The sequence below is a fragment of the Maritimimonas sp. 2210JD6-3 genome, assembly GCF_056591795.1.
Map to the genome: position 1 here is coordinate 1 of NZ_JBWQOJ010000008.1, position 57,671 is coordinate 57,671.

Here is a 57,671-nt window from a genome sequence, read left to right on the forward strand (position 1 = left end):
AATCTCTAAAAACTTCCAACAATACCAATTCTATTACCCCCAACATTTAATCTCCAAGAAATTTTATCTTTTTTTTTGATCTTATATTTATTATTATCTTTTAAATAATTATCAATACTATCAACTATAACTACACTTAAAACCATCCCTAAGGTAACGTCGGTTAACCAATGCGCACCCGCCCATAAGCGCGACGCAGGAGATATTAACCCAACAGCATAAATGGGAGCTTTTACCCACCAACTATCAAATTGTCTCGCAATAGCATGCGAAGTTGTAAAGGATAACATAGCATGACCAGACGGAAAAGAATGATAGGCACCCTCTTTATTAAAAGGCTTAAATGTACTTCTTCCATCGCCCGTTGTAGGTCTTGCTCTACCAAAGGCATTCTTTGATATGGTCTGTATGAGACCAGCTGCCGTAGCAGAAGTAATTAACAACACCCCAGTATGTCTTAATTTTTCATTTCTGGTTAAGAGTCCTACACCATAAATACCCGCAGTAAGCATATAATTATTCTGAGGTGCTCCGTAATACCATCCGAAATCTTTAACAACTTTAGGTATATCTTTTTCTTGCTTTATAAAAAAATCAGAACTCTCCTGATCAAAACTATATAAAATAATGGTACCCAATGCCACGCCACCGAAGGTTAAAAAGTCATCTTTTTTCCAATGAAAGGGTCGAGAATACGTATGTTTTAAACCTCTAAATGCGGTCTTACCATCATATTTTAGCAATTGCCAAATGCTTTCCTTTTGCACAGAATCTTGTAGTTGTTGAGACTCAGCATTACTTATAAAAAGAAAAATAAAGAGCGATGTAATAATTTTTATGATATTCTTCATGGAGAAAATTTAAGACTTATAAACGTTTAATTGTAATCCGTCGTATGCTAACGCAACATTTTCTGGTAATTCTCTAGAAACCTGCTCGTGAAAACCTAATTTATGACTGATATGTGTTAGATAAGCTTGCTTAGGTTTAATTTCTTCTATAAATCTCAAGGCCTCTTCTAAATTTAAATGTGTTGGATGTGCTTCTAATCGCAAAGCACTTAGTATGAGTATATCTAAATCTTTTAACTTCTCTTTTTCTCGATCAGTAATCGATTTAAAATCTGTTAAATACGCTATATTATCAATTCTATAACCAAACATTAATAACCTACCATGTGTATATTCTATAGGCAGAACTGTTTTATCTCCTAAATTAAAACCTTGATTATAAACAATTTGAACATCTGCGCTCGGAGCACCTGGGTATCGATTTACCTTCGTAAATATATAATAAAATCGTTGCTGCAAATTATCAACAATACGCTCGGGTATATACAATGGCATATCACCCATTTTATGTGTAAATGCCCGTATATCATCAAGACCCGCAGTATGATCAGCATGTTCATGTGTAAAAATAATACCATTAATTTCAGCAACACTCTCACGAAGCATTTGTTGTCGAAAATCGGGACCACAATCTATAATATATCTATAATCACTCCATTCTAGCATGATAGAACTACGCAAGCGTTTATCCTTACTATCTTCAGATAAACAAACAGGATGATTGGAGCCAATAATGGGTATTCCTTGTGAAGTACCAGTTCCTAGAAACGTAATTTTCATCCAAATAATTTTATCAAAAATAACGCTAATTTTTATAATAAAATTGCTCATAGTTGCTACCTTTGTGGCAAACAAAACACAACATAGCATGTCTGTTATTTTAAAGGGAGATAAAGAGATTGAAAATATTCCTTCATTAAAACGTAAAGCATTACGTATAAATCTTAATGATAACCTTTACGGAACTTTTGCTGAGATTGGTGCTGGTCAAGAAACAGTTCGTAATTTTTTTAGAGCTGGTGGTGCATCGGGCACTATAGCAAAAGCGATGTCTGCTTATGATAAAGATTTCTCTGATGCGATCTATGGTATTGAACCAGATAAGAGGTACGTTACAGAACCGCGTTTAAAACGTATGCTCGAGCATGAAATCGAGCTTATGGAAGATCGTTTGAGTCGAGACAAACATCCTGATAAGTTATTTTTCACCTATGCTAATACGGTTGCTACGATAGATTTTGCAAAGAAATTCAAAGGACACGGTTGGGTAGGTATTAAATTTCAACTAGATCCGTTAGAAGATTATAATGAAATAATCTTGCATGTTCGTTTTAAACAAACTGATGCCAGATTTCAACAAGAAACTTTAGGTATTTTAGGTGTAAACCTTATCTATGGTGCATTTTATATGAATGACAGACCCAAAGATTTATTAAAATCATTCTATGATCATATCGATAAAGACAAGATCGAAATTGATATGATTAATTTCTCAGGCCCTCGATTTATGTATGTAGATAATCGTTTAATGAGTTTGCAGCTTGTGAAAAATGGTATGACCAATGCAGTGATGTTTGGCCCCGATGGAAATAACTTATTACCTGCACAAGAATTATATAAAAAGAATATTCTTGCTTTACGCGGAAGTTTTAGACCAGTAACAAAAGTAAACATGGACATGTATGAGAAATCATACGAAATGTTTCTACAAGAGAAAACAGTTAAAAAAGATAAAGCACGTGTAATTTTCGAAATCACTTTAGCAAATTTAAGAGCTGAAGGTGAAATAAATGAACGTGATTTCTTAGATCGTGCAGAATTATTATGCTCGTTAGGTCAGACCGTAATGATTACCAATTTTCAAGAATACTACAAGTTAGTTGAGTATTTTTCTGAGTTTACTAAAGAACGCATGGCACTAGCCATGGGTGTTTATAATTTAGTACAAATCTTCGATGAAAAATACTACCGCCATTTAAGTGGTGGTATTTTAGAAGCTTTTGGTAAGTTATTCTTCAAAGATTTAAAAGTTTACTTATACCCGCTTAAAGATCAAGATAATGGTGAGTTTATCACTAGCGAAAATTTGAAAGTACACCCTCGTATGAAAGAATTGTATAAATTCTTTAAATATAATGGTAAAATGCTAGATATCAAGGATTTCGATCCTGAAATATTAGAAATCTTCTCTAGAACAGTATTGAAAATGATCTCAGAAGGTGAAGAAGGTTGGGAAGATATGCTTCCTGAAGGTGTAGCAGATATTATAAAAGACCATCGACTCTTTGGTTTCTCAAGAAGAAGAATAGTTGGTAAGCGATAATAAATAAGGAGTTCAAAATTTGAACTCCTTTTTATTATTTAAGTATTTGTGAACTATGTTCTTTCGTTTTTACTTTTAAAATAATATCTTCAATTTTGCCTTTTTCATCGATCACAAAAGTCGTTCGATGAATACCATCAAACTCCCTGCCCATAAATTTCTTCGGACCCCAAACTTCGTAAGCATTAATGACTTCTTTATCTACATCTGCCAATAACGGAAATGGTAAATCGTGCTTATTGATCCAGTTTTGTTGTTTTTTAGCAGTATCTGCGCTAACACCAAGTAATTCATAACCTTGCGCTTGAAATCGTTCATAATTATCGCGTAAATCACAAGCTTCTTTTGTACAACCTTCTGTATTTGCTTTTGGGTAAAAAAACAAAACTAGTTTTTTACCTCTATAATCATTTAATTTTCTAATTATTCCCGAATTATCTGCTACGGCAAAATCAGGGGCTTGCTCTCCTATTTGTAGTGTTGTCATTATTTGTATTTTTATGAGCTAAAGTTACACAAATGACCAAAAAAGAACGCATAGATTTTGTAATAAAAACGTTAACAAATTTATATCCAGATCCGCCAATCCCATTAGCACATAAAGATCCATATACATTACTTATTGCAGTATTAATGTCTGCACAAAGTACAGATGCAAGAGTAAATACGATCACTCCACTCCTATTCGCAAAAGCTGATAATCCTTATGATATGATTAAACTCTCTGTAGATGAAATTAGAGAAATTATCAAACCCGTAGGGTTATCGCCCATGAAATCGAAAGGTATTTATGGTTTATCTAAAATTCTCATAGAAAAATATGACGGTAAAGTACCTAAAGATATAGAAGCTCTAGAAAGTTTACCCGCTGTTGGGCATAAGACAGCATCTGTTGTAATGAGTCAAGCTTTTGGTGTACCATCTTTTCCTGTAGATACTCATATTCATCGTTTGATGTATCGTTGGAATTTAAGTAATGGAAAAAATGTAGTACAGACAGAAAAGGATGCAAAAAGATTGTTTCCGAAAGAAACTTGGAATAATTTGCACTTACAAATAATATATTACGGTAGAGAATATTCGCCCGCAAGAGGTTGGAATTTAGAAAATGATATCATAACAAAAACTATAGGAAGGAAAAGTGTAATTCAAGATTATTATAAAACTAAAAAAGGCTCTTAACATTGTTAAGAGCCTTTTCTAACTAATTCAAATGAAACATAATAGGTCTTTCTTTTTTGCTTCTATCTACTTTAAATGATTTAGAGTAGTTTAATAAAAATGAAACAGTTTCTTTTTTTGGTTTGAGTTGCTTATTTAGCAACTTCTCAGAGTAAAGTTTTTCCATAAAAATAATTATTATTTTAGGGGTTATATTACAATATAACGCGAAAAACTTTACTATATTGTTAATTCGTTAAAATTATTTTATTTTTTTCGATTACCTTTCTTAAGTTAATTAATGCATAGCGCATTCTTCCTAAAGCAGTATTAATACTAACACCAGTTTGTTCAGAGATTTCTTTAAAACTCATATCTCTATAGATACGCATCATTAATACTTCTTTTTGATCTTCTGGTAGCTCTTCTACTAAACTACGAACATCAGCATGAATTTGATCTTTCACCATACGCTTTTCAGCATTTAATGAATTATCACTTAATACAGAAAAAATATCAAACTCTTCAGTATTTTTAAACGAAGGCATTCTGTTGTCTTTTCTAAAGTGGTCAATTACTAAGTTATGCGAGATACGCATTACCCATGGTAAGAACTTACCCTCTTCGTTATAACTACCACGTTTTAAGGTGTTTATAACTTTAATAAAAGCATCTTGAAAGATATCTTCTGCAATATCTCTATCTAATACTTTCGAATAAATAAAACTGTAAATCTTTTGCTTGTGGCGATTGATAAGTACTTCTAACGATCTCTCGTTACCATTAATGTAATTGCTGACTAAAACGCTGTCGTCTAATTGATAATTTTGCATAATTCCCTTTTTTTATTTTCGGAGCTATGAGACTCCTAGTTAAATTTTGATAAAAAAGTAGAACTATACTATAAGCGTTAAAATTTTTAAAGTAAGGGGGAGACAAGCTCCTTTTTTATTTTTTGATCTTTTGAGATCGTGGCAAATATAATAACAAACTTTTGATATAAACAAGTTTTTTGTAAAAAAAATTTAAAATAAGTTAAGTTTTTTCTTAGAAATTAAGTGAGTATATTTGCGTTTCATCATATTTTATAAGGCTTACGTGAAGATAGATACATTAGACCCAAAAGAGTATATTATCATAAAAGGAGCAGCTTTACACAACTTAAAAAACGTAAATGTTGCTATACCAAGAAATAAATTGGTTGTTATTACGGGGCTATCGGGCTCTGGAAAATCAAGCTTGGCATTCGATACTTTATATGCTGAAGGGCAGCGTAGGTATGTAGAAAGCTTATCTTCTTATGCAAGACAATTTTTAGGAAAACTTAATAAACCTAAGGTAGAATATATTAAAGGTATTGCTCCTGCAGTGGCTATAGAACAAAAAGTGAATAGTACCAACCCGAGGTCAACCGTTGGTACTACCACCGAAATCTATGATTATCTTAAATTGCTATACGCTAGAATTGGTAAAACATATTCTCCAATATCAGGTAATATCGTAAAGAAGCATACGGTTTCAGATGTTATTGACCATATAAAACAATGTGCCATTGATAGTAAACTGCTACTACTCGCTCCTATTATATTAGATAATGGAAGAAAACTCAATAAAGTTTTAGAATTATTAGAACAACAAGGGTATTCTAGACTAAAAGTTAATGATGATGTTATACGAATTAATGAATATATACCTAAAAAGAAAGATACATTGTATCTTGTAGTAGATAGAATTGTAGTAAAAAATGATGAGGATTTTTTAAATAGAATTGCAGATTCTATTCAAACTGCTTTTTTTGAAGGTAAAGGCGAGTGTATTATTGAAAATCTCGCAGATAACTCACAAAGACATTATAATAATCGATTTGAGTTAGATGGTATGCAGTTCTTAGAACCAAACACGCATCTATTTAGTTTTAATAATCCTTATGGGGCGTGTTCTAAATGTGAAGGTTATGGTAATGTAATTGGTATTGATCATGATCTTGTAATACCAAACACCTCCTTATCTATATTTGAAAATGCCATTGCTCCTTGGAAAACAGATTCTTTTTCAGAATATAAAAATGCATTAATTGATAATGCATATAAATTCGATTTTCCGATACATAAACCTTATTTTGAGCTGTCTGATGAACAAAAAGAACTCTTATGGACAGGTAATGAATATTTTCATGGTTTACATGTTTTTTTCAAACATTTAGAAGAAAAAACCTACAAAATTCAATATCGTGTAATGTTATCGCGTTATCGCGGAAAAACAAAATGTACCATTTGTAATGGCAAACGATTGCGAGAAGAAGCTGATTATGTAAAAGTAGGCGATAAAACAATCACAGAGCTTATAACTTTACCTATAGATGAAGTGATTTCACATTTTGCCGCTTTGAAAATTTCAGAAAATGATCAGAAAATCGCAAAACGATTGTTAAAAGAAATTACTAGCAGACTACAATTCTTATCGGATGTTGGACTGAGTTATTTAAACTTAAATAGAGCTTCAAATACGTTGTCTGGCGGCGAAAGTCAGCGAATTAATCTAGCTACTTCTTTAGGAAGTAGTCTTGTAGGATCTATGTATATTCTTGATGAACCAAGTATCGGACTCCATTCTAGAGACACTGAAAGATTGATAACAGTATTAAAAGGATTACGTGATTTAGGTAACACAGTGGTAGTGGTCGAACATGATGAAGATATTATGAAAGCGGCTGATCATATCATCGACATTGGTCCCGAAGCTGGAACATTTGGCGGTGAACTTGTTGCAGAAGGAAATTTTCAAAAAATACTTGCGCAGGATACGCTTACGGCCAAGTATCTTAACAATAAATTACGTATTGAAATTCCTAAAAAGCGAAAAATACTAAAGAAATTTATTACCGTAAAAGGAGCTCGCGAACATAATTTAAAGAATATAGATGTAAAATTCCCACTAAATACATTAACCGTTGTTACTGGAGTTTCAGGTAGTGGCAAAAGTACTTTGATACGAAATATTCTATATCCAGCACTCCAGAAAAAACTGTTTAATTACGGTGATAGACCAGGAGAATTTTCTGGTATAGAAGGCGATTTTAACGCTATAAGCAATATTGAATTTGTAGATCAGAATCCTATTGGTAGGTCAAGCAGATCTAATCCTGTTACCTATATAAAAGCATATGATGATATCAGGGCATTGCTAACCAAGCAAAAGTTGGCAAAGTTAAGAGGATATAAAGCGAAACACTTTTCTTTTAATGTAGATGGTGGTCGTTGTGAAACCTGCAAGGGTGATGGTAATGTAACTATAAGTATGCAGTTTATGGCTGACGTACATTTGATATGTGAAACTTGTAATGGCAGCCGTTTTAAAAAAGAAATTTTAGAAGTCAAATTTGAGCAAAAAACTATTCATGATATTCTAAATCTTACTATAGATGACGCTATTGCTTTTTTTCAAGAGCATAATCAAAAAAAGATTGTTAATAAATTAAAACCGCTTCAAGATGTTGGCTTAGGCTATGTACAATTAGGGCAATCTTCCTCTACTTTATCAGGAGGTGAAGCACAACGCATTAAATTGGCTTCTTTTTTAGTGAAAGGTACCAGTAAAGATAAAACACTATTTATTTTTGATGAACCAACCACGGGATTGCATTTTCATGATATTAAAAAACTATTAGCTTCTTTTGATGCGCTTTTAGAAATTGGGCACTCAATTATTGTAATTGAGCATAATATTGATTTAATAAAGTGCGCTGATTACATCATTGATTTAGGTAAAGAAGGTGGTAAAAATGGTGGTGCTTTACTCTTTGAAGGTACTCCTGAAGAAATGATACAATCTAAAAATTCTTATACAGCTAAGTATTTAAAAGAAAAAATGATTTAAAAAAAGCGGAAAAAACATTTTCCGCTTTTTTACATTTATTATTAAAACTTATAGACCAGACCTAAGCCAAAATTACTGAGGTTCAAATTAACCCTAAAATTATCAATAGACTGTGAATTTGGTCCATCATTGTTAATTGAAGTGTATGAAAATAGACCTAAATTTGCTTCTAATGCAAAAGCTTCAGAGATAAAATAGGTTAAACCTGGCCCAAAAGAGGTATTAAACCCATCAGCTTTTAAATCGTTGGCGCTAGTAGTTCGTTCTGTTTTATTGGATAAATAGCTTAATCCAAGCTCTGTGAAAAATGAAAACCTTTCTTCTGGCGAAAAGTAATACCTACCAAATGCACCTATATTGTATGAAGTAACTTTTGTCTCGTTAATAGGTAAACCATCAGATCCTATAAAATCATCATTTTTCCCTGTGATATATCGAGCTAACGGTCCTATAGCTATATTATCTGACACGAAAAAACCAAGTTGTGGTGATATTGAAAATGAGCTAGATTTAATAGGACCTTGCGAAGAAGAATTGAAACCCAAGCTTCCTGAGATAAATATATCTCCTTGAGAATATCCATAAACCTTATCATCTTCTTGCAATGTGTTTTGAGCAGAGATATACAAAAATGTGAATCCAATTAATAAAAACGTTAGAAGTATTTTTTTCATTTAATATAATTTAAAAATTAAGAACAGCAAATAAACCATTTTTTATTATAAACACATAAAAAAACCGAAGCTGTACTTCGGTTTTTGTCTATATAAAATTAAGATATGTCTATTTTTCTTTTTTAGGCTCTTTTCCTTGCTTTGCTGCCTCAAGATTATCTTTTGCCAACTTGAATTCAGGTTCTAACGAAAGAGCTTGTTGAAAACTTGCCTTTGCACCTGCCATATCGTCCATATTATATTGAATTAATCCTTTTAGATTAGCAATTGCAGACTTGAGTGAAACTTGTTGATTCGTTTGTTTATTAATAGGTGTCGTAATTTTAATCTTACCTTCATCTTTTAAAGATTGTGCCTTATTAATAGCATTCAACGCTTCTTTATCTTTTTTTAGAGCATAATAAATATTAGCGAGTTTATAAGCATGATAATTATTATTAGATTTAGCAACTAATCTTGCATACGATTGTGCTGCTTTGTCTAACGCTCCTAAATTTTCTAAAGAAACAGCCTGCATTTCTATGATGTCTTGTTTATTACCATCTTTACTCAATATATCTGTACAAACCATAAAGCAAGAAGAATACTTTCTTCCACCAAAATACAAATACGCTAAACTATCTTTATATGTACTATTCGTACCTTCTTTAGCTATAATTCTATAAAGGCTATTGGTTGCTATTGCATCATCTCCATAAGCTAATGCTTGGCGCATAATCTGTTTTTCTAAAGTAGTGTCGCTTGCCTCTTGCGCTATAATGGTTGTAACAGTTAACAATAAGGTAACTGCGAAAATATAATTCTTCATAAAATCTAATTATTAAAAATGCACGCAAATTTATTTAAATTATTGAAACTAAAAACTTAAAGTTTTTATAAATAAAAAATCGCCCTATTAAATAGAGCGATTATAAAGTAACTTAAAGTTTACTAGTCATTGTCATCTTCCTTCTTATCTTTTTTAGATTCTTTATTCCAAACCTTAATTTTATCTTCTTCTGTAACCCCAGATAAAACTTCAACATGAATCCCATCAGAAACTCCTAATTCAACATCTTTTCTTTCAAACTCACCATCACCTTTATCAACCTCAACGTAAGGCTTTTTAGTTTCTTTGTCATACTGTAATAAAGCTTCTCTTATAGAGAATACGCTATCTCTTTTTTCAATTACAATAGAAGCATTTCCACTATAATTTGCTCTTACATTTCTATCTTTATTTTTCTCTAAATCAGCTTCAATCTTGAATTGAATTGCACCATTCTCTTCTTTTCCTTTTGGAGCAATAAAATTTAACTTTGCAAAGAAATTTTCACCTTCAATTGCACCAACAGTGATGTCTAAATCCATCCCAATCTTAAGTTTATCTACTTCAGCCTCATCTACTTGACCTTCAAAAATCATTTTATTCATATCGGCTATAGATGCAATGGTAGTACCAGCATTAAAGTTATTACTTTGTATAACCTGGTCTCCCTCTTCCACAGGAATTTCTAATATTGTTCCAGAAACAGTAGCTCTGACATTTGTGTTTGCACCTCCACCTCCAGCAGAACCGCTTCTAATAATTTGATAATCATTTTGAGCGTTTTGTAAATCTTGTTTAGCTTGATTATAGGTTAATTCCACTGCTTCAAATTCTGTTCTAGATATAACTCCTTTATCAAATAGTGCTTTGTTTCGATCATAAGCTATTTTAGCATTATTTAATTGAATCTGTATACTGTTTACTCTACCTCTAGCACTGGCTAAAGATTGCTCATTAGGAACCACCCTTACTTTGGCAATCAAATCGCCTTTTTTAACTTGAGCACCTTCTTCTAAGTAAAGTTTACTTATAATACCAGAAATTTGAGGCTTTATTTCAACCTCCTCTTTAGGAAGAATTTTACCAGTAGCAACTACTTTATTAATAATGTTATTTTTCGTTAATTGCTCCGTTTTGTAAGTTTTCTTAGGTTTTTTATTGGCATTATAGGTTTTACCAATGGCAATTAAAACCGCTATTAATAATACAGCTAAACCTCCTAATAATATTTTTTTTTTCATTTTTTATTCTTTAATTTATTCTTCTCTTAGTGCTTCAATTGGTCTCATTTTTACAGCTTTTCTTGCTGGTATTAATCCCACTAATAAGCTTAAAAGTAACATTAATACAAATGATACTATTACTTGTGTAAAACTTACCGATGGATTGATGAACGGAAAATCTGCTCCATCACCGTATTTTGAATTTAAATAACTAAGGCCAGCAACAGACAAAACAAATCCCAATAGGCCAGAAAATATTGTTAATACTGTAGCTTCCATTATAATTTGTCTCTTAATCATTTTTGGCGTTGCACCTATAGCTCGCCGAATGCCAATTTCTTTTGTGCGCTCTTTAACAGTAATAAGTAGTATATTACTTATCGCAATTACTCCTGCAAGCAAAGTAAATATTCCAATAAAGAAAGAAAAACCTTGTAAGACCATTGTAAAAGCATTTATTCCAGTAAAAATTTGAGATAAATCAAACGAACCAATAGCTCTAGCATCTTCCGGATGAATACTATATTTTTGTTTTAGGAGTTTTTTTATCTTACTTAAAGCAACAGCAGCGCTATATTGCTTTTTAACAGTAATAGCAAACCAACCTACTCTATTACCACTATTAAATGCCTTTTGGTATGTAGTAAAAGGAATATGCACTGTATTTTGACCATCAAAATTTACATTCTTATTTTTGCTATACATTCCTACCACTTGAAAATAAACTCCATTAATTTCTATATAACTACTAATAGGATCTTCTCCTTTTTTATATAATAACTTATAAACATCATCTCCAATTACACATACTTTTCGGCTTTTATCAATATCATCTTGATTTAAAAACCTTCCCTCAACTAAATTCTTTTTGGCGAAATCATCAATTGATGGATAATCTCCATATACTGTTGAGCCACTAGTCTGCCCATTTCTATTTACAGAAACACTTCCTCTAAAATCTCCCAGCTGAATTCGTGGTGATATGGATTCTATTTCATTTACTCCTTCTTTTAACAATGTAACATCATCAAATGTATAACTTATACGTCTTCCCCTTTCAAAACCTTTATATGGCTTACCTGTACTCTGTCCCCAGACAAACAAACTATTCGTAGCTGTTCCAGTAAATAATTTGTCAAATCCATTTTTCATACCATTTGTTGTTCCTAACAACATAATTAAAATAATAACGGCAAATAAAACTCCAAGGGTCGTTAAAATTGTTCTTGTAATATTCTTAGTTAGTGTACTAAAAACTTCTGCCCATAAATCTCTATCGAATAATTTCATTTTACTTATTTAATCTGCATTTAAGGCGACAATTGGTCTAACGCGTGCTGCTTTTATTGCCGGAATTAACCCAGCAAAAATTCCTGAAACTATTAATATTATAGTTGCTGTAATAATAGTTGACAATTCTACAGAAGGATCCGCAAAAGCTGGCGTTTTAATATTTGGTCCAACAAGACCTATTAACCCCATGGCAAACAACATACCTCCGAAACCGGAAATCGCTGTAATGAAAACTGATTCTAATAATACTAAATTAATTATCTGTTTAGGTTGCGCTCCTAATGATTTTCTTATTCCTATTTCTTTTGTTCTTTCTTTTATTATAAAAACCAATATATTACCAATACCAATAATTCCTGCTAACAAAATTAATAAACCAACCCCAATACTAACATAATTCAACATATTGGTAAAGTTTGTAATATCCGAAAAACCTTCTGCATTATTATTCATGAAAATTGCACCTTGATCATCTGGATGTATTCTATGCTTTCTCTTTAGAACAACTTCAAGGGTTTCTGAAAAATTAATAGCTTCGGCAAAACTATATTTAGGATTATAAGTAATTAGTATCTGACTTATTTCATCAGTATTACCATATAATCTTTGCATTGTAGTAACTGGTACGTAAATAAAGCGCTCTTCTCTATCGTTTCCTTCATCGGTAAAAACTCCTATAATTTTAAACGTGGAATTATTCATGATCAAAGTTTTTCCTAAAGGATCTTCTTCTCCAAATAGATCTTCTTTAACTTTTCTACCAATCACTACAACTTTTAGTTTACTATCAATATCGTTATCATTTAAGAACCTCCCCGATTGAATAATTGTCTTTTCAATATATTGATGAGATGGAGAAACAGCTCTAACTGAATATGAACCAGTCTCTTTTTTGTATTTAGCGGTAACTCCTTTTCTAAAGCGAGGTGTAATATATTCAACTTCATCTTTGAAATTACCTTTTATATATTCAATATCTTTATTTGTGAATTTTATTCTTCGATTGGCTTCAAAGCCATCATAAGGCATTGTAGTTGTTGATGGAAAAATAAAAATTGAATTAGTTGCATCATCATTAAATTGAGATATAAAACCATTTTTCATACCATTAACAGAAGCTAATAATAGTACCAAAATAAAAATACCCCAAGCAACTGAAAAGCCTGTTAAGAATGTTCTTAGTTTATTTTTTTTAATACTATGGAATATTTCAGTCCAAACGTCTCTGTCAAACATGGCTTAGACTTTTTGAGCTTTTTTTACCTTTTCATCACTTATAATAACACCATCTTTTAACCTTACAATTCTATCAGTTTGTTCTGCAATATCTTCTTCGTGGGTAATTACAAAAACAGTCATGCCCTCATCATTAATCTCTTTTAAAAGCTCCATAACCGAGTCAGAGGTTGTTGAATCTAAGGCTCCTGTAGGTTCATCAGCCAATACAACTTTTGGTTGTGTTACTAGCGCTCTTGCTATAGCCACACGTTGTTTTTGACCACCAGAAAGCTCACTTGGTAAATGATTCGCCCATTCTTTAAGACCTACTTTTTCTAGATAATCTAAAGCAATTTTTTGACGTTCTTTTCTGCTTACACCCTTATAGTATAAAGGCATTGCCACATTTTCGAGTGCCGTTTTATAACTAATTAAGTTAAACGACTGAAAAACAAAGCCTAAGAATTTGTTACGAAGCACTGCTGCTTTTTTTTCATTTAACTTTTCAATGAGTTCACCATTTAAGAAGTATTCGCCTTCGTCATGTACATCCAACAAACCCACAATATTTAAAAGTGTTGATTTGCCAGAACCCGAAGAGCCCATAATCGAGACAAATTCTCCTTCATTAATAGTTAAGTTTAATCCTTTGAGAACATGAAGTGATTCCTTACCCATGGGGTAGGATTTGTGAAGATTTTTAATTTCAATCATTCGGTTAATTAATTTTAAACTAAAATACTAATAGCTATTTTTCACCACTCATAATTATATGTTAAAAGAAAACTAGATTTTTATTCTATTATATTTACTTCTAACTTTGTATTTATGATTGATTACAAAGATAAGTCTATTATTCTTTTTGATGGTATTTGCAACCTCTGTAATTCGTCAATTCAATTTATCATAAAAAGAGATAAACAGCATCATTTTTTATTTACTTCTTTACAATCTGACGCTGGTCAAGAAATTTTGTTACACAATAATCTAGAAAATTTAGATTTTAAAACTATTTTGTTACTGGAAGAAGGGAAAATTTATGAAAAATCTACTGCAATCTTAAGAATTAGCAAAAAACTAAGTGGCTTGTATCCTTTACTTTATGGATTTATAATTATCCCAAAGTTTATAAGGAATGGGGTGTACAATTTTATTTCTAGAAATAGATATCGTTGGTTTGGAAAACAAGAAAGTTGTATGATACCTACAAAAGAACTTAAAGTTCGATTTTTAGAATAAAAAAAGCCTGAATCATAAAGATATGATTCAGACTTTTCTATGAATAGCCTTCAGAAACTTATATTATTCTTTTATAAAGAGTAGTATGTATTCCGTTAGTTTCATTTTGATATATCTATCAAGAAGGCTATTCAACATAAGTAACGCATTTAATTCACTTATATTCCAGCGACATAATAATCTTTTATTCGTAGCGGCACATTTACTCTTGTTGTACCCCATCCTAATACCATTGAAATATTAGCTTCATTTTGTTTAAATACTATAGAGAACGATTGCAGTTTTTCTGCAGTATCTACTGGCACTTTTATTCTCGCAACATCTGCTGTACTATCATATTGAAAAGCTCCCCAAACATCTGTTTTAGAATTTAATATTACCTCCCATTCTTGTGCTCCTGGAATTGTTAACAGTGTATAAGTTCCTGCTTTTACAATGACGTCTCCAAAAACGGTGTCTTGATATAGTTTTATCTCAGTTGCCTCATTAGCTCCTGTTCTCCATAAATCTCCAAAAGGAACTTTACCTCCAAAAACTTGCTCATTTTCTTTCACACTAGGCCTACCATATACAACTTTTACTAATGGCGGCATTGTTTTAGAAGCTCTCAGATATGCTATATCGTGAGGTGCTTTATCTAAATTTTTAAACCCTTGAGCATTAGACGTTAATGTAAATAACAGTATAGCGTATATTGTAATTATTATTTTAATATAGATTGACTTCTTCATTTTTGTACGTATTAAATTGTTATTAAATACTTTCATAGCTTTTTTGGTTTTAGTTAGTCGTTTGAGTTCATAGCAATTGAATTGCTATTCTCAACTACGTTACGTAATTTCCTTGATGCCGACACCGTAATCTTTGAAGTGATTACAAAATTGGAAGTATATAATCTAATATCGTACGTGCCTGCTGTCAATTTTGTTTTATCGATCTTGCATGCCTTACCTTTATTGTTTGCCGAAAAAATTGGCTCACTTGTTTTTGGGTCAAGAATTTGATATTTATAAAAATTACTTACCGATTCTAATTTCATATTATCTTCTCGTGTGTCGTCGATAATAGTCATTGCAACTGAACCGTCTGGCCCTGTGGTTACATATTTTAATCGTTGTGATGTATTATTACTTTGTGCATATATTGCTGTTGTTACTAAAACTAATACGAATGTTAAAACTACTTTCTTCATGACTTTATATTTTAAATGTTTTTGACTTTTATTTTAATTATTTTATTGCATCTAATTCTTAAAAGGGAAGAAAGGAGGTTTACAGTCTATTTTAATAATATTCTTTTTTAACTGTAATTAATCGTTTGAGTTCATTGCAATTGAATTGCTGTTCTCGACTACATTGCGTAATTTTCTTGATGCCGATACTGTGATCTTTGAAGTGATTACAAAATTTGAGGTATATAATCTAATATCATATGTACCCGCTGCTAATTTTGTTTTATCGATCTCACAAGCTTTACCTCTATTTTTTGCCGAATAAACAGGCTCGCTTGTCTTTGGATCTAAAATTTGGTACTTGTAAAAATTATTAACCGATTCTAGTTTCATATTATCTTCTCGTGTATCGTCGATAATAGTCATTGCTACTGAACCGTCTGGCCCTGTGGTTACATATTTTAATCGTTGTGGTGTATTATTACTTTGTGCATATATTGCTGTTGCTACTAAAACTAATACGAATGTTAAAATTACTTTCTTCATGACTTTATATTTTAAATGTTTTTGACTTTTATTTTTAATTATTCTTTGCATCTAATTCTTAAAAGGGAAGAAAGGATTTACCATCTAATTAATTTCGTTATTTTTGTGTATTTCGCTGGAATTCAACTATTTATTTTTGTATTTCATTTTAAATTTGGATGTACTTTCTCTATGTCGCTTTTTTTATTGAAAAAAGCACATCTAATAAAGGTCGATAAACTTCGCGCTGTGTTTACTAATTGTATTGGGTGATCTAAAAAACAAAGACAATACTATTCTAAGGTATAACTTTAATCAAGCATATATATGCTGTAATACTATAGTTATACTAATGTTCAAACTAATGAACGGTCAATAAATTTTTTAGATATATTAAGAGTCTATATATAAACTCTATCCAATGTAAAGTGTATTTTTAATCTTCATAGGCAAACAATTTTCTAAATTAACTTTTTCTTTTCTTTTTTTAAAATTTGGAATCTTTTAACACTTTACTTTTTTGGAATACTATTATGTCTTTGTAAAGTATAAAAAGAATAATAACGAAATACATTGCTAAAGTATGTATATACCACATATCAGTCAATAGAGCAATTGGGGATTTTTAAAATTCATGGTTTTCCATGAGTTTTCAGAAGTTTAAATTTTTTAGATCAAAAATGAAAGTAGAATCCAATTTTATTAAAAAAATAAAGAGATACATTAAAGTTGCTATAAAACATCAATAACTATCTCTCTCACCTTTCTAAGGCAGTAAAACATTTCTTAAAATTAAAAGAGAGAAGATGGTTTGTAGTTGGGTGAACTAATTTGGGTACTCTTCTCTCTTTTTATTACATTAAAAAAATGTTTAGCGTAATCTTTAATAAAACTTAGGTCAAAATTAGGATGAAATTAGGATGTTGTGAATAAAATTCGATAAAAGGTTATTTAATGTAGATAGAATGCAATTTGGCTCAGATAAACAAATAGATTATTAAGTATATAAGTACGATGTAATAACAACTAAAAACGATAAGGAGGTAAAAATGATTAATTTTAAATTAATGCATTTACCTCCTTTCTCCCCTTTACTCTAATTTTTTTATGGAGTGAAATCTCCAATAACACTTTAGTTTAGTTCAATACTCTTCTTGTTTATTATTTATAGTACAAATGTACATCAACACTAAAGGTTTAAAAGTAAATATTCGATTAGTGTAGTAGCAACTATCGATGAATGGAAAATTTAAGTCGATTAGTACGAAATGTGGTAACCGTGATTATAGCAAGTTTAATCTTTTCATCAATTCGGGGCGACTTGATCTGCTTACTGGTATTACATCTTTCTTTATAAGCACACTATTATTTTCTATATCAATAATCTTATTAATATTAATAATATACGATCTATGCACTTTTAAAAATACAGTGTTTGGTAATTTTTCTTCCACTTTTTTTAAAGTGCTATGTACTATATAATTTTTTTCTTCTGTTTTTATGTGCACATAATCACCCTTGGCAGCGACAAGATATATACTTGGTATGTCTATTTTTATTAAACGTCTATCTATATTTACATACAAATCATTTTCGGTAATATCGTCTTTCTGCTTTTTCCCCTGTTCTCCCTCAAGGGTATTGTTATAATTCTGAGATTGACTCTCAACTTTTTTAATAGCTTTTTTTAGCCTATCTAACGTTAACGGTTTTACCAAATAATCAACAATACAGTCATACTCGAAAGCCTGAATAGCAAAGTTCTTGTCTGATGTAGTTAAAATAATTTTAGGTGGATCTTTAATTGTTTGTATAAAATCAAAACCGGTAAAATCGGGCATAAGCACATCTAAGAAAATAAAATCTATAGTGTCGTTTGTATTTAAATACTTGATTGCCTGAATGGCATTTGAAAATTCTTCGAGCACATTAATTTCTTGTATATCAGAACACAATTTTCTGAGTATCATTCTAGAAGTAGCCTCATCATCGATGATAATACAATTCATAACAATTATTAAAGTTTATCAATAAAACTAGAAACGTTTTCTAATATTAATTCGAAGGGTTTTTGCAAGCTAATATCTTGGTTTTTTAATCCTTCTTCATAGTGTGTAGTGGTTTCATAGCCTTTACTGAGCCCTAAAATACTAATTTTATGTTTAATCTTATGTACATTTTCTGCTGCTAACCTAAATTTTTTGTGTTTTAAGTTGTTTTTATACATTAGGACCTCTTCTGGAAACTCTTCTTTAATCACCTTAATTAGCTTGTTTTTAAACTCAAGATCTCCTTCTGAAATTGCATCAATATATGTTAAATTTGGAGACTCCATATTATTTTTTAATAGTAAAGAAAAATGTTGTTCCAACGTTTAATTCAGACTCGAGCCAGATTTTACCACCATAAAATTGCACTACTTTTTTTATAATAGAAAGACCAATACCCGTAGAGTTATCGTTACTATCTAACTTTTGAAAGGTATCAAATATTTTATCATGATACTTTTTATCTATACCTTTCCCATTATCAGAAATCATAAATTTCCAATAATCATTAAGATCTTTACTGCTAATAGTTACTTTCCCTTTTTTCTTATCATTATATTTTATAGCATTATCTATTAAGTTTTGAAATAGTTGTTGCATTCTAAAGCGATCTCCTTTCACTATAGGTAACGATTCAATTATAATTTCTATATCTTCTGGGACATACACTACCCTAAGAATATCGTTTATCAAGTTATTAAGGTTAATATCATAAAATTCTGCTTTTATCTCTCCTATGGTTGAATAATCTAAAATTCCATTAATAAGTGCATCCATTTTTTCAACATTATTCTTGATCAATTCTAATGTGTTTTCTCCTTTAGAATCAAATTTTTCTACATAATCTTCTTTTAACCAAGATGTTAAAGTGCTAATATTTCGTAATGGTGATTTTAAATCGTGAGACACCATATGAGCATAATCATTAAGCTCATGGTTTTTTTGGGCAAGATTTTTAACCAACTCTTCACGTTGTTTATTCATCTCAACAATTTCTCTAGTTTGACGATCTAAAAAGTTAACAAGCTCATTCGTATCTAACTCTTTATCGCTATCTGTCTCTAGACTCTTATTATCAGTATTTAGAGAACCAATTACTTTTTTTAGTCTATTTATTACTTCTTTTAATGTTAGTGACTCTTGCTTTAGAAGATTATTTGCTTCAAACAATTCTTGTGAACTTATTGTCATAGCTCTCTGAATCATAGACGATTGATCTTCAAAATTTTTATAAGACCTATCGATGGCATCTAAAAAAGGTTTTAGATTTTCTGATTCTCTAAGTTCGGTAGGTAAATATTTTCTAATCTGCCTTATAAGTAATGGATCCATTATTCGCTCAACAAAGTTATAGCCATTGTTTGATTATGAAGTTGACATGAAACTTCTTCTGAAAATGGGGAAATTTCACCATAAGAATAAAAGCCGCAAACCGTTGCATTACTACCTACTATTTCACTAATTTCTTCTACTTCTTCTTCTACTCTTTGATCCATCACTAATTTTCTTCCAACACAACTAACAAGTAGTGCCAATTCTGGTTCATCAACTCGTTCTATTAAAGCATATTTAGCAGCTCGTTCTGAAGCTTCGGCTATATTATCAACACTCGTCATCATAAGTTGTACTATAGAATTTTCTGGGATATTTCCAGCTAATATCATTGCATTGTCTTCTTCATTAATATTTAATATCGTTCGAACAAAAGATTTTTTTTCGTTTACAACTTTTACGTTTAATGGATACAACAAAGCTGAACCTGGTAAATCTTTAGCTTTATCACCTAAATATTGTTTATATAAATCTAATGCAGGTTTTCCATCTAACTCATACAGAATATTTTTATCTGATTTGGTGACAATTCTTTCGGGGCCAAAAGGAATCCAACCACCATCAACAGCTGCTGTAACTTCAAGAGATTCACCGTAAAAACCGATAGCTATGATTTCTCCTTGCTTTGGATTTTCATTATATGCCGCCAAAGTTCTTTCAAATCTTGCGTCATCACCACATAATCCTCCCGTAACTAATACATTCTTATTTTTAGCAGAATTAATACCAGCGACTAATTCACTACCGTTTACGAAACTACCTTCAGATAAAATCAATACATATTTTAAGTTCTCTTGAGTAAGCTTTTTCATAAGATTCACACCCGACTCAAAGCTATTTTTACCACAAGACGATATGTTACATCGCACAATTGAATAAGAGCTTTTCTCTAATTGAATTGCAGTAATGGTAATACTTTTATCAGTTACATCGGTAGAAGAAATATCACCACTTGTAGATGCAAAGACGATATCTCCTTTAGGAAATAACTGTCGTATTTCTTGATACATATATTCATCTTCTAACATCAATCTGTTGCCAAACACCAAAACTAATGGGTTTTCTAAACGAATATTATTTGTAAGGTACTCCCATTCAGCATCTCTTAATTTTCTTAATTGAACGGTTTTCATTATAAATCTTTTTTTAACGTGAAATAAAATTTAGAGCCTATATTTAGTTCAGACTGAACCCAAATATTACCCTGGTATAAAGTGATTATTTTTTTAACAATCGATAATCCGATACCTGTAGAATCGTTATTAAGGCTACCATCAACAGATTGAAAAATTTCAAATATTTTTTCATGATACTCTTTCGCTATTCCAACGCCGTTATCAGAAATACAAAACTCATGAAATTCTCCTAGATCATTATATTCTATTTCTACATGTCCTTTTTCTTTATCTATATAAAAAACTGCATTATTTATTAAATTTTGAAATACCTGCTGTATCTTAGTTTTATTAGCGAAAATTTTTGGCAGCTTATTTTTTATCTCAATCTTTACATGAGCAGGGATATAGATAATCTTCTTAATATCTTTTACCAAATTATTAAGGTCAATTTTCTCAGAAGGCTCACTCATATCACTTGCACTTGAATAACTTAGTATCCCCTCAATAAGCGAGTCCATCATTTCAATCTTATTTTCAATATGATCAAAATTTTTCATTCCCTTATCATCAATTAATGAATGATAATCTTCTCTTATAAAAGCTATCAAAGCAGAAACACTGCGCAAAGGCGATTTTAAATCATGGGAAACTACATGAGCGTATTCTTGCAACTCATCATTACTTCTTTGTAATTGTTTGAGTAAATCTTCTTTTTGAATTTCAAGAGTTTTTAAATCAGTTATATCTAAATGTGCACCGATAGTACCAATAACCTTATTGTTCTCATCATAATTTGGCGCACCGCTTATGAGCCAATACCGAGTGTATCCTTCTTTGTTTTCGACTTCTACTTCATAAGAATACGAAACTCCTTTCTTTCGGTTCTCTATGGCTTCTCTTACAGCTTTTTGACTTTCGCCTTTAATAAAAAGTTCATTCCCTTTCTTACCTAAAAGCTCACTTTTCGTATATCCACTAATTTTTAGGAAGCTTTGGTTAGCAAATAAAATGATACCATTTACATCTGTTTCAATAATCCCTAAATTCATATTCTCTAGAATATTACTATACTTACGTCGCTCTTTTTCTAGTTGTTCTTTATGTTTCTTCTTAAACGTAATATCTCTAAAAGACCATAAATGAGCTATAAAAACACCATTGTCAAAAATAGGTGTATAGTCTCTTTCAAATATCCTGCCATCACTCATCAACATTTCTTGTGCTGTAACTGGTAATTTTTTTTCTATGATATTATTCAATTCATTAATAAAACCTTCAGGATCTGCGTAAGCATATTTACCTTCGTTCTCAACTATAGCCTTTAAATCTGATCCTATATAATCTTGTGGGTCTTCTTTTATCTTAAATAATTCGTAGAGTTTTTCGTTTGCATTCTTTATTTCTCTGTTTTCAGTTTCAAGTAAAATACCTGTATCTAGACTATTAATTATAGTCGTTAATTGGTTTTCTGATGCAACTAACTTATCTTGTGTAATACTTATTTTATGAAGCTGTAGTGCATTACTAAATTGAAGTGCAATTAAATTAGAAATGGTAGTTAATGTATGTAAATGCTGCTCGGTAAAATAGTTCTTAGATATATGTTCAGCATCTATAATACCTATAACTTCATTATTAGCAATAATAGGTACACATATTTCTGAATATCTAATTATATCATCAACAATATACCGATTGTCTTTACTAGTATCGGCTATAATTTCAGCTTTACCAGTTTTTGCGACGGTACCTGTAATGCCTTGACCCATTTTTAGAACAAGTTTGTTAACAATTTCACCTTCAGTATTTATTTTTTTGCCAAAAGCTGCTATTTGTTCTAAACTATTATTCTCTTTGTCAACTATATAAATTACACAATCATTAGTGCTTAAATAGTTAGCAATCTTTAATGCCACCTCCGAACTAATATCATAAATATCTATCTTTCCTAACAGCGATTGTGTAATATCATTAACTACGTTAACAATAAGTTTTTCTTCCCTTTGTAATGTTATATCTTCTACAAAAGCGACTTTATAATCTACATTCCCATCAATATCTCTAACGGCATTTACCCTGGTTTTTCCCCAAAAAATAGACTTATCTTTTCTTCTGTAACGTTTAACAATCTCAAAATCATATAAACTATCAGCATCCATTTTATACAACCGATTCTCTGACTCCTTATAATCTTCTTGAAAGGTTAAATCTTTTATTGCTAAACCTAAAAATTCATTCTCTTTAAAACCAAACAGCTCTTGCATTGCTCTATTGGTTTTAATTATTTTGTCATTCTTTGAAAGAACAATACCCGAAGTACTATTATCTATTATTGCTGCGAGTTCTTTCTTCTGATTACGAATGGTCTCAACATTATTTATAGATTCGGTAATATCTCTTATAATACCTTGAGCAGCTATTGGTTCTTGTTTATCGTCACAAATTAAGCTAGCATTAATTTGCACCCATCTTATACCTTTACTTTTAGTATAAATTCTTGCTTCATAGCCTTTAAAGTTTCCTTCTTTTTGTAATTGAGTATAAGACTGCATTGCATATTCATAATCTTCTTTATGTATTAAGTCAACTACGTTAAGAGATTCTTTATCAACATCATATTCGAACAAGTTTTTAGCAGCTGCATTCATGTCAAGAACATTACCACTTATATCCATTATCAAGTAGGCATCTGCGATACTTTCAAAAACATCGAGAAATAGTGATAATCTTTCTTTTAAAAAAGATGTAATGTCAGAAGTTTTGACTGGCTTTTTTTGTAGAGGCTTATGTTTAGACATACTGGTTTTTCTACTCTTTTTAAGTATGCCATCATTTCTTTTCATTCAGCGACAACTAATTTAAAATGATTAAATTAATGTCCTAAATATACAATTAATTGCTAAATCGTTATGCTTTGATCAATTCATTAGAACTCCAATATGAAAGAATGAGTGCTATTTTTGCTACATAATCTTCATATTTAAGTGGTTTCAAAATATAGCCTGCAATACCTATTTTATAACTTTCTAATAAATCTGCACGGTTCTTAGAGGTAGATAATATGATAGTAGGTATATATTTAAGTGTATCATTATTTTTAAGAATATTTAAAAACTCTAGACCATTAAGTTTAGGCATATTCAAGTCTAGTAAAATAATATCAGGAATCTGATCTTTGTTTTCTAAAATTTGAAGTGCTTCCTCGCCATTCTTAGCTTCAATAATTTGATGATTTAGATTTAGTTTAGCAATTGCCCTTTGCAATTTCATTACTTCAATCGTATCATCGTCAATAAGTAAAATCTTTAATGAAGTCATTAAATTAGTAATTACATTAATTTTTATAAAAGCTTGAGAATATTACTTTAAGAAATAATTGCAACAAAACAATTGAATCCTCAGTTCGGAAAGTTATTATTATTCCATTTTTTGGAACCAAATATTAGTCGAAATTTCTATTATAATAGATGAATAGTCATTAAGTTTCGATGAATGGTATGCTTCTCGTAAACTTAAGATTTTTAATTTATGGATTCAAATAAGTAAACTTTTCTCTTTTAGCTTTTTTTTTACAAAAGTATGTCGCTAATTTGAAACCGTTTCTAAAATTCGTTTAACGGCATAAACCTGAAGACAAAAAGTATATATATTCTGTTGAAATAGATTACTTTAAGTTCTTTAAGATAAAATCTACTGTTTTGTTTGTGTTATGATTTGTTGCAAAAGAATTTGTAATATGACTAGCGGCAACAGCATACTCATTCACGATAAGTGTCTTAATTGTATCGGCATATTCTAAAGATACTTTTCCTGTAAGTAGCAAACTTAAGTCGTTACCTTTTTGATAGTAGTCATAAATTTTTTTGAGTCCTGTTAAATACAAATAGTCTTTTGTAAAACCTCCTCCTCTATGGGCGCGCGTTGTAATATAGAAGGCTTTCTGCTTTTCAAGATCATAAGAGTTATGTAATAATCTAAAAGTTTTAGAAAATGAGTAACCTTTTGCTAAACTATCAACAGCAATTACTCTATATGCTAGTTCTTTTAAACGTTTAACCGTTAAACTACCAGACATATACTCGCTAAAAACGGCTAGGCCTTCTTGAGTTTCTACATTGTTTGGAAATCCATGTGAGAAAATCTTTAACGGATGTAATAATCCGTTCATCGTAGTCACCATATGTACACCAATCTCATGATTAGTTAATACCGCCATTTGATTATCTGAAAATGTATGATTTGAGTTAATCACCAAGGTTTTTATATTATTTAAAACCATGGCGATAGCTCCCATTTTATCAGAATATTTTATCTCATAGGTAAAATCATATTGCTTTGAAAAATCTCTAAAAATATGCTCGGCTTGCTGTGATGAGTATTTAGGTATAAATTGTTCATCATTTTTGTCTTCTTCATTAAAATGTAAAATGAATTTAGCATTTTCTACATCTTGTTCTGTTGGGGTACCAAAAGAATGCAAACTGTTATAATAAAACTTTTTACCTTCTCCTATTGTTTCAATACATTGTATAAGACCTGAATAGAAATAGATAATATCTTCATACAATTGTCTTAAAGCCTCATCTTCTATCTGTTCTATAGGTTGCGAAAAGAATTCTCTATGTAATCTGAACTTATCAAAATCAATTGCTGGATAGTTAAAAATAGGATCTGTCAAATACTTTGAAGCAAAGAATTTTTGTTTCTGCGCTTCTATATTTGTTGGATTTACATAACTCAATAGTTCTATTTTCTTAACTAATTGGTCTATGTATCTGTCTATTTTAAATAATGCTTTTGTAGCAACATTCGATTCTTTCATGAATTCAATTCTTCAAAAACGAACAGCAAATTTAAGATTTATGATTGGCATAAAAGGTATTGGCATGCTTTTTTAAATCTAATCGTAATGATTTTTCAACAGCCGCTACTACTTCAGGATACATAATCTGATTCAACTCATCACAATACACTTTTTTAATTTCAGTCGCTAAAACAAGTGTGTTTTTAAAGTTTTCGGTAATAAATTTCAAAAAATAACCATTACCTTGAAACGTATCATTGATTTTTGAAGTAGATACAATACGGTTAGGTAACTTCATTTTCTCGAGTGTCGCTCTCCATGATTCTATATCATTACCAAATCGATCATTATTAACATTAGCCGTTCCTAAATTCCAAGTAGGTACCTCACGATCCCAACGACGCCAATTATAGCTATGCATATCATACACCACACAAACACCAAAAAGAGCTTCTAATTTACTCAGAAGTGCATGTACAACTTTATAAAAATTATGGTGCTTCGTTAAACTCTTTTCTTTCATTTCGCTTGGCAGCGGATTCTTCCACAGTTGTTTACCCCATGCATCATCGTATATTGCATTATCTGGATGACGGTTTAGATCATATTCAAAACGAGAGTCCATTCCAGCTAAAATAATAGGATGTGTTTTTACCATTTCTTTTGTTGCTGGATCTTCTTCGAACCACCGATCATATTCACTGTGTAAACAATGCTCCCATAATTCTTTTCTAAATTGATGCCCGTCATGTACAGCACCACAAGCATAATGTACATATGCATCAATTTTAATAGTGAACGAATAATCATTAGAAACAGCTTCAAACGTTTCTTGATTATTTATTTTTTGGATGATTTCATTTATCGTAAGCTTTTCCATAATTCTTAAAAGGCTTATCTTTTTTAATAATTTAACTACTTACTTCAATTGGCAATTCATCTTTACTTCCCCATTCTGTCCATGAGCCATCATAAACTGAAAGTTTTTTATGTCCTGCAATTTCTGCACCTAAAGCTAGAATACAAGCCGTAATGCCCGAGCCACACGAAAAAATGAGCTCTTTACCTTCATATTCTTTAAACTTATCAACTAGTATTTTTTCTCTCTTCATTTTTCCATCTAGTTGTAATGTTTCATAGGGTATATTTTCAGATGAGGGTATATGACCACTTCTCAATCTGTTTCTGGGTTCAGGTATAGTTCCGCGAAAGCGTTCTTGAGAACGAGCATCTATAATTTGAGAATTTTCATTTTCTAATAAAGAAAGTATTTCATGATAATCTTTAATACTATCTTTTTGGTATTGCGCTTCAAAGTTTCCTAAAGCTACTTTATGCACTTTGGTCTCTTCGACTGGTAGTCCAGCGGCAATCCATTCAGGCAAACCACCATCTAAAACTGTTACATTTTTATGACCGAATGACTTGAACAACCACCATGCTCTCGGGCTAGAATAGATACCATGCTCATCATAAACAACTATTAGACTGTTTTTATTAATTCCTAGCTTCCTAGCTTCTATCTGAAATTTTTCTGGTGTTGGGAACGTATTGGGTAGTTCTGAAGTTATATCACTAAACACCTTTTTTATATCAAAAAAACGAGCCCCAATAATTTGTTTAGAATCCTCTTTATCTAAACTTACAGCAGTAGCTTTAGGAATTGTAGCATTTAAAATGATTAAATTGCGATATTCAATATTTTGATATAACCAAGATACAGAAACAATAGGTTTTGGTAGCATTTGACTCCTATTTAAGCTTCATCAACTACTTTTTTCAAATCTGTTTTACGTCTAAAAGCAGTATTTCTTTCTAATACTTTACTTTCTAAAAAGTCAATTACTTTTTCTTGAAGTTTAATCTTTGCAACTTTATTTACATACGTGATACCTCCTGGACTCATTACATTAACCTCAACTAACTTACCTCCTATTACATCAATACCTACAAAGTAGAGCCCATCTTTTACTAGCTTCGGTCCTATCTTTTTACATAATAATTTTTCTTGAGCTGTAAGTTTATGCTTTGCTACGCTGCCACCTGCTGATACATTCGATCTGTGATCTTTTTCACCTGGTATTCTTCGCATCGCACCTATGGGCAAACCATTTAACATTAAAACTCTTACATCACCTTGGTCAGCTCCTTCTATATATTCTTGAAGGATAACATAATCTGAACCACCATCATTTTTACTTATATAAAAATCTAGTAATGAGTTGATGTTTCCCATAGCCGTTTTTTCTATTAGTATCACACCCGAGCCACCAAAACCATTCAGAGGTTTTAATATCATTTTATCTGAAGATGATTCTTCTATCATCTTGATTAAATAATCTTTGTTCTTTGAAACATGTGTAACGGGTATGATACTATTATCAGGGTTTTCAAAAACTGCCGTGTATAATTTATTGTTGGCAACTCGCATTCCTTGTACAGAATTCACAATAAAAACATCATCTTTTACCGAATCTAAAAAATTCAACATAAGCGGATCTAAGGGTGGTTCTGCTCGCATAAAGATAGCATCAAATCCTGCTAGTGGTAGCATTTCTTCTCTTGTTGTTGCCTTTTTATAAAAAGACTTTAAAGAACCTGGTACTTTTTCCATACGTTCAATAATCGTACAAAAGGCGTTCGTAACACTATTACGTATGGTGAGGTTAGCAGGTGAACAGATTGCCACACCGTGTCCTCTTTTCACGCATTCGTGTATTAATATTACTGAAGTATCATTTTCTGGAGATTTGATACTTTCCCACGGATACATTAGAAAACAAATGTTCATATTTTGAAATTTAGTTAATTGATAAATAGGTTTTTACAATAGCATTTTCGGGATTCATTTTGTCTGATTTATAAACATCGAAATCAACTTGATAACTTCTATCGAATTTTAAATCCCAGATTGTTTTCCATGTATCTAGAACACAATCTGGTAATTTTCCTTGAGAGATAAACTCTTTGTATTTTAATTTAGGAACTACTTTACCCACTAATCCTTTTGGTATCGAATCTAGACTCTTCACTTGGTACCCTAATAGGCAAGTATAAGGTCCGTTTTCATCAGATTCATAATCGGTGTACATATTGATTAATGTGTCAGAAATTTTATTAGGTATTCTTGAAGCTATCTTTTCTTGATACCACTTATTCCACAAATCATTAATATCTTTTTGCGCTTGATTATTTTGATTCGTTGTTCGAACTGATATACCTATAACTTTAAACTCTTCCATACTATTTTACTTCATCATAGTGATCATCCCATTCTTTAGGCTTTGGAGTACCTAATTTATCTACTGACTTTGCCACTAACATCGAAACAGTAGCATCACCCGTAACATTTACAACTGTTCTACACATATCTAAAGGTCTATCAACGGCAAAAATTAAAGCCAGTCCTACTTCTGGTATACCAGCATAACCTAAAACACCTACTAACATCACCATACCAGCACCAGGAACAGCGGCAGAACCAATGGAAGCTAAGGTAGCTGTAGCAATAATACCTAATTGAGTGGCAAAATCTAAATCCATACCAAATGCTTGCGCTATAAAAACGGCCGCAACAGCTTGATATAAACTTGTACCATCCATATTGATAGTCGCACCAATAGGTAAAACAAAGCTTGCCACCTCTTCTTCAACCCCTAAATGCTCAGTAACTCTCTCCATAGTTACTGGTAATGTAGCAGCACTAGAGCTTGTAGAAAAAGCTAACAATTGCGCAGGAGATATTCCATTTAAGAAAAATTTTGGACTCTTTTTAGTAAAAGTGAATACAATAAATATGTAAGTCAAAATCATTAAACCTAATCCCATAATAACAGTTAATGAATACCAACCTAGTGCTTTAAAAAGGTCTGTACTGGGAGATTCAACAACCAAAGCGGCTAGAAGTGCGAAAACCCCAAAGGGTGCGGCAAGCATAATAATGTCTACCATTTTAAGAATAACTTCATTTAATCCATCAAAAAAGGATATAACAGTCTTAGATTTCTCTTCAGGAATCAATATCAATCCGATACCAAAAAAAACGGCGAAAAAAATTACCTGAAGCATATTTCGATTACTGGTGGTTGCTGCAAAAATATTTTCAGGAACAACATCCTCAAGTGCCTGTAAAGGACCACTTTTTTTTTGCATTTTAGCCGTTTCTTTATATTTTTCAGTGTTTCCACTATAGTTATCAACCATTTCTGTTCTAGTGGATTCAGTAATTGAATTTCCTGGATTTATAATATTTACTAAAATTAACCCCAATGAAACCGCTATTATCGTTGTGACTAAATAAATACCAATTGTTCTACCTCCCATAGCAGAAAGCTTAGAAATATCCTTTAAATCAGAAACCCCTTTTATTAAAGCTGCTAAAATTAACGGAATTGCAATCATTTTTAAAACTTTAATAAACATTGTTCCAAAAGGCTTTATCCAATCTTGAACAATCTCTCTCCCCCATTCAAAATAAGTCATTGATAGTCCAAATAAGACCCCAAGTATCATTCCAAGAAGTATTTGCCAGTGCAGTGCTAATTTTTTCATTCGAAGTATTTAAATTCAAGTTGAAAGATAGAAAATATCTTCCAATCGTAAATAATAATTAATTATTGTATGTGACTTTTATATCAATTCCTTGTCATACCAATAGATATTTACTTAAATATCGTATCTTGTGAATTATTATTAATCAATTAAAAACAAAAAAATGGCAGGAATTTTAGACCTACTAAATAGTGATTTAGGTAAGACAATTATAAATGGTGTTGCAGGTTCTACTGGGCAAGACACGCAAAAAACAAACAGCGTGCTCACCATGGCGCTACCAGTATTAATGAAAGCAATGCAGCGCAACGCAGCCACACCTCAAGGTGCGGAAGGCTTAATGGGCGCAATACAAAATAAGCATGACGGAAGCATTTTAGATAATTTAAGTGATCTTTTTGGTGGTGGTGTAAGCGAAGAAGTCACTAATGATGGTAGTAAAATTTTAGGACACGTTTTAGGAAACAGACAACAAGGCGTTCAACAGGTTATTGGACAAAAAGCTGGAATTGATGCAGGATCTGTGGGCAATATTTTAAAAGTTGCTGCGCCTATTTTAATGGGTGTCTTAGGTAAGCAAACACGTCAACAACAAGTTAGACAACCATCAGATTTAAATGGTTTGCTTGGTGGAATGCTTGGTGGAAATTCTACGAAACAAGAACAAAGTTTCTTAGAAAAAATATTAGATGCTGATGGTGACGGAAGTGTTTTAGACGATGTAGCTGGAATGGTACTTGGTGGAGCTCAACAAAAATCTTCTGGTGGCGGACTATTAGGAGGTCTTTTAGGAGATTTATTCGGAAAGAAATAATATTTCTAAAGCTTTATAGAATCAAAAAAGGCTCGTCGTTGACGAGCCTTTTTTGATTCTTATCAGAACATTTAAAATTTCAATTTTTCATTTTTATCCCATAACCCCCAGTAAGCACCTACATCACCTTCGGCTCCTACTTTCCAAGATTCATCGAAAGAAGAAAAATAAAAAATCTCTATATCTTCTTCCTTAGACCATTTTTGTGTATTAATGAAGTACTTTATTGCATTTTCATACGATGGAAAAGCCCCATGTAAGTTCGTCCCTTGACTTGGCCATCCTGTTTCAGAAATAATTACCTTCTTACCATTAGCCGCGCGTAGTACTTTATTATACATATCTTTCATATACAATAAAGAATAATCTTGGTCACACCCTTCCCAAAACGGATAGCAATTTGCCAAAATAACATCACAAGCTTCTGTGATTCTAGGATGGTCTGAAAATTCATAATACGCATCTACATATCCTACTGGCACATCTGTAATTGCTTCTTTAGCTCTATATAAAAAACCAAGTAATTCCTCTTCATTTAAATCACCTCGATACAAAACCTCATTACCAACTGCAGCGATATCTACATAACCTTGTTTACTCAATTCAATTAAGCTTTGTAGTTCTTCTTCGTTCTTTTCTGCATCGTCTCCCAGCCAAGCTCCTACCATAGTTTTAATACCATATTCTTTAGCTATTTTAGGAATTAGCTCATTACCTTCTATGCATGAAAAAGAGCGCACCCATTTCGTGTAAGGTTTAATAATTTCCATTCTTCTTCGAATCTGAACTTCAGAAAGTTGATCTCCAGGATTTTGACCTTCTTCATAAGCACTAAAACCTAAGCCATGCATACCATTTTCTAACACCTGTTTAAACAAACCTTTTAGCTCATCTGTTGTTTTATCTGCATAGTCTATAGCCGCAAGGGTTAAAAACTTTTCATCTCTATATGACATAATATCTTATTAATTATTAGTTATCAAAATTAGTAAATTAAAGCTCTCCTCTTCGCTCTACCAATTCCTTTTTAATTTCTTTAGCTCTTTCTTCTGAAAGACTATATTTCCACATCACCCAAATTGCAAGCGCAGCCGTTGCTGATGGAACAATAATATCAGCTATTCGAAGGTTATTCATAGTTTCTAATGATTGCTCTGTAGCATTTGGATCAAATCCTACAATACTTAAAATAACTCCTCCAAGTACAAGTGCTATGGACTGACCTATTTTAACCATCAACCAATAGATGGCTCCAAAAGTACCTTCTTTTCTCGGCATACCATTCTCTAATTCATCAAGATCACAAACATCTGCGGTCATAGACATCATTAATGTAAACAACCCTCCCATACCGAAAGCAAATAAAGGGATTGGTAAAAATATAAGCCATGGCACTTCACTACCAGGGTCTATACTAAACCAAGACATTCCTACACTATCTAACATTGGATTTAATTTTTCAAAAAGAGAACCAACTACTGAATTTAAGCTCTTACCTAAGCCAGTCTGGTTAAACTTATCATTTAGTGCTGTATCGAACCCCCACCATTTTAGTAGGTAGCCCACAATAGATAAAAACGTTGAAATTATAAATGCATTTCTTTTTCCCCATTTGTTGGCCATTCTAGAGATAATAGGAATTACGATAAATGCCGTAATAATGGCGTTAATTGTATTGAACCATGCAGGCCATGTTCCTGCTTGCTCATAACTTCCATTATACATGTAAAATACAATGATAAAAACTCCAAACGCAGCCACTAATTGAAATCCATTAAAGACCAAAAAGGTTGCACCACATAACTTCATAAAGGGTTTATTTTTAGAAACTTGTAATATACCAGCCCATAAATCTTTCATGTTTGCTGCAAGGCTTTTAAAACTGATTTCTTTTCTGTTTTCCATATTAGCAGAATCAATTCCTTTATTGAATATTGCTGGTAAAATTCCAAAAACAATACACATTGCACCTACTATAAGTGCCATCGTTCGAACACCCTCAGTTTGCGTATTAAAGGTATTCGTATCTGGAATAATTACATACAACCAAGGAACAATCATCCAAGCAATTTGTCCCATCGTATTAGAAAAAGCCATTAAGCGTGTACGCTCATTATAATCTGATGTCATTTCATATCCTAGCCCTACTAATGGTGTTGCAAACATTGTATTACCAATAAGAAATAACAATTGCAATACCATCACATGCCAAATGATATATGATTGCGATGCATTATCATCTATCTGCCACATTAAAAAGAAAAGAATACCACTTATAATGGCTCCTACGAAAATATAAGGTCTTCTTCGCCCCCACCTAGATTTGGTATTGTCTGAAATAAAACCCATTATTGGGTCTGTTATCGAATCAAATATCCTAGGTAATCCTCCAAGAAGTCCTGCCCACAAAGGATCAACTCCCCAAGCTGTTAGCAAGAAAAATTGAATAAAAACTCCTAATGTACCTGGTAAAATATTTAATATAAAGTGACCTGCGCCAAAAGTGGCTTTTTGCCCAACAGGGACTTTATCTTTAGCAGGAGTAACATGTTGTGACATACTATTGTATTTAAGTTAGTTAATCTGTTTAGTATTCATTAGCTTGGTATTACAACTGTTTGCAATGCCTTACCGCTAATTTGTATATCAATGGCTTTATCATCTAAAGACAGCTTAATATCTTTAGCTTCAAAACCTTGATTTAATAGTATTACTGCAATAGAACCATCAGGATTCTTTGCGGCGGTTACTAAGAGTCTATCGTCAGAATTTTCAAATCCGATTCTGATTGCATCAGGACGTATATATTTACTAAAATGACTTAATGTATAATATAAAGGTGTGAAATACACCTCATCCTTTTCTGGATCAACAATTACGGGTGCTACACACCAATTTTTAAACCAATTGGGACCTCCATTGGTGTCTAATACCATATTCCAATCGATCCATCCATCAACCCAATTATTTAAACAGCCTATTATATCTCTGGCATATCGATATACTGGCACATATTTAGGATGCATTGGTTTATCTTTCTCTGGAGCCCAATCCCAGCCCCAATCGGTAGCTTCTTTCGACCAATACCATGCATCATCTTGCCATTTCGGGACTTCTGCATCAACACAGGCCTCTGACTGAATCAGGTATTTACTTGGTGCTTTTTTATGTGCGTATTGTAAAGCGTCAGGAAATATTTCAAATGTACTTGCGTACCAATGAATGGCTGTACCATCAAAATATTTAGAAGTCTCTTCATTTTTATATTGAGAATCTATCCATTCTTTTAAATGTTCTCTGTTTTGGTCATAACCTAAAATTTTAATATTTTCTTTTCCATCTGCTTCCAATTTTGGTCCTAAATAATTTTGAACGAAATTGGTCATTTCATCAGGTGTATAATGCATACTTTCCCAATTGTTACCATTTCCTAAGGGTTCATTCTCAACGGTAACTCCCCATATATCAATTCCTTCTGCTTTATAAGCATCAATATATTTTGAAAAGAAAAGCGCCCATGTATCATAATACTCTGGCAGTAATTTACCACCTACCCAACTTTTGTTGTCTTTCATCCATGGTGGTGCTGTCCAAGGAGACGATAAAATTTTAAACCCATCTTTTGAAACCTCCATTGCTTCCTTGATAAAAGGAATGATATCCTCTTTATCTTCTTGTATTGAAAAATCTTTTAACTCTTTGTCTTCTTTTGGAGTGTATGAATATTGACTTAGCGAAAAATCACATGAGTTCATGTGCGTGCGGGTTAATGAATAGTTCGCACCATTGGGCCCAAAATATGCATCGATAACTTTCTTACGATTCTCTTTTCCTAATTGGTTTAAAAGGTATGCTGAAGATTCAGTAAAAGATCCACCAAATCCGGTGATTTTTTGAAACTTCTCATCTGGCAATAGTTTTATCTGTGATGCATTTTTAGCATCAGCAAACTCAGAAATCTTTGTTAATTTATTGCCTGAAGCTGAAGTTTCATATACCTCAACTTTTAACTTATTATCTTTTTCTGCACGACAAGCATGTAGCATAAACGCCATTATTAGTAATATGTAAAGTGAACTTTTAGTTTTCATTTTTCTTTATTCGACCATTCATACAAACAACCATTATTTCTTAATGAGGTGCCATTTGCTCCCGCTTTAATGGCGGTACTAATACCTCTTTCATCATAGCTTCTTTATCTCCATTAAATGTTTTGGTAATTGGGTTTCCGTTTCTGGTCAGCCCACTAAAAATCCCTTTATCTACCGCATCCCATAAGGCATATTTCGCCTTTCCATCGATAGTAAAGAGTCCAAAATGATTCTCTGAGCCTTTTTTATTTCCGGCATCTTTCCATTGTTCATCAAATGCCTCAAAATAGAAGCATGCTATATTGTTTGCATTTGTCCATTCTCTCAAGTATTTATAATACAATGCTTCTTTATATTCATCAGTAGCTTTTGAACCTGTAGCACCATAATGTCCATTCGAAATCGTAGCCCAACCTGTTTCACCAATATGAATAGGCTTGTCAACCCCTAAACTTTTCATATATGCTGATACAGCCTCATATTGGTCAATAGCAAATTTTTTGGCACGGAGCATAGCGCTCTCAATCTTTTCGATATCAGATAACCCTTCCTCATCATCGGGTACACCCCAAAATTCGGGGTTGTAGTGCGAATTATGATAGGCATAGGTATGCATAGAAATATAATCGACAGCCTTAATTAATTTTTCAAGATCTTCTACATGATACTCTGAACCGCCACCTCCCCAGGAAGAAAAGTCATCAGAACTAGTAATCCAGACATCTTTAGAAAGTTTACCTTCTTCTTTTAAGTTTTGAAGGTGGTTTACCCACTTTAGTATAACACCTGGTTGTACAAAATAACTAGTGGCCCATTTTACCATGGCTTCATTACCTACTGCTATTATTTTTACGATGTCAGGATATTGATTCGCTAATGCTACAGCCCTGGCTATTTCTCCTTCATTATTTTCGCTCTCTATATTATGATCGGGTTCAAGACCAGTCCAAGCATTTTTACAATCTATCCAAGCACCTAGCATAACATACATCTCAAAATTTGGATCTTCTTTTTTTAATTCATGAATTGCTTTTAAAATATTTGAAGCGTGTGGCAATTTTTCTTGAACGTTATATGTTCTTATGATTTTGATTCCCATTGCTGCAAGGATTTTCATATCCTCTTTTAATTCTTGAATAGTAGGTTGGACTTCCCTTGTATTTTCTCTATAGCCACCATAGGAAATGGCTAAATAATCAGGATTTCCTAAAATATCTTTAACGGTCACTTCTTTTTTTGTTTTAGGTTGATTTTTCTCTTTCTCGTTTTTTACTTCTTTGCATGAATAGCTTACTATAAAAACTATTGCAATACTAATTATTTTAAGTACAGATTTCATCTGTTTTATTTTTAATTATTAATACTCTAATCCATATCCATAAGGAAATAAGGGTGTTATACTATCGTCCCAAAAATTAGGACCATATTTATTGTTATAATCTTCAATTGATTTTGGCCAAGAATGTGGTAATTTTCCTTTGAAATTATAATCACCAAATAAAACTTCAGCAATTCCATCTCCTTCAGAACCAGGTAACCATGCTGCTACAAATGCATCAGATACATCTATTTGTTCAGTAACAACAAGTGGGCGTCCAGAAATTAACACTGTGATTACTTTCACACCCTTATCAATACAAGACTTAATGTATTTTTGATGTGCCTCAGTAAGCTCTAAAGTAAGATCGTTAGATTCATGCCCTATATCACCAAAAAATTCGGCATACGGTTTTTCACCAACAACTACTATTGCTGCATCAACATTTGTATCATTATCTGATGCATCTTTATCGTAAATTATTTCTCCTTCTGATACTTTTTGTATTCCTTCTAGTATGGTAGTTGCCCCTTTATAATTTTCAGTAGTTCCTTGCCAATTAACTGTCCATCCTCCAGATTGCAAACCTGAATTATTTGCATGTTCACCAACCACGACGACCTTCGATTTTTTAGATAAAGGCAGTATGTTGTTTTTATTCTTGAGCAACACTAACGATTCTCTTACAGCTTGCCGTGCTACAAGACGATGTTGGCTGTTTCCTATTTTTTTTATCAATCTAGCATCTGGAAATGGACTTTCAAACAAACCTAATCTGAATTTTTGCCTTAGTATTCTTTTTACAGCATCGTCAATTCTATCTTGAGATACCTGTCCGTTTTCAACTGCTTTTTTCAAACCTTTTTGAAAATCATCCAAATCTCCATCAACAGCCATCACTACATCTATACCCGCCTTGATAATATCATTTTTTCCAAACCTCGAATATGCTTTCCAATCTGACACCATAATTCCATCAAACCCAATAGCCTCTTTCAAGGTATCGGTGATCATTCTTCTATGCGCATGCATCGCTCTACCACCTAGCGTATTAAAGGATGCCATAATAGCGCCTATTTTATTTTCGACAGCCACTTTATAAGGTGATAACAAGCGTTCTTTAACTTGATCAAAATTGAGTGATGTTTTTCCTCCTTCAACACCAAAATCTGTAGCGCCATCACCAATATAATGCTTGGCAGTCGCCATTACCGTATGCGAATCTGAAAGTTTACCTTGATGTCCTTTTACAGAAGCTTTTGTAAGTTCTTCTGTTAATTTTGTATTTTCAGAAAATGCCTCATAAACTCTACCCCATTTTTCATTATAAGGAATCGCAATACATGGCGAAAACACCCAGTTAAACCCAGTAGCTTGGCTCTCTAAAGCAGTAATTGCGGCAGCTTGCTCTACCAATTTTGCATTTCTTGTTGCTCCTAATCCTATATTATGAGGAAAAATAGTAGCGCCCTCATAGGTGTTTTGACCATGAACAGCATCTACACCAAAAAGCAACGGAATACCTAATCTGGTAGCCAGCGCTTTTTTTTGCAGCCGTACAAATTTAGCTTGCCATTCAGTAGCATTCTTTCCAGGAACGGGTCCTTGTGTATGAATAACAGATCCTATAAACTTTGTTGCAATGTCTTCTTCTGTAACATCATCAAAATGACGTACCTGCGACATTTGACCTATCTTTTCTTCTAGGGTCATTAAAGCGAGTATAGAATCTATTTTTTTTTCTATCATACTTTCTGCATTAACTACTTTATAGTTTTCTTTTTTTGCAAGATCCAGCGAATAATACACTAAAAAGTAATACCTGTGATACTAGTTTTTTATCATTTATATTTTTTATCATTTTAACCGAATACTTCGGTTTAGATATACTTCAACCTTAGCAACTTTACCAGTTCTTTTGAAAATTTCAGAACTCGTCATTTTATCAAGCTCTAGAGATTGTACTACCCTACTATTGTCCTCAGAGTCAGTTATTTTTAAACCATCTTTATCTGAAAGTTTATATACTATTGGTATCTGACAATAGGTAAAGGCAAGTTCATCTTTTAAAATTTTTATCGTTTTTGTAATGCCCGTAACGTCTATATATTGAAATGTACTTTCTTTTGTAAGAAATTCACTTTTTCGTAATAGGATGGGATCAAAACAAAGTCTACCATTTTTTATAAATACCCCTAACTCACCAAAACGACTAATAATATCTTCTTTAACTTGTCCTGTCATTCCAGGCTGTTGTGCTCCTTTTCCTGCTGGAGTATGCGAATAAGGATCTGTTGGAAAAGCACCATAAAGCTCTGGTGATTTATGCACACCGATACCTTCATTAATTTCATAATAGTGCTCTAATAGTCTGCCAATTATTTCATCACCTGCATCGTCTTCAATTGCTTGTAAACAACACTCTTGTACGGCCAATTGTAACTTAGATACCATATGCCAATAGATTGAGCCTAGTCCTTCATACCCATAAAATGTTCCTGACCGGCCTGTGAATGCCTTGTGATTAAATACTTCTTCGAAAATATTTAATACTGTAGTTCCGTCCTTATCGACTAGCTCTTTATAATCAGCAGGAAGCTCTTGCATACTTTTCTTTAGATCTGAAGCATTTCTAAAACCTCCATTAAAATGATAAACACCCCTTACATCTTTTTCTACTACTTGAACATTTCCGTCATTGACTAATTGCTTTAATAGTTCAGATTGTCTTACTGAATTATTTGGGATTGTATTTCGAGCTATGAATCCTTTTAAATCTTTGTATGGATATAACAAATAACTATACTGATCGGGTCTAAAAAGCTTGCTATTTTTCATGCTATCTAATACTGCTAGTGCTTCATTAGAAGTCAAGTATTTAGAGCTCAAAGCAGCTACTTGACCTTCTAACATTTCATCTAAATATGAAATAGAAACAGTATCATCTTCTACCGTCATTAAATTATACGCATGGTATAAATTATCTGTTCGTTTATTTGCTCTTATTGTATGCTCTAAATATTCTAAACTAACATGTATAAAATGTTTAAGTTCTTCTATAGTTACAACTTCTTTTCTTCCAGAGAATGCATGATTATAAATTTGATTTCTATAGTCATTACCAGCCCTCCCAAGACCATCTAATACCTGTTTACGTTGTCTATCATCAAAAGTTCCAGATAATATAGCGCGATGCGTATCGAATGTATTAACAACTGTTTTAAAGAAAGTAACCATCTCTTTAGAAACCTCAACTGAGTTAGTTTGTGTATTTATAAATATGTCGTCAAAGAATTGTAAAAAACGACGTAGATAGTACAAGGTTACCATTGACACACCATTACCAACCAGCGCATTATTTGCGTCATTCCACTCTGGACGCTGTGTGTTCATCCAAATACCACCTTCGGGAATAAAATTTGATAATTTTGCGAGTGTAGTAGCTAATATTTTTTCAATAAAATTGACTTTTACTATAAATCTATTTTCATCACGCAGTAATGCTCCATCTGCTCCAATTTCATTACGCTCAATACGTATTTTATGATCTAATGTTTCGTCAAACTCTATCGTATCTTTTGGATTCTTTAAAATATCTTCATAGCTTTTAATTTTATACGGAACATTCGCATAAACGAATAAATCTTTACTAAAAAAGCTTTCCAATTTTTTGGGCGATAGATTTTCTGAGAATTCTAGAAATTTTAATAGATATATAATTTGATGGTCACCCCAATATCCAATATAACTCCAAGGGTCATCAGGTTCTATAGTTTCCCAATCAAAACCGTCTTTCGTAACACGATACGGATTATAGCCATCGAAAGTAGTAGCATTCAAAAATTTATGAATCATACTTTCTATAAACTCAGGATACGATAATGCTAGCGCTTCCCAATTCTGAAAAATATCGCGCCAATTCCCTTCATAATCTAATATTTTTGATCCATCTATTTCATTTCTAGTATTAATGGAAAATTTATTCCAAGGGCGGCTAGGATCTCCATGACGACGGCTAAATTTTAAGGGCATATATTCTAAGCATAAACGCCTAAAATTTTTATCGTCTGTTTTCGATGCAACTTCTTTTAATTTAAAAACTGAAAACACTTCTGGCAAATCATTAATGATTTCTTCATGTGTGCGCGCTACTTTCTTATTTGCTTTGGCAATGTAATTTTTAAAATCCCAAAGTTCAATAGTGTAATTATCGTCGAAGATACCACCTCGCATGATATTAAATAGCGTGTTTGAAAAATGTCTTTTATCTCTAGAGAAATCGGCTGTTAATTGTAATCCGTCTGCAGCTGCATCTAATGCGATTAAGCGTTGTGTACCAAGAGCAATATCTTGGTTTACTTTTTCAGAAAGCTCAATGTCGGTGCTAATGTCACTTGAAAGTTGTGCAATAGTAGCGTGATTTTGATTTACATTAGCAACAAACATCCACGCTTTCTCAGAATTAGACGCCAAATGTATTTCAGTATGTACAAAATAGGCACCTTTCTCTGCTTTTACATCTACTTCTTGCGTTATGGGTTGTTGCTTTCTAAAATTTTTAAGTTGCTGAGATGATAATAAATACTTTACATTCTCTAACCCTAGTGACCAAACTACATTTGCTTTGAGTGCTTCACTAGGCTCAGCTTTGTCAACAATAATTGCACTTAGGGCAAAAATACCCAAGCCTGTTTTTTCTTCTAATTCACTACGCTTGTACGCATCAACAAGGTTACTACTCTCATTTTGTAAATCGCTACCTACACCATATGGTAGAATGTTTTGAATACCATCTAAAAGAGTAATCGTAACTTCTACAGTATCTGTATTCACCAATTGACTTTTTTTAACAAATCCGAAGAGATTACTAGAGTTCCATTGGTACCGAAAAATAAGATCTAAATCATGATTTATTTCCTCAAACAGCACTTTATTACCATACACATTCTTGTACAAATTTCTAGTAATTTGGAAACGTCCTTCAAAGCGTTCAGAAAAGGGTTCCCATATATGTGTTTTCCCTAGTTTTTCAACTTGAAATATCGATTTACTCCCTGTTATATCTGCTGATTCTGTTATTTTATCATCTGTATAGTATGGAAATAGTGAGAATTCAGCATTTTGGCGACCAGCTGTTACTCCACCATTACTTGATATGAACATCCAATGATTTGAATCACTTACAATACTCATGAAAAACGGACGCATCTGATCACTATTAGATATTTTGAAGAATTCTTCACCATCTAATTTTAAATGTTCTAGTGCTATTTTCTTATCAATTTGAGTCTGCTCTGTAAACATTTTATATACCTATGTACTTTTCGTTTTTGGAAAATAAGGTCGAGTATTTTACCTCTCGACCTTAACTTACTAATTCAAATAAAATTTCTATTCTTTGATTTATTCAAGTCTTAAGTTATCAAAATAAAACACACGTTCTTCGGTTGTTACTTCTCCGTCTGAACCCTCTGGATTATCTGGCTTAATCACTAATTGATTATACGTTGTTGGTGCCGCAGGAAGATTCGTAAATGTAAATTCTAGTTCTACCCATTCATTTGCACCACCAGATACCGTTCTAAATTGAGGTGCAGGATTGCCCGTTACGGGTTCCGTTTGCGGATCTAAGGCAAGCTCAAATCTATAGGTAACATCTGCAACACTAGAATACACCTTCACTTTAAATACTTTGGTTGTTATATCAATAACACCAGCCGGGAATGAGTTTTGCACACCGCCCCAACGGTTAATGCCACTTGCTTTTACAACTTTTAAAACATTATCTGATGTATTGATACCTGATTTAGATGGATTTGCATCTAAACTTGGCGTAACACCTCCGTCACCAGCACTTGAAAATGAAGATACGAATGTTTGACATCCTTCAAAATCTAATGGAAGTTCTGTTGCTGCGATAGGAGTATCATTACATCCTCCTTGGCTACTTGAACCGCCATCATCTAAGACTAATGATACATTGTCAATATTCACTACACCAACTTCAGCGCCAGAATCAAATAAAACTCGTGCATCTGTCGCTCCAAATCCGTCAGCTAGAAGTGTAAGCGTATATGTTTGTCTATCAGTAGTTATATTTACTGCTTGAGAATTATTCGCAAAATCTCCTCCGCTTAATCCAATACCTGCAACTATAGATCGTGCGCGATCAGACCAAGCATCAAATGATAATATATAGGTTGATCCCGCTACTATCTCTAATTTTTGACTCATATTAACATCAAAAGAGTTACCAGCATTTTCTACGTTTACTGAATAATAGCTATTACCATTTTCTGTCACTACTGGAACAGGATCTGTACCAACACCAATAGTCCATGGAGCAGCACCTGCTTCGAAATCACCATTCGTTAACAAACCACTATTAAAAGGAGCTGGTTCATTAACATTAACAGTTCTCGTTACTTGAGTAGCTGCATTTCCTGCTTGGTCACTTACATTATACGTAATCGTATAAGCTCCAGCAGTACTTGTATCTACCGTATCTCCTCCTACAACAATGCTTCCTGAGATATCACCATCAACATCATCTGAAGCTGTAGCACCAGGATCTGTAAATGTATCTCCAACAGTTAGATTGATAACTGCATCACCATTCAAGGTAATAACAGGAGCAGTTGTATCGCCTCCAGATCCACTATCGTCTAAGAATAGTGATACATTATCAATATTTACTACACCAACTTCAGCTCCAGAGTCAAATAATACTCGAGCATCAGAAGCACCAAAGCCATTAGCAGTTAATGTTAACATATAAGTTTGTCTATCTGTGGTTATATTTACAGTTTCAGAATTATTTGAAAAATCACCACCACTTAATCCTATACCAGCGATAATACTTCTAGCGCGATCGGACCAAGCATCAAAAGTTAATTTATACGTTTCTCCTTCAATAATTTCTAATTTCTGACTCATATTCACATCAAATGAATTCCCTGCAGTTTCAACATTCACTGAGTAGAAACTATTATCACCTTCGGTAACTACAGGAACTGGATCGGCACCCACGCCAATAGTCCATGGAGCTGCACCTGCTTCAAAATCACCATTGGTTAATAAACCGTCATCAAATGTGCTTCCTGGATCACTCTCACTAAGTGTAAGATCATCTAAATAATAGGTTCCTCCATTAGTAATGGCACTGTCAGACTGATCATTGTCTGGCTTGATCACCAATTGATTGTATGCCATTGGTCCCGCCGGTAAGCCTGTAAACGAGAATTCAACTTCTACCCACTCATCAGCAGTAGGAATTGTTACAAATACTGGTGCAGGATTTCCGATACTGCCATCATTAGGGTTTGCTAATAATTCAAACCTGAAAACAACATCTGCTTTCGTAGAATATACTTTTAACTTAAAGATATTTGTCGTTGTTAAATCAAAATTATCAGCGAAAGTATTTTGAATACCCGCAAAGAAATCTGAATCAGTAGGTTTATCAACCTTTAGCACAAAATCAGAAGTATTTATACCTGTTTTAGCTGGATTTGGGGCTAGCTCAGAAGTTATACCAGCACCAAAATTATCTGAAGATGGGAATGTAGCACAGCCTTCAAAATCTAATGGAAGAGCAGTTGCCGCAACAGGAGTGTCATTACATCCACTAGTTGGTGCAGGTGTTTCTACTTGCATTATATCGTCTATATAGAAAGTACCTGCTGTTGTACCAGGGCCATCTACAAATAATGTTATTCTCGAATAACTTGCATCAGAATTAAAATCGAATCTAATTTCTTCCCATCCAGTGCCACCATGACTAGCTGTAGTTTCTACATCGGCACCTGTTCCTTCTTCTAGTTTCATTAAAACATCAACCGGAGCATCAGACCAAAAGTTAACTTTAATAGATTTCAATTCGGTCAAATTTATAGGCATCCCTAAATCAAAGAAAACACCCTCGAATGCGGCTCCGCTATTTGTAATGGCACCAACGTTAGAAGTGCTTGTGTTAGAACCTGAAGCGTCAGGATTTGCTACTATAGCAAACGATGCTCCGTTAAAGGTTGTAACATTATAATTTACATTAGGGTCGTCGAAATTAACTGGAAAATTAATTGGCAATGGAATGTTGATTACTATCTGATCTTCAAATGTACCAGAAGCTCCTGCTACATTTTTAGCGGTCAACACAACAGTATATGTACCTGTGCCATATACTTTCACGGGATTAATATCTGTGGAAGATGTACCATCACCAAAATCCCATGAATAACTATCTGCATTTTCTGATAGGTTAATAAAGGATACAGCACCTGTATCTTCATTAATTGTATGGGTAAAACTTGCTACTAACTCTGGTAATGTAGCATCATCATCATCTTCACATGCAAAAAAGGAAGCTGCGACAACTAGCAACCATAGTATTTTAGATCTTTTGATTAACTGTTTCATGATTATTCTTATTAGTTATATTAGTTTTTTATTATTGATATACTCGTATATAATCTACGATCATAGATTGTGGAAATACAGTTTCCGTACTTGGTGATCCTGGAAAACTACCACCCACAGCCACATTCAAAATCATATAGAAAGGATGGTCAAACACCCATTCGCCAGAAACATCTTCTGGGGTTATTGTATTATAAAGATCACCATCTACATAGTAGTTGATTTTATTTGGACTCCACTCAATTCCAAATACGTGAAAACCCGTATCAAACCTATCACCTTCTAAAGTATATTCTTTGGTTTCTGCTTGACCAGCTGAATAACCCGGACCATGTACACTACCGAAAACTACATTAGGAGAATCTCCGAGATATTCCATAATATCTATCTCACCACATTGCGGCCAAATATTTGTATCGCAATCATTACCCAACAACCAAAACGCTGGCCAATATCCTTTACCATAAGGCACTCTAATACGTGCTTCAAAACGACCGTATTGTTGTTCAAATAAACCTTCAGTTGTAAGTCTTGCAGAAGTATAATTAGCTCCTTCAAAAGATTCTTCTTGTGCTGTAATTAATAAAAACCCATTTTCAACCTTTACATTTTCTGTTCGGTTTGTATAATACTGTAGTTCATTATTTCCCCAGCCATCACCATTAGGTCCTCGACCTATTTCAAAATTCCAAACTGAAGCATCTGGCGCCCCTTCTGTATCAAACTCATCTGCAAAAACAAGATTTGTAAGTGTAGTTACTTCTTGCGTTTCGTCTGTTTCACATGAAATTGAACACACAAATAAAGAGATAGCACATCCAACTAAGAATAATCTGCTATTTACTATGTTTTTAAAATTCATAATTATTTTGTTAGTATATTTTTACTACGACTATTACTCTGTATAGAAATATATATTGTCTAAAATAAAGTTAGGCCCACCCGTTAATATAATGGCTCCTAAATTATTTTTTTGATTCGCAATATCACCTCCAAGAGGTATTTCAACTGAAGTCCATTGACCAACAGCTAGATTTGTTATTTCTGTTCTAAAATCTTTATCATCTCCAATAGGGTTTCCATTATTAGTGTTAGTTTCTATCATTTGATTTGCACCGATATCTCGAATTTGAAGGCCTATTTCAACACCTGAATTGAGAACAAAAACATCCACATGCATAAAATTCAATGCAGAAGCGTCAACGGGATTGTTAAAAATGATTCCTGTAAAATTGTTGTTAGCATACGATAAAAAAGAATCTCCGTTTGCGGTAAGGATGTTTGTCTCTGTACTAGATCCACCAAATCCTGGAGAGAAATTACTTTCGGTATCATTAGTATATGTATCACTAAAAATAGATTTTACATTGGCTTGAGGTCTTTCTGGTATTGGAGCAGCTTGTAAGTCTCCAAAAGAATTTACCGTAATAGACCCTCTAGCTGGTGTTCCATTTATCGATGCAGTAATTAGTGTTTCACCTCTACTCAATACCGTATATTCTCCTGACTCATTGATATTCGCAATATGAGGTGCCGAAGAAGTGAAATCAAAATATGATGGCGCTGCAGTGACTGTTATATTCTCTCCAGAAGCTAGATTAAATGTTTGGGAAAGTCCACTAACGGCTTGTGTTGCCCCATTAATAGTTTGTACACTTATATCCTCACCATTAAAAATAGCTGGATCTGGTTGTGCTATAGTACCTAATTTCTCAAATTTTACTTCATCAAGCCAAAGTATATACCCACCTTCATCACCAGCAAAAGAAGCTCCTTCTGCTAGCCATAACAACCCTGTTTCATTAAAAACTCTAGAAGCATCTGGAATAGGAATAACATATTTTTTCCAATTTGTACTTACTGCAAGACCATTTAGTGTTACTTGATATTTATTATTATTCTCACTATTAATACCAAATCCGATAGCATCTATCGTCGCACCTTGCGATGCTTTTGCGTAAAACGTCAAAGCATCAAAAGCAGAAAGATCTCTATTTGCTGTCGTATTAAATGCAGCACCAACAAAACCATTCCCAAATGTGGGAACGTCAAAACGCATCGCAGAACTTCCTGAAAACACCTCATCAGTAACTACAGTAAAGGCATTTGGGTCTGCGCCTGCATCTACAAAGGGAAAATAATCTAAACCTGCAGAAAAATTATCAATAAAAACATCACCATTTTGAGGAAATGTTGCAAAAATTGCTTCATCTGAAAGCTCTCTTTCACAACTCAATAACGCTACACACGTCAAAGCTATAAAGAAGCTTTTGGAACTTAAATATTTTATATTTTTCATATTCATCTTATTATTTTCCTATGTTAATATGTATATATGTTCTTATTTCCCATTCTTGACCATTATCAAATCCTACTCGACTTAATACAGGTACCGCTGGGAAAGAATTCGGATCGATCGTATTCGTAATTAAATCTCGAGGCGAATATTCATTTAAAGATCGCCAAGTACCACGAATTCCAATTTTCGTATCAGGTAGAATAAACCAATCAGGCTTACCTATAGATGTAGATATGTCTAGTGACATTTGTAATGGATACGTTAAGTTAAAATCACGATGGTAATCATAAGGACCCCAATCGTTCACTTTTAACATCCCTTCAAATTTCCATTTTTTATAGATGGCACGCAGATCAGCACCGAATCTTTCGACAGTACGCGGGTCACTACCTAATGATTGCGCGTTTCCACCATATAAATTTGCTATAAAAGCTAAATCTGGATTAATTTTAGATACGATTCGTGAATGTGCTTCCCATAAATCTTTTGCTGGAGCGGCATTCGGAAATGCGAAAAACGTACGATTTGCTAAGAAACCAATATGCGCATCCATATTTGTAGGCAAGTGGCGATACACAAACCCAACATTAAAGGCTAACTTTGCATCTTCTACCCGGTCATTGTCCCAAGAATAGAACCAAGAACCTGGTGTTGGGTCATATGTAAGTATAATTTCACCTGCCGTAGTTTTACGATTAGAACGTACTGCAAAAGGATCATCAATTACATTTCTAAGTCTAGCTAAGCCAGGAGCATTGTTAGGTGCCGCAGCTACCAATGGCTCTTGCCATAAAAAGTTGGGTGCTATTTGCAGATTACCGATAGTATAGGTAAAACCTGTAAGAAAACTGTTTTGGTTACCACTACCATTATCTTTTAGTTTCCATCCAGAAAAGTTCTGCGTTTGATCTACACCTCCATTGGCTACTAAACCTGTAGTTGCACCTAAAGCATACCAATTAAATTTTCCTTTCGAATAGGTAATTTTCGCCTTTGCACCCCAGTTATCATCTGAATTGATCTCATCTTCATAAGAAATATTGGTAGTTTTATCATAAAATGGAAATTTAACTCCATTAAGAGGGCTACCACCCCAAATACCTCCTACTGTCAGTCCGAAATTACCAAACTCTTTTTCAACGGCTATCGTCGCTCGTTCGGTTGGCCATGGCGGAATTACACCTGATCGAATTTGATTAGCATCTAAAATACGACGACCATTCTCATCTAACTCTATGTCTGTTTCTAAGTCTCTATGATATATCCCTGAGATTTCAAAACCTTTTACTTTTGTGTTATATTTTATCAATGCAGTAGGATTTGCTCCCCACCATAGTTGAGGGCCAAATGCAGCACTCAATCCTTTCAGCTTTCCTTTACCATCGATCTCCATACCTAATATCTCACCATTATAGATATCTAAATTAGGACCGTAGTTTGCTTCAGGGTATAAACCGAAGAAATCACCTTCATATCCCCAATGGTAATGACCAGTTCTATAGAATCCTTTTATATCTGCAATATTCGTGTTCCATTCATATTCTGCACTATAAACTCGTACTCTATTGTTATCGGTAAGAACTACGTCTGTACCATCAGCTCCTTCAACTACTACTGGACGGGCAGTATTTTCATAAAAAATCTCATTGATTGGGTTTGTAGCCACATTACCAACGATATTGAAGTTTACATTAGCGCGCATACTGGCAGTGGGCTTTCCTTCTACGCCTACATAGTACGATTGCATATGATCAAAACCTAATTGATCTGGGAAAACAGCATTTGCTGGATCTGGATCGGCGGTATTCGGTGTAGTAATAAGTTTACCACCTGTATTAAATGTTGTGAACTCCGCTCTTAATTGACTAATTCGGAGTTTCCCACCACTTTTAGCCTCCAATGCAGCTTGGTCACCTCTTGCACGGAGAACTGCCCCCATTAGACTTATGTCATCAAAATGCTCCTTAAGTGTGTTTAAACTCGCTCCATCGGCATAAGGGTTGTATTCATGAGCATCTTTTAATGCGTAATATGCAGCTCTGGGATATAACTCATATAAACCTCTGGTATCAGTAGGGCCTTTGGCTGCAATACCAAACCACTCTTCGTTCATGTTATTATCTCCTTCTTTCGCTTGATCTAGGCTGTAACCACCGTTACCCCATGTAGCAGCATTATCATGTACATCTAAGTTTTCTGTTTGCTTATACTTCCACCAACCATCACTAAATTGAAAAGTAAAACCACCAATGGAATTACCTACTTTTCCTAAGCCCGCAGCATTTTCATAAATGTTTTTCCAATTTTCTAAATCATAATAAGCTTGCATATACTGATCTTCTTTATTATCTCTTGCATTAAAAGCATCAGAACCAAATTCAGAAAATAGTATCGGTAGATTCAACTCATCTTTAACTTTTTGAAATGCATCGCCAAAGGAAGTACCACGATACATATTTGTACCATATATATCTATATCAGTACACTCTTCTTTAACAAGATCTAAATACAGTAAGTCACCATTACAAATCGCAACGGGTACATTTGTATCTATTTTCTTTACTTCTTTCGTAGCATCGTTAAACGCCTTGTACAATGCTCTTGCAGCCCTTATTTTTCCAGGGTCTGCTGCACCGTCTATTGGTATATCTTCGGTCTCAGCACTTGTCCATGATAAATGATAATTATTCTCATTACCAATCATATATAGCAATAGACCTGGAACATTTTTATACGTGTTCGCCATTTGAATGGCTTCATCCATTAAAACTTTATGTGTTGCAGGATCGGCATAATTAGTTTGTGGTACCCAAGCACCATTAATAGTAAGTCCGTAAGCACCAAAAGTAATATTGAGCATCGTATAAATACCATATTTTTCGTAGATATAGGTAATCCACTTAGGTTTTAAGTTATACGTACGTATGGCATTCACACCCATGTTTTTCAACAAGGACATTTCTCCATCGATGGCTGCTTTGATGACATCGTCAGATTTAGCCCAAATGCCTGGGTCTGTAATAGTGGTACCAATCGGGACATAATCCCAATTCACACCATTAACCATGAAATCTTTGCCATTTACTACTAATTTCATTCCGTCATCGCTCTTCACAACTTCTACTTTGTCAGCTTGTGCAAATAGTAAAGTTGTAAATAACAAGAAAATGATACTTAGAAAATTGTGTTTCATTGTATTGTTTTTAGAGTTCATCAATTAGATTTTGTTTTGATAGCCAGTGACAAGAATCTAATAAAGAGAAGAGGCTTATCGAAGGGAGCTATCTAAGAATGATATAAACTTATTTCTAAATATTGCGAAATCCATAAAAAACACCTCTACAAAAAACATACATATCAATTTTTAAGTTTGATTTTTGTTAAATTCTAATTACATCTATATATAGAAAAGCAAATTATCAATAAAGAAAATGGACAATACGTATATTTTTAAAACTACAACATGTATAGGTAATGTTGAGTTTTTTTGAACATGATATTATTTTCTTTAGATTTTGTTGAGGTTTTACAATTGTAAAATATAGTTTACCAAGTTCTCTTCATGCGGTAAATTCATTTTTTTTCGTAGTCTGTATCGCTTAATTTCTACACTTCTAGAAGATATATTAAACAATGGAGCAATTTCTTTTGAAGAGAGATTTAAACGAAGATATGCGCATAATTTTATATCGTTAGGAGATAAATTTGGATGTGTTTTTTTGAGCTTCTTTAAAAATTTTCTATCAACATTGTTAAATGCCTCTTTAAAGAGTTTCCAATTATCATGATGGTCTAAACTCTTATCTATTGTATTTAGCACAGGCTGAATAGCCCTCGTATCATTTATAGAACCAACAAGTTGATTCTTTATCGCAGTTAATAATTCATTCTTCTTAACGATGCTTAGTGTAGATGCAGCTAATTCTTGGCTTTTATTTTGTATATCTTTTTGTAACTGCTCATTTTTTATTTTAATAAGTTCTTTTTCACTTTGAACTTTGGCTAACTCTAAATCTCTTTTATTTTTTTCAATAAGCTTATTCTGTTTTTTATGATAATAGCGTCTGTAAAGTGTATGCATAAAAAATGAAAATAGTAGCACACCAAGCCCATAAATTGCCAGCATAAGATTTGTTATATACCAAGGTTTATCAATACGAAAGTTATAGGAAGCTGTATTTGTAGAAAGTTTATCGCCAACTTTACTTCTCACATTAAATGTATATTCTCCGTATGGTAGATTTTCAAAGAATACAGTAGATTCGCTAGACCATTCACTCCATTCGTCATAGATACCTAAGAGTTGAAATTGATATCTAGGTTTAAGGTATTTAGTATATTTAGCAGTATGATAAGATATTTTGAAATTATTTTCATTATTCTTAAAATCTATCTTTTTTTCTATATCTACTAAATGATTCCATGTACTATGATTTTGGTTAATACCATTTTTTATACTAGTTATTTCAACATTAAAATTATCAATTGAAATTTCTTTTTCCTTTATTGTTATATATCCTGAATTTGTACCAACTATGTAGTTATTTAATTCATCAACATATAAAATATTTTCATACTCTATAACATCATTACGCTCTTTATACGTTAGCGGAATCCATTTAAAGCTAGGTTTATTTACTAGCTTACCTTTCGAAATATTGGTTATATTAGATTTTGTGAATATCCAAAATTCTTGTTTTTGCTCGTCATGATTAATTTTTCCAGAAATATAGTCTTGTTCATTATAAACAGTACTTAAAAGGCTGTCTTTTATGAACAATTTTTCATCTTTATTATACTTGAATATACCTTTTTTATATGCATAAATTAATTCATCATTATATCTTGATATTCCAGAATTTGCTCCTTTTAGTATCGTATCAATTACGATATTTTCTGTCTCGGTATATGTATTATTTACCGTAAGCTTGAATACACCTTTATATTCATGATTTACAAAAACTTCATTACCAAAAACCTCAAATTGTCTTGAGGAGTTATTAAATCCTTTAATTCTATTTCTTAATTGCCACCCACTATCTTTCTCTTTTTCAAGTACATAAAGACCGTCATAATTACCTTGTATTAGAAGATTATCATCATCATTTAACTTATCGACTTTCCAAGTTCCTTGAATATTTGCTATTTTTTTAGCTAAATTATTGTTAATAGCAAATGTACCCGTATGATGTCCACAAAATAACTCTCCATTAATACGGTTCAAACTCCAAACCTGCCCTTCAGTACCTTGTATAAATTTAAACGCTTCTCTACTTTTAATAGGCTTATAGAATAAGCCCTGATTGGTACCTAAATATAAATTACCTTTATGAGTAGCTGACGTGTAAACGCTCCCTAAAGCACCATTCTGATCTTTATAAATTCGAAATGGAGAATCAATATTAACATAACTAATACCATTATCAAGTCCTAACCAAAGATTACTATCGATATCTTCAAAAACGGCTAATACGGTATTATTTATTAGACCATTACTTTGATTAATTTCATATAAAATTGTGTCATTATTGTTTAAATAAATTAATCCATTTGCAATAGTACCAAGAACTAAATCTCCTTTCTTAAGTTGAATAGCATCATATATACTATAGTTTTTTAATTTATCATTAATTGAACTATCCCATTCTTTTAAAAAACCATCTTTAAAGGTTAAGAAACCATTATTTCTCGTTAAGATTAGTAATTCTGTATCATTTAAAAACAAGTTGATAATTTCTTTACCTTTAAGCAGGTCATTTTCTAAAAAAAGTACATCATTTCCATTTTCAATTTTATAGATACCCTTACTAGTGCGCTGAAAATAAACACTACCGTTTAACTCAAACATTCTTACAATCTCTTCGTCAGAGTCAATACTCCTTATCGATTCATCGTTAACATCATAAATATAAACTCTGTTTAACGATTGAAAAACTACTCCGTCTTCTACTCCGATGATATTCCAAAACTCTTCATCTTCAATAAGTTTTGCTTTGAATTTTTGCGATATCGAAGTATATTCTAAAACTCCAACTTCATTTTTTTCCCAGAAACCAAATTCCATATAAGCCCCAGTGTAAATTCTATCATTAATAACCTTTACAGATCTCATAATGGTTTCATTAGGTGAAGGATACAAAATCCAGGAAGCTCCATTATATTCTAATAAACCATCATTATTTGCTATATAAATCAATTTATTTTTTGATTGAGAAATTGACCAATTCTGATTTTCACCACCATAATCTATGGGTGTATAATTCTGTATAGGTGGCAGCTCTTGTGCAGAAATAAGAACAGCTAATAAAAAAAAGAAAAACGTTGTGAATTTTTTCACCATATAATGAAATGAATACTATTAAATTACAAGTTAATAATTCTTTTTCTCTAAGGCAAAACAAAATGAATAGTTTTCAATTTCGTTAAATAATCAAATCGTATTTTTGTTGACAATCTTGAGTCTGTAAAGTGGAAAAGCTAAAAAAACGTTGGGGTATTGAAAGTAATTGGGCAATTGTTGCTATTCTAATAGTATTTGCTATTAATGGATCTTTTGCTGCTTGGGTTTCTAAACCCGTTACCGAATTTTTTGGAGTCACAAAAGAAACATTTTCACCTTGGTGGTATCATACCATGCGCTTTCTTCTTATTTTTCCGATTTACCAGATTACATTACCTATTGTAGGATGGCTTTTCGGACAATTCAAGTTTTTCAAGAATTTTGAAAAAAAATTCCTAACCCGGTTAGGATTAGGATTTTTATTTAAGAAATAGTACTTTTTTTTGTAATTATACGCTATCTTTTACTACAAATAACCCATAACTTATAGCACTATTTAAGTTTTAAAACCTATAATCTATGTCTAAAACATATTATGATCCTTCTGATTTACGCAAATTTGGTAAGATTACTGAATGGAGTGAAGAACTTGGAAATATTTTTTTTGAATATTACGGAAAAGTATTTGAGGAAGGATCGTTAACAGCTCGTGAAAAAAGCTTGATCGCTTTGGCTGTAGCACATACTGAGCAATGTCCATATTGTATTGATGCTTATACAAAAGATGGGCTACAACGTGGAATAACCAAAGAAGAAATGATGGAAGCAGTTCATGTTGGAGCAGCTATTAAAAGTGGTGCAACATTAGTTCATAGTGTGCAGATGATGAACAAAGTGAATAAACTAGAAATGTAAATACTGAACCAACTTTGACTATTCAAATTGTTATGAATAACTAATTTCAACTAATAATTGAAATCTTATGATTAGTTAACCTAAACTAAGAAGCTGAAGTAAATTCAACTAATAAAAAAAATGAAAAAATCTCTCGTAGCAAGAAGTAACGATTTAGCAAATACACAGCGACAGTTAGAAATACTCTCTAATGGTATTTTTAAAGAGGGTGAATTGCCAACTTTTGCTCAGAAAATAAAAGAAACAAATCAGTTTCCAATAAAGCCAAGAAAGTTAGAAATTCTACAAATTAATGTAGGTTATATGTGCAACCAAGTATGTGCACATTGTCATGTAGATGCAGGACCAGATAGAAAAGAAATAATGACTCGTGAAACCATGCAACAATGCTTAGCTGTCATTAAAAAAACTGGTGCGCATACCCTAGATTTAACTGGAGGTGCACCTGAAATGAATCCGAACTTTAGATGGTTTGTAGAAGAGGCTTCAAAATTGGGAGTAAAAGATTTTATAGTTCGATCAAATCTTACGATTATATTGGCTAATAAAAAATACCATGACTTACCAACATTCTTTAAAAAACACAATGTTCATGTAATCTCCTCTATGCCTCATTACACAAGAGGAAAAACCGATAAACAACGTGGAAATGGTGTCTTTGATAAATCAATAAAAGCATTACAAATGTTGAATGCAGTTGGCTATGGAAAGGAAGGAAGCAAACTTACGTTAGATCTTGTGTACAATCCTTCGGGAGCTTTTTTACCAGGAGACCAAGCTGCTTTAGAAAGTGATTTCAAAAAAGCATTACACGAAGATTTTGGTATTGTATTTAACAGTTTATTTGCTATTACAAATCTGCCTATAAGTCGCTTTTTAGATTATCTAATTGCTTCAGATAACTACGAAGATTATATGTATGCATTAGTAGAAGCTTATAATCCTATGGCTGTTCAACACGTAATGTGTACAAATACCATTTCTGTAAGTTGGGATGGATGGCTTTATGATTGTGATTTTAATCAGATGTTAAACTTAAAAGTTGCCAGTAAAGTAAAACACATCTCAGAGTATAACGAAGAACTATTACAGAATAGAAACATCATTATTAATCAACATTGTTATGGGTGTACGGCAGGTGCAGGTAGTAGTTGCCAAGGTACTGTGGCTTAAGTTTTAAATAGAAATTGTTGATTGTAAGAAATTTGAAATATTTTAACATACTTCTAATAAGCGTGAACAATAAAACTACAAAAAAACACATGCCTTTAACAAGAATTGGAAAATATGATAAAATGTGGTATAAAAGTATATGAATAAACAATTACTTATTGTTTTTGTAAAAAACATAAAACTTGGCAAGGTAAAAACCAGACTGGCAAAAACTATTGGAAATGAGGGTGCCATTGAGATTTATAAAGAACTTTTTAGTATTACAGAAAATGTTGTGGCTAATTTACAAGTAGAAAAACGAATCTATTTTTCTGATGTAATTATTGACTCTAAATTTATGGGAGCTAAAAAAGCCGTACAGCATGGTGCTAACCTAGGAGAGCGAATGAAGAATGCATTCTTAAAAGGTTTTAAAGATGGGTATCATCAAATTACTTTAATTGGCTCTGACCTACCTGATATAACTGAGGAAATTATTCAAAATAGCTTTAAAAAATTAGACGACCACGATATCGTTTTTGGTCCAGCCGAAGATGGTGGGTATTATCTAGTAGGTCTCTCTAAAATGAATAAAAAAATATTTGCTAATAAACCTTGGAGTCAACCCATTTTATTAGACACTACATTAAAAGAATTAGCTGATTCAAATATTGTAAATGTAGCACTACTCAAAACATTAAATGATATTGATACTTTTGAAGATCTAATCAACTCGAATTTTTACAAAAACAATATAAAAATTCAAGAATTTGTTAAAACTACTGTTTCGAAATAAAGATAATATGAAACAACAACAATTACTAGAGACCATAAACTATTTAAAATCGGAAGGGATTAACAAACCAGAAATTGCTATTGTTTTAGGCACTGGTTTAGGTAAATTAACAGACGATATTGTTATTGATAAAGAAGTTTTATATAGCGATATCCCTAATTTTCCAGAAGCCACCGTAGAATTTCATTCCGGAAAACTCATTTATGGTGAGCTATCAGGCAAAAAGCTACTGGTCATGTCTGGTCGTTTTCACTTATACGAAGGATATAATCTTTGGGAAGTAACCTATGGTATTAGAGTTATGCATGGCTTAGGTGTAAAAAAAATACTCATTTCGAATGCAGCTGGAGCTATTAATTTATCTTATAAAAAAGGAGACTTAATGCTACATGAAGATTATATTAATTTACAAGGCAGTTCTCCATTAGCATTTAAAGAAGTTAAAGAATTTGGAAACATTTTTGCCGATATGTTAGAACCCTATTCAAAAGAATTAAATACACTCCTGAAAGGTATTGCTAATCAAAACGACATAGTATTACATGAAGGAGTTTATGTTAGTGTTGTAGGACCTCAATTGGAAACCAGAGCCGAATATAGAATGCTACAAATTCTAGAGGTAGATGCAGTTGGAATGAGCACTGTTCCTGAGGTAATTGTAGCTAAACAATTGGGGTTACCTTGCTGTGCAATTTCTGTATTAACAGACGAATGTAACCCAAAAGAGCTACAACCTATAAACATTCCTGAAATTATCGAAGTTGCTGAAAAAGCAGAACCTAAATTAGTACTCTTGTTTAAAGAATTAATTAAAAATTTATAATAAAAAGCAATCATTTTATATGAGTTATTTAGAAACGACAAAAGACGTTTATAAAGAAGCAGCCTTAATACCCGATGTAGGGTTATGCTGTACTACAAATCCTATTTGGGAATTACCAGGATTAAAAATTCCTAAAATCATGCAAGAAATGAACTACGGTTGTGGCTCTACAGTACATGCAAGAGATTTAACGAATAATCCTAAAGTATTATATGTAGGTGTAGGTGGAGGAATGGAATTATTACAATTTTCATACTTTTCTCGCCAAAAAAATGGAGTCATTGGTGTTGATGTTGTCGATGAAATGTTAGAGGCATCGCGTAAAAACTTCATGGAGGCAGAACAACAAAACGATTGGTTTAAAAGTGAGTTTGTAGATCTTCGTAAAGGAGACGCTTTAAACCTTCCTTTAGAAGACAATTCAATTGATGTAGCAGCTCAAAACTGTTTGTTCAATATTTTTAAAGCAGAAGATTTAAAAATGGCGATTGCAGAAATGTATCGCGTATTAAAACCTCACGGTCGTTTAGTAATGAGTGATCCTACCTGCGAA

The 57,671-nt window shown here is 32.6% G+C and carries 48 protein-coding genes (1 of these 48 running past the window's edge); 11 read left to right on the top strand and 37 right to left on the bottom strand.

Features of this window, described 5'->3' with window-relative positions; genetic code table 11:
- Nucleotides 1-5 precede the first annotated feature (5 nt).
- Entirely contained in the window at nucleotides 6-851 is an 846-nt protein-coding gene (locus AC1EUY_RS05455; RefSeq protein WP_480194497.1) for a phosphatase PAP2 family protein, read from the bottom strand.
- Between the two features lie 9 nt (nucleotides 852-860).
- The gene (locus AC1EUY_RS05460) at nucleotides 861-1,631 is read right to left on the bottom strand and encodes an MBL fold metallo-hydrolase (RefSeq protein WP_480194584.1); all 771 of its coding nucleotides are present in this window, start codon (nucleotides 1,629-1,631) and stop codon (nucleotides 861-863) included.
- An 88-nt stretch (nucleotides 1,632-1,719) separates the two neighbouring features.
- Between AC1EUY_RS05460 and AC1EUY_RS05465 the strand changes: the two genes are divergently transcribed.
- A complete protein-coding gene (locus AC1EUY_RS05465) occupies nucleotides 1,720-3,174 on the top strand; it encodes a TonB-dependent receptor (protein WP_480194498.1) in 1,455 nt (484 codons plus the stop codon).
- A 34-nt stretch (nucleotides 3,175-3,208) separates the two neighbouring features.
- On the opposite strand, the gene bcp is transcribed toward AC1EUY_RS05465, so the two are convergent.
- Nucleotides 3,209-3,661 (bottom strand): thioredoxin-dependent thiol peroxidase, encoded by a 453-nt coding sequence (gene bcp / locus AC1EUY_RS05470; protein WP_480194499.1) that lies wholly within the window; start codon nucleotides 3,659-3,661, stop codon nucleotides 3,209-3,211.
- Between the two features lie 32 nt (nucleotides 3,662-3,693).
- Here bcp and AC1EUY_RS05475 point away from each other — a divergent pair, with 32 nt between their 5' ends.
- Nucleotides 3,694-4,356, top strand: a complete 663-nt coding sequence (locus AC1EUY_RS05475) for an endonuclease III domain-containing protein (protein ID WP_480194500.1) — start codon at nucleotides 3,694-3,696, stop codon at nucleotides 4,354-4,356.
- A 22-nt stretch (nucleotides 4,357-4,378) separates the two neighbouring features.
- Here the strand turns inward: AC1EUY_RS05475 and AC1EUY_RS05480 are convergent, their stop codons facing one another.
- Both AC1EUY_RS05480 and AC1EUY_RS05485 read right to left on the bottom strand, forming a co-directional pair.
- Nucleotides 4,379-4,522: a hypothetical protein gene (locus AC1EUY_RS05480; protein ID WP_480194501.1), complete on the bottom strand. Its 144-nt coding sequence runs from the start codon at nucleotides 4,520-4,522 to the stop codon at nucleotides 4,379-4,381.
- A gap of 61 nt (nucleotides 4,523-4,583) precedes the next feature.
- The gene (locus tag AC1EUY_RS05485; protein ID WP_480194502.1) at nucleotides 4,584-5,168 is read right to left on the bottom strand and encodes an RNA polymerase sigma factor; all 585 of its coding nucleotides are present in this window, start codon (nucleotides 5,166-5,168) and stop codon (nucleotides 4,584-4,586) included.
- 265 nt (nucleotides 5,169-5,433) lie between these two features.
- Between AC1EUY_RS05485 and uvrA the strand changes: the two genes are divergently transcribed.
- A complete protein-coding gene (gene uvrA, locus AC1EUY_RS05490) occupies nucleotides 5,434-8,211 on the top strand; it encodes an excinuclease ABC subunit UvrA (protein ID WP_480194503.1) in 2,778 nt (925 codons plus the stop codon).
- A gap of 41 nt (nucleotides 8,212-8,252) precedes the next feature.
- Here uvrA and AC1EUY_RS05495 read toward each other — a convergent pair whose 3' ends face one another.
- From AC1EUY_RS05495 to AC1EUY_RS05520, 6 genes are all read right to left on the bottom strand, one after another.
- Nucleotides 8,253-8,885, bottom strand: a complete 633-nt coding sequence (locus AC1EUY_RS05495; RefSeq protein WP_480194504.1) for an outer membrane beta-barrel protein — start codon at nucleotides 8,883-8,885, stop codon at nucleotides 8,253-8,255.
- 109 nt (nucleotides 8,886-8,994) lie between these two features.
- Nucleotides 8,995-9,693 (bottom strand): tetratricopeptide repeat protein, encoded by a 699-nt coding sequence (locus AC1EUY_RS05500; protein WP_480194505.1) that lies wholly within the window; start codon nucleotides 9,691-9,693, stop codon nucleotides 8,995-8,997.
- 122 nt (nucleotides 9,694-9,815) lie between these two features.
- Complete coding sequence (locus AC1EUY_RS05505) at nucleotides 9,816-10,934, bottom strand: efflux RND transporter periplasmic adaptor subunit (RefSeq protein ID WP_480194506.1); 1,119 nt, start codon at nucleotides 10,932-10,934, stop codon at nucleotides 9,816-9,818.
- A 15-nt stretch (nucleotides 10,935-10,949) separates the two neighbouring features.
- Complete coding sequence (locus tag AC1EUY_RS05510) at nucleotides 10,950-12,206, bottom strand: ABC transporter permease (protein WP_480194507.1); 1,257 nt, start codon at nucleotides 12,204-12,206, stop codon at nucleotides 10,950-10,952.
- A 9-nt stretch (nucleotides 12,207-12,215) separates the two neighbouring features.
- Nucleotides 12,216-13,445, bottom strand: a complete 1,230-nt coding sequence (locus AC1EUY_RS05515) for an ABC transporter permease (protein WP_480194508.1) — start codon at nucleotides 13,443-13,445, stop codon at nucleotides 12,216-12,218.
- Nucleotides 13,446-13,448: 3 nt separating this feature from the next.
- The gene (locus AC1EUY_RS05520; protein ID WP_480194509.1) at nucleotides 13,449-14,141 is read right to left on the bottom strand and encodes an ABC transporter ATP-binding protein; all 693 of its coding nucleotides are present in this window, start codon (nucleotides 14,139-14,141) and stop codon (nucleotides 13,449-13,451) included.
- A gap of 114 nt (nucleotides 14,142-14,255) precedes the next feature.
- Here AC1EUY_RS05520 and AC1EUY_RS05525 point away from each other — a divergent pair, with 114 nt between their 5' ends.
- Entirely contained in the window at nucleotides 14,256-14,666 is a 411-nt protein-coding gene (locus AC1EUY_RS05525; RefSeq protein ID WP_480194510.1) for a thiol-disulfide oxidoreductase DCC family protein, read from the top strand.
- A 158-nt stretch (nucleotides 14,667-14,824) separates the two neighbouring features.
- Here AC1EUY_RS05525 and AC1EUY_RS05530 read toward each other — a convergent pair whose 3' ends face one another.
- The 15 genes from AC1EUY_RS05530 to AC1EUY_RS05600 all read right to left on the bottom strand — a co-directional run bounded on the left by AC1EUY_RS05530 (nucleotide 14,825) and on the right by AC1EUY_RS05600 (nucleotide 30,215).
- Complete coding sequence (locus AC1EUY_RS05530) at nucleotides 14,825-15,397, bottom strand: DUF2911 domain-containing protein (protein ID WP_480194511.1); 573 nt, start codon at nucleotides 15,395-15,397, stop codon at nucleotides 14,825-14,827.
- Between the two features lie 53 nt (nucleotides 15,398-15,450).
- Nucleotides 15,451-15,858: a hypothetical protein gene (locus AC1EUY_RS05535; protein WP_480194512.1), complete on the bottom strand. Its 408-nt coding sequence runs from the start codon at nucleotides 15,856-15,858 to the stop codon at nucleotides 15,451-15,453.
- Nucleotides 15,859-15,975: 117 nt separating this feature from the next.
- Complete coding sequence (locus AC1EUY_RS05540) at nucleotides 15,976-16,383, bottom strand: hypothetical protein (RefSeq protein ID WP_480194513.1); 408 nt, start codon at nucleotides 16,381-16,383, stop codon at nucleotides 15,976-15,978.
- Between the two features lie 1,262 nt (nucleotides 16,384-17,645).
- The gene (locus AC1EUY_RS05545; protein ID WP_480194514.1) at nucleotides 17,646-18,371 is read right to left on the bottom strand and encodes a LytR/AlgR family response regulator transcription factor; all 726 of its coding nucleotides are present in this window, start codon (nucleotides 18,369-18,371) and stop codon (nucleotides 17,646-17,648) included.
- Between the two features lie 8 nt (nucleotides 18,372-18,379).
- The gene (locus tag AC1EUY_RS05550; RefSeq protein ID WP_480194515.1) at nucleotides 18,380-18,697 is read right to left on the bottom strand and encodes an Hpt domain-containing protein; all 318 of its coding nucleotides are present in this window, start codon (nucleotides 18,695-18,697) and stop codon (nucleotides 18,380-18,382) included.
- A gap of 1 nt (nucleotide 18,698) precedes the next feature.
- Nucleotides 18,699-19,742, bottom strand: a complete 1,044-nt coding sequence (locus AC1EUY_RS05555) for a sensor histidine kinase (protein WP_480194516.1) — start codon at nucleotides 19,740-19,742, stop codon at nucleotides 18,699-18,701.
- Nucleotides 19,742-20,875, bottom strand: coding sequence for an FIST signal transduction protein (locus tag AC1EUY_RS05560; protein ID WP_480194517.1), 1,134 nt, complete (start codon nucleotides 20,873-20,875; stop codon nucleotides 19,742-19,744). The genes AC1EUY_RS05555 and AC1EUY_RS05560 overlap by 1 nt, the downstream gene beginning before the upstream one ends.
- Nucleotides 20,875-23,703 (bottom strand): PAS domain S-box protein, encoded by a 2,829-nt coding sequence (locus AC1EUY_RS05565; RefSeq protein ID WP_480194518.1) that lies wholly within the window; start codon nucleotides 23,701-23,703, stop codon nucleotides 20,875-20,877. Before AC1EUY_RS05565 ends, AC1EUY_RS05560 begins: the two co-directional genes overlap by 1 nt.
- Nucleotides 23,704-23,767: 64 nt before the next feature.
- Complete coding sequence (locus tag AC1EUY_RS05570) at nucleotides 23,768-24,178, bottom strand: response regulator (protein WP_480194519.1); 411 nt, start codon at nucleotides 24,176-24,178, stop codon at nucleotides 23,768-23,770.
- 346 nt (nucleotides 24,179-24,524) lie between these two features.
- Entirely contained in the window at nucleotides 24,525-25,682 is a 1,158-nt protein-coding gene (locus tag AC1EUY_RS05575; protein ID WP_480194520.1) for a peptidase MATCAP family protein, read from the bottom strand.
- Between the two features lie 31 nt (nucleotides 25,683-25,713).
- Complete coding sequence (locus tag AC1EUY_RS05580; RefSeq protein ID WP_480194521.1) at nucleotides 25,714-26,544, bottom strand: N-formylglutamate amidohydrolase; 831 nt, start codon at nucleotides 26,542-26,544, stop codon at nucleotides 25,714-25,716.
- A 31-nt stretch (nucleotides 26,545-26,575) separates the two neighbouring features.
- Nucleotides 26,576-27,409: a sulfurtransferase gene (locus AC1EUY_RS05585; RefSeq protein WP_480194522.1), complete on the bottom strand. Its 834-nt coding sequence runs from the start codon at nucleotides 27,407-27,409 to the stop codon at nucleotides 26,576-26,578.
- An 11-nt stretch (nucleotides 27,410-27,420) separates the two neighbouring features.
- Entirely contained in the window at nucleotides 27,421-28,455 is a 1,035-nt protein-coding gene (gene gshB / locus AC1EUY_RS05590) for a glutathione synthase (protein ID WP_480194523.1), read from the bottom strand.
- A 10-nt stretch (nucleotides 28,456-28,465) separates the two neighbouring features.
- A complete protein-coding gene (locus AC1EUY_RS05595; RefSeq protein WP_480194524.1) occupies nucleotides 28,466-28,906 on the bottom strand; it encodes a GyrI-like domain-containing protein in 441 nt (146 codons plus the stop codon).
- A 1-nt stretch (nucleotide 28,907) separates the two neighbouring features.
- Nucleotides 28,908-30,215, bottom strand: coding sequence for a dicarboxylate/amino acid:cation symporter (locus AC1EUY_RS05600; protein WP_480194525.1), 1,308 nt, complete (start codon nucleotides 30,213-30,215; stop codon nucleotides 28,908-28,910).
- Between the two features lie 163 nt (nucleotides 30,216-30,378).
- On the opposite strand from AC1EUY_RS05600, the gene AC1EUY_RS05605 reads away from it, so the two are divergent.
- A complete protein-coding gene (locus AC1EUY_RS05605) occupies nucleotides 30,379-31,029 on the top strand; it encodes a DUF937 domain-containing protein (RefSeq protein ID WP_480194526.1) in 651 nt (216 codons plus the stop codon).
- A 71-nt stretch (nucleotides 31,030-31,100) separates the two neighbouring features.
- Here AC1EUY_RS05605 and AC1EUY_RS05610 read toward each other — a convergent pair whose 3' ends face one another.
- The 11 genes from AC1EUY_RS05610 to AC1EUY_RS05660 all read right to left on the bottom strand — a co-directional run bounded on the left by AC1EUY_RS05610 (nucleotide 31,101) and on the right by AC1EUY_RS05660 (nucleotide 53,492).
- Entirely contained in the window at nucleotides 31,101-31,985 is an 885-nt protein-coding gene (locus AC1EUY_RS05610; protein WP_480194527.1) for a glycoside hydrolase family 17 protein, read from the bottom strand.
- Nucleotides 31,986-32,022: 37 nt separating this feature from the next.
- Nucleotides 32,023-33,588 carry an MFS transporter gene (locus tag AC1EUY_RS05615; protein ID WP_480194528.1) on the bottom strand — a complete coding sequence of 522 codons (1,566 nt, stop codon included), beginning with the start codon at nucleotides 33,586-33,588 and terminating at the stop codon, nucleotides 32,023-32,025.
- A gap of 38 nt (nucleotides 33,589-33,626) precedes the next feature.
- Nucleotides 33,627-35,120, bottom strand: coding sequence for a glycoside hydrolase family 30 protein (locus AC1EUY_RS05620; RefSeq protein WP_480194529.1), 1,494 nt, complete (start codon nucleotides 35,118-35,120; stop codon nucleotides 33,627-33,629).
- Nucleotides 35,121-35,160: 40 nt separating this feature from the next.
- Nucleotides 35,161-36,459, bottom strand: a complete 1,299-nt coding sequence (locus tag AC1EUY_RS05625) for a glycosyl hydrolase family 17 protein (protein ID WP_480194530.1) — start codon at nucleotides 36,457-36,459, stop codon at nucleotides 35,161-35,163.
- 18 nt (nucleotides 36,460-36,477) lie between these two features.
- On the bottom strand, nucleotides 36,478-38,187 hold the full coding sequence (locus AC1EUY_RS05630; RefSeq protein WP_480194531.1) for a glycoside hydrolase family 3 protein: 1,710 nt from the start codon (nucleotides 38,185-38,187) through the stop codon (nucleotides 36,478-36,480).
- A 108-nt stretch (nucleotides 38,188-38,295) separates the two neighbouring features.
- A complete protein-coding gene (locus AC1EUY_RS05635) occupies nucleotides 38,296-41,742 on the bottom strand; it encodes a hypothetical protein (protein ID WP_480194532.1) in 3,447 nt (1,148 codons plus the stop codon).
- A 99-nt stretch (nucleotides 41,743-41,841) separates the two neighbouring features.
- Complete coding sequence (locus AC1EUY_RS05640; RefSeq protein WP_480194533.1) at nucleotides 41,842-44,853, bottom strand: carbohydrate binding domain-containing protein; 3,012 nt, start codon at nucleotides 44,851-44,853, stop codon at nucleotides 41,842-41,844.
- A gap of 31 nt (nucleotides 44,854-44,884) precedes the next feature.
- A complete protein-coding gene (locus tag AC1EUY_RS05645) occupies nucleotides 44,885-45,715 on the bottom strand; it encodes a glycoside hydrolase family 16 protein (RefSeq protein ID WP_480194534.1) in 831 nt (276 codons plus the stop codon).
- Nucleotides 45,716-45,748: 33 nt separating this feature from the next.
- Nucleotides 45,749-47,152 (bottom strand): CIA30 family protein, encoded by a 1,404-nt coding sequence (locus AC1EUY_RS05650; RefSeq protein WP_480194535.1) that lies wholly within the window; start codon nucleotides 47,150-47,152, stop codon nucleotides 45,749-45,751.
- A 10-nt stretch (nucleotides 47,153-47,162) separates the two neighbouring features.
- Entirely contained in the window at nucleotides 47,163-50,345 is a 3,183-nt protein-coding gene (locus AC1EUY_RS05655) for a glycoside hydrolase family 2 TIM barrel-domain containing protein (protein ID WP_480194536.1), read from the bottom strand.
- A 333-nt stretch (nucleotides 50,346-50,678) separates the two neighbouring features.
- Nucleotides 50,679-53,492, bottom strand: a complete 2,814-nt coding sequence (locus AC1EUY_RS05660) for a helix-turn-helix and ligand-binding sensor domain-containing protein (RefSeq protein ID WP_480194537.1) — start codon at nucleotides 53,490-53,492, stop codon at nucleotides 50,679-50,681.
- Between the two features lie 128 nt (nucleotides 53,493-53,620).
- On the opposite strand from AC1EUY_RS05660, the gene AC1EUY_RS05665 reads away from it, so the two are divergent.
- The 6 genes from AC1EUY_RS05665 to arsM form a co-directional block, all read left to right on the top strand.
- Complete coding sequence (locus AC1EUY_RS05665) at nucleotides 53,621-53,926, top strand: DUF6787 family protein (protein WP_480194538.1); 306 nt, start codon at nucleotides 53,621-53,623, stop codon at nucleotides 53,924-53,926.
- Between the two features lie 85 nt (nucleotides 53,927-54,011).
- The gene (locus tag AC1EUY_RS05670) at nucleotides 54,012-54,347 is read left to right on the top strand and encodes an arsenosugar biosynthesis-associated peroxidase-like protein (RefSeq protein WP_480194539.1); all 336 of its coding nucleotides are present in this window, start codon (nucleotides 54,012-54,014) and stop codon (nucleotides 54,345-54,347) included.
- Between the two features lie 120 nt (nucleotides 54,348-54,467).
- The gene (arsS, locus tag AC1EUY_RS05675; RefSeq protein ID WP_480194540.1) at nucleotides 54,468-55,520 is read left to right on the top strand and encodes an arsenosugar biosynthesis radical SAM (seleno)protein ArsS; all 1,053 of its coding nucleotides are present in this window, start codon (nucleotides 54,468-54,470) and stop codon (nucleotides 55,518-55,520) included.
- A gap of 139 nt (nucleotides 55,521-55,659) precedes the next feature.
- On the top strand, nucleotides 55,660-56,295 hold the full coding sequence (locus tag AC1EUY_RS05680; protein WP_480194541.1) for a TIGR04282 family arsenosugar biosynthesis glycosyltransferase: 636 nt from the start codon (nucleotides 55,660-55,662) through the stop codon (nucleotides 56,293-56,295).
- A 7-nt stretch (nucleotides 56,296-56,302) separates the two neighbouring features.
- Entirely contained in the window at nucleotides 56,303-57,118 is an 816-nt protein-coding gene (locus AC1EUY_RS05685; protein WP_480194542.1) for a purine-nucleoside phosphorylase, read from the top strand.
- 19 nt (nucleotides 57,119-57,137) lie between these two features.
- Nucleotides 57,138-57,671: the 5' portion of an arsenosugar biosynthesis arsenite methyltransferase ArsM gene (gene arsM / locus AC1EUY_RS05690; RefSeq protein ID WP_480194543.1), read on the top strand. Its footprint extends 435 nt past the window's final position; only the first 534 of its 969 coding nucleotides appear in the window; the start codon lies at nucleotides 57,138-57,140; its stop codon lies beyond the right edge, outside the window.

What these genes read in the sequence shown, in the direction of transcription:
- AC1EUY_RS05475 (WP_480194500.1), top strand. Translation starts at nt 3,694, where the DNA reads ATGACCAAAAAAGAACGCATAGATTTTGTAATAAAAACGTTAACAAAT.
- AC1EUY_RS05505 (WP_480194506.1), bottom strand. Translation starts at nt 10,934, where the DNA reads ATGAAAAAAAAAATATTATTAGGAGGTTTAGCTGTATTATTAATAGCG.
- AC1EUY_RS05550 (WP_480194515.1), bottom strand. Translation starts at nt 18,697, where the DNA reads ATGGAGTCTCCAAATTTAACATATATTGATGCAATTTCAGAAGGAGAT.
- AC1EUY_RS05535 (WP_480194512.1), bottom strand. Translation starts at nt 15,858, where the DNA reads ATGAAGAAAGTAGTTTTAACATTCGTATTAGTTTTAGTAACAACAGCA.
- AC1EUY_RS05530 (WP_480194511.1), bottom strand. Translation starts at nt 15,397, where the DNA reads ATGAAGAAGTCAATCTATATTAAAATAATAATTACAATATACGCTATA.
- AC1EUY_RS05610 (WP_480194527.1), bottom strand. Translation starts at nt 31,985, where the DNA reads ATGTCATATAGAGATGAAAAGTTTTTAACCCTTGCGGCTATAGACTAT.
- AC1EUY_RS05605 (WP_480194526.1), top strand. Translation starts at nt 30,379, where the DNA reads ATGGCAGGAATTTTAGACCTACTAAATAGTGATTTAGGTAAGACAATT.
- AC1EUY_RS05495 (WP_480194504.1), bottom strand. Translation starts at nt 8,885, where the DNA reads ATGAAAAAAATACTTCTAACGTTTTTATTAATTGGATTCACATTTTTG.
- AC1EUY_RS05580 (WP_480194521.1), bottom strand. Translation starts at nt 26,544, where the DNA reads ATGGAAAAGCTTACGATAAATGAAATCATCCAAAAAATAAATAATCAA.
- AC1EUY_RS05630 (WP_480194531.1), bottom strand. Translation starts at nt 38,187, where the DNA reads ATGATAGAAAAAAAAATAGATTCTATACTCGCTTTAATGACCCTAGAA.
- AC1EUY_RS05645 (WP_480194534.1), bottom strand. Translation starts at nt 45,715, where the DNA reads ATGAATTTTAAAAACATAGTAAATAGCAGATTATTCTTAGTTGGATGT.
- AC1EUY_RS05620 (WP_480194529.1), bottom strand. Translation starts at nt 35,120, where the DNA reads ATGAAAACTAAAAGTTCACTTTACATATTACTAATAATGGCGTTTATG.
- AC1EUY_RS05480 (WP_480194501.1), bottom strand. Translation starts at nt 4,522, where the DNA reads ATGGAAAAACTTTACTCTGAGAAGTTGCTAAATAAGCAACTCAAACCA.
- AC1EUY_RS05455 (WP_480194497.1), bottom strand. Translation starts at nt 851, where the DNA reads ATGAAGAATATCATAAAAATTATTACATCGCTCTTTATTTTTCTTTTT.
- AC1EUY_RS05640 (WP_480194533.1), bottom strand. Translation starts at nt 44,853, where the DNA reads ATGAAACAGTTAATCAAAAGATCTAAAATACTATGGTTGCTAGTTGTC.
- AC1EUY_RS05460 (WP_480194584.1), bottom strand. Translation starts at nt 1,631, where the DNA reads ATGAAAATTACGTTTCTAGGAACTGGTACTTCACAAGGAATACCCATT.
- AC1EUY_RS05615 (WP_480194528.1), bottom strand. Translation starts at nt 33,588, where the DNA reads ATGTCACAACATGTTACTCCTGCTAAAGATAAAGTCCCTGTTGGGCAA.
- AC1EUY_RS05570 (WP_480194519.1), bottom strand. Translation starts at nt 24,178, where the DNA reads ATGACTTCATTAAAGATTTTACTTATTGACGATGATACGATTGAAGTA.
- AC1EUY_RS05555 (WP_480194516.1), bottom strand. Translation starts at nt 19,742, where the DNA reads ATGGATCCATTACTTATAAGGCAGATTAGAAAATATTTACCTACCGAA.
- AC1EUY_RS05660 (WP_480194537.1), bottom strand. Translation starts at nt 53,492, where the DNA reads ATGGTGAAAAAATTCACAACGTTTTTCTTTTTTTTATTAGCTGTTCTT.
- AC1EUY_RS05500 (WP_480194505.1), bottom strand. Translation starts at nt 9,693, where the DNA reads ATGAAGAATTATATTTTCGCAGTTACCTTATTGTTAACTGTTACAACC.
- AC1EUY_RS05635 (WP_480194532.1), bottom strand. Translation starts at nt 41,742, where the DNA reads ATGTTTACAGAGCAGACTCAAATTGATAAGAAAATAGCACTAGAACAT.
- AC1EUY_RS05465 (WP_480194498.1), top strand. Translation starts at nt 1,720, where the DNA reads ATGTCTGTTATTTTAAAGGGAGATAAAGAGATTGAAAATATTCCTTCA.
- AC1EUY_RS05655 (WP_480194536.1), bottom strand. Translation starts at nt 50,345, where the DNA reads ATGAAACACAATTTTCTAAGTATCATTTTCTTGTTATTTACAACTTTA.
- AC1EUY_RS05600 (WP_480194525.1), bottom strand. Translation starts at nt 30,215, where the DNA reads ATGAAAAAATTAGCACTGCACTGGCAAATACTTCTTGGAATGATACTT.
- AC1EUY_RS05680 (WP_480194541.1), top strand. Translation starts at nt 55,660, where the DNA reads ATGAATAAACAATTACTTATTGTTTTTGTAAAAAACATAAAACTTGGC.
- AC1EUY_RS05575 (WP_480194520.1), bottom strand. Translation starts at nt 25,682, where the DNA reads ATGAAAGAATCGAATGTTGCTACAAAAGCATTATTTAAAATAGACAGA.
- AC1EUY_RS05595 (WP_480194524.1), bottom strand. Translation starts at nt 28,906, where the DNA reads ATGGAAGAGTTTAAAGTTATAGGTATATCAGTTCGAACAACGAATCAA.
- AC1EUY_RS05520 (WP_480194509.1), bottom strand. Translation starts at nt 14,141, where the DNA reads ATGATTGAAATTAAAAATCTTCACAAATCCTACCCCATGGGTAAGGAA.
- AC1EUY_RS05515 (WP_480194508.1), bottom strand. Translation starts at nt 13,445, where the DNA reads ATGTTTGACAGAGACGTTTGGACTGAAATATTCCATAGTATTAAAAAA.
- bcp (WP_480194499.1), bottom strand. Translation starts at nt 3,661, where the DNA reads ATGACAACACTACAAATAGGAGAGCAAGCCCCTGATTTTGCCGTAGCA.
- AC1EUY_RS05510 (WP_480194507.1), bottom strand. Translation starts at nt 12,206, where the DNA reads ATGAAATTATTCGATAGAGATTTATGGGCAGAAGTTTTTAGTACACTA.
- AC1EUY_RS05685 (WP_480194542.1), top strand. Translation starts at nt 56,303, where the DNA reads ATGAAACAACAACAATTACTAGAGACCATAAACTATTTAAAATCGGAA.
- AC1EUY_RS05670 (WP_480194539.1), top strand. Translation starts at nt 54,012, where the DNA reads ATGTCTAAAACATATTATGATCCTTCTGATTTACGCAAATTTGGTAAG.
- AC1EUY_RS05625 (WP_480194530.1), bottom strand. Translation starts at nt 36,459, where the DNA reads ATGAAATCTGTACTTAAAATAATTAGTATTGCAATAGTTTTTATAGTA.
- AC1EUY_RS05565 (WP_480194518.1), bottom strand. Translation starts at nt 23,703, where the DNA reads ATGAAAAGAAATGATGGCATACTTAAAAAGAGTAGAAAAACCAGTATG.
- AC1EUY_RS05525 (WP_480194510.1), top strand. Translation starts at nt 14,256, where the DNA reads ATGATTGATTACAAAGATAAGTCTATTATTCTTTTTGATGGTATTTGC.
- arsS (WP_480194540.1), top strand. Translation starts at nt 54,468, where the DNA reads ATGAAAAAATCTCTCGTAGCAAGAAGTAACGATTTAGCAAATACACAG.
- gshB (WP_480194523.1), bottom strand. Translation starts at nt 28,455, where the DNA reads ATGAACATTTGTTTTCTAATGTATCCGTGGGAAAGTATCAAATCTCCA.
- AC1EUY_RS05585 (WP_480194522.1), bottom strand. Translation starts at nt 27,409, where the DNA reads ATGCTACCAAAACCTATTGTTTCTGTATCTTGGTTATATCAAAATATT.
- AC1EUY_RS05650 (WP_480194535.1), bottom strand. Translation starts at nt 47,152, where the DNA reads ATGAAAAATATAAAATATTTAAGTTCCAAAAGCTTCTTTATAGCTTTG.
- AC1EUY_RS05485 (WP_480194502.1), bottom strand. Translation starts at nt 5,168, where the DNA reads ATGCAAAATTATCAATTAGACGACAGCGTTTTAGTCAGCAATTACATT.
- AC1EUY_RS05540 (WP_480194513.1), bottom strand. Translation starts at nt 16,383, where the DNA reads ATGAAGAAAGTAATTTTAACATTCGTATTAGTTTTAGTAGCAACAGCA.
- AC1EUY_RS05545 (WP_480194514.1), bottom strand. Translation starts at nt 18,371, where the DNA reads ATGAATTGTATTATCATCGATGATGAGGCTACTTCTAGAATGATACTC.
- AC1EUY_RS05560 (WP_480194517.1), bottom strand. Translation starts at nt 20,875, where the DNA reads ATGAAAACCGTTCAATTAAGAAAATTAAGAGATGCTGAATGGGAGTAC.